We start from the raw sequence: 51,993 nt of genomic DNA, 5'->3' as shown, positions 1-51,993 counted from the left end.
ACCACGTAAAATCAAACTCATCGCTCTGTAATTCGCCCATTAACGTGGTCACAGAGGCTGGCATCACTGGAAGTTCATTAAGCAAGGCTTTTGGAGAGCGAATCAAGCGTTCGATTTGGCAAGCGACAAAATCACTAAATGGGTCTGACTCCGTTCGAAGGCGAGACTCTCCAAACAAATAATCAAGGAACTCACCATCGTGAAGGCTAAGCGTCTTATCGACGATTAATGATGATGGCTGAGCGGACGACGGCGGAACAAAAATTGAAGACTGAACAGAATCAGTAGCAACGGTTTGTTGTTGCTCTTGTTGGGCAAGCTCTGCAGAGGGTTTGTTTTTTGAATCAACAAAAGGTGAGAATAGTGCCTGCAATACCCTTTTAAACATCAATACGGCTCCTAGATGATTATCAAACAGTTCGGGATATATAACGGCAGTGATTATCGCACAGGCAACTCATAAACCATACAGTGATAAATGAATCATTAACCTTTCAGCTGTATAGGATCTGTTACCCAACAATTTGCTCAGCTCCTCGGTATTCACCAGGAACAAAAAGAGCGAGCAAATAAAGCTTGCTCACTCTTCCATCAATCTAAACCGTGAAGCTGACTAAAACTAGCGTTCTGCCACTTCCAACACGATCTTACCAACATGCTTTTTCTTTAAGAACTCATCTTGCGCTTTATGGATATCGGCTAGCGGATAAGAATCTGCAACGATGGCGCCAATCTGCTGTTTCTCAATACGGTTGACTAGGTTCTGGAATACTTGCGGTTCTAAAACCGTGCAACCAAAAAAGCTGAGGTCTTTGAGATACAAAGTTCGCACATCAAGCTCAACCATTGCACCACCAATCGCACCAGACACAGCATAACGGCCATGCGGTTTTAGGACTTCAAGAAACTCTGGCCACTTGTCACCAGCAACTAAATCGATCACCACATTCACGCTGCTTTCGCCTAGCGCGTTAACCAAATCTGCATCACGGGCAATCACTTCATCAGCGCCAAGTTCAAGTAACTGTTGGTTCTTGCTTGGGCTAGTGATGGCAATAACATACGCGCCGCGAGCTTTTGCTAGATGAATAGCCGCAGAGCCCACACCGCCCGATGCACCTGAGATAAGCACGCGATCACCTTCAGCCACATTGGCACGAGTTAGCATGTTCTCTGCTGTTGAGTAAGAACATGGGAAAGACGCTAGCTCAACATCCGACATTGTGCTGTTCACCGCGTAAGCGTGCTTAGCTGCTACTTTGGTGTATTCAGCAAAACCGCCATCGCACTCAGAGCCGAAATACCATGGCTGTGGTAGATCTCGCCCGTACACTTCGGTTAAACAAGGTTCAATCAGAACACGCTCACCAATACGATCAGCCGAGACTTCGTTACCAACAGCTACAATAAAACCGCACACATCGGCACCTTGGATGCGAGGGAATTTCAACGCTTCACCCGACCAACTGGCATCGTCTGAATCATCACTTTTCGCATACCAACCGATTCGTGTGTTGATGTCGGTGTTGTTCACGCCTGCTGCCATGACTTTGATCAGCACTTCATTAGGTTCGATTTGAGGAACCGCGATATCTCCGCGGTAGCCAAGCATTTCTGCCCCACCGTGACCCAACATCTCTACGCCTTTCATTGTTTTCGGTAGTTCGAATTTCATCGTGTTTCCTCGAGTAATTTTGTCACCATATTCTGTGCCGATGCCACTGCTTCTTCGCCTAAGACTGGCCACGCGCTTGATACGCCTTCATGAAGTAAAAACAGTGGTGTCGCGAGATCCTCTCGAAGGCTCTGATTGCCTATAAGCAAACGAACTTGTTCTTTATGCTGTGTAACCGCTTGGCTGATAAGCTCATTATCGGGAAACGCGGCCATCGCATTCATCGACATACACCCGTGCGGCGCATATTCTTCTAACCATTGTTGGAGCTTGTTGAAGATATGAGTAACCGATGCGAGCCCCTTTTCAGGCGACGTTTCCAACAAGAAATCTAAGTAGCGTTGGTGTCGATATTCCAAGGCACCAACGATCATCGCTTCTTTTGAAGGGAAATGTTTATACAAGGTTCTTAGGCTTACATCGCACGCCGTTTTCAGCTGTGCAACGCTCGGCTCAGCAAAACCTTGCTGGCTAAATGCCACCTCTAAGCTTGCTGCAATCTGTTCTCTCAACATAGTGCTCTCTCAATACCCGACAAAGGGTAGAATGATTGTTCTACCTACAGAGTAGAACGATCACTCTACCCCTGTCAATATCCAAATTTACAAACCAAGAAATGATAAATTCCGCGCCAAACAGGACACGGAATTTATCAATACAGATGAGAGACTTAGCGTTTAAGCTGCAGTCGACTGCGTATCGTCACCAGAACAGATAACGCGCCACAAAGTACCAACACTACACCTAGATCTTGGAGCATTCCCGCTAAAGCGAGCCCTGAGCCGATCAAGGTGTAATACATCAAACCAAACAGTGCGCCTGCACTTCCTGCTTGAGATTGGTAACGTACCAACGCTCGGCTCAATACATTGGGAATCGCAATGCCAAACGCCATAACCACCAACATCATTGGAAGCAAGAACCAGATCGTGTGTTGTGAAAAATAGACACCCACCGCACCTAATGTTTGAAGCCCTGCCGCGATACCAATCAGAGACATTGAAGACACTTGTCTCTTCAACAATGTCTTGTTCACCAAGCTTCCCAACAGAGTCCCGAACCCAAGCACAATGCCGCTGTAGCCAAACTGCTCAACGCTAAATCCAAGTTGAATGAAGGCAAATGAACCCAATTGATAATAGGAAAATAGCGCAATATTGAACGACGCGACCAGCAACGCAGACATCCATATATCGCTATCTTTGACCATGTGAATACTGAGTGACTTTAACTGCAATGGCTGCTTAGATTGTTGCGTTTCAGGCAATGACCATAGGCTATGTGCCAACAGCACTAACACCATAATAAACAGGGCAATAAACACATATTGATGCCCGCCCGCTTGGCTTAATTGACCGCCAAGAAGCAGCCCGATGATTGGGCTAATCGACAGCCCCATTCCCATGTAACCAAACACCTTGGCCAGTTCAGCGCCGCTAAAAGCATCTCGCAGCATAGTTTGTGTCACAACCGAGCCAACCGCAAGCCCGAAAGCGCCCATGGCTCTGGCTATCATCAACCACGTAAAGCTGTCGGTTTGCATAGCAATAAGTGCTGAACAGGCGAATAACCCCATGCCCAGTAACATGGTTGGTCGGCGCCCCCATTTGTCTGCCAATATGCCCCATACCACAACACCGAGCGCAAACGCTGAGAAGTAGATCGAGAGGGTTTGCGCCGCTTGTGCGTAACTCACATCAAAGGATTTCGATATTGAATCCAGAGTCGGGCTATAGATGGTTTCTGCGATTTGAGGGAACATCAGCAATAGCACCATTTGCCATAAAGAAGGTTTTGTTTTCATCATTTTTCCAAGACCAGTGAACTTGACGAGGAGTCTAGGGGAAACTAACCTTGGCTCGTTAACAACATTAAAACCAAAAACAACAAGATTGGGACAAATGGCATTAATCAGCGAAACCATTGAGTTTGATGCAGACAGCTTACCTGCGCCCGTAATAGGGATTGCGGCAGAGCTAGGTCAGCATGACTCAGGAATACATCACCACGTAAAAGGACAGTTGCTGTATGCTCCGCAGGGTTGCATCACCTTGACCTTAGAAAACGCCATTTGCATTTTGCCGCCGACTAAAGCCGTGTGGATCCCGCCTTATACCAAACATCGCGCGCAGATGACCAATGTGGTTGCTTATCGGTCGCTCTATTTTGATAGCAGTATTTACACCTGCCCAGAAGCGATTGAAATTGTGGAAGTGAATGAGCTTTTAAAAGCCCTGATCAATAAGATGGCTTTCTGGGATTGGGATGTTGCCCGCGAGCAAACCACCAATACCGCCAACCTATTCTGGGAAGAGTTTTACAGTGCTAACCAACACTCGTTTATCTTGCCACTACCGACAGATCGCCGCTTTAAAAGCTTTTGCAAACAAGTCCGAACCGCTTCCTTTCTTGCCCCAGCCCTCTCGACATTAGCGAACTCGGTTGGCGCAAGCACCAAAACGATTACTCGATTATTCAAAGCCGAAACAGGCATGACTTACCAAGAGTGGCGACAGCAATGGCGCTTGTTTAAAGCGATTGAACTGCTCTCAGAAAACCGACAAGTCGTTGATGTGGCTCATCTGCTAGAGTTCTCATCCAACAGTGCGTTTATCGCTTTTTTCAAACAGCAAACTGGACAAACCCCGTTGGCCTTTACCAAGTTAGGGGCGTGATTGTTGTTATCCAAACTCTGAAGTTTTACTGAGCTCAGATACAAAAAACCAGAACATGAGTTCTGGTTTTTAATGCCGATTCAACTAATCAATCAACACCAACGAATCGAGAATCCCTTTGCCACTGTGGATTCCACCTTCATTTTCGCTGGCAGGTTTACTGCGGATCAAGTAACCCGCGTAGCCGTCTAGCTCTGTTACTGGTTCACCTTTGAAGTAAACGGTGAACAAACCCACTTCGCTGACTAAGTCTGTCACGAGCGTTTGTTGAGTGTCACGCACTGCAATAGTCGGCACGTCGCGTTCATGCGGGTACAAGCGCTGCATCAATGCCCACGCGTCGTACTCTTCTGGTTTAAGCAGGCTCAGTTGTTCGCTGATGTCGTCACCAAAGACACAATGGCCTCCGCCCTCGCCTTGGTTTTTTAGCACCCATTCTTGCTTGTTGGCTTGCGTGTTAAACCATCCAATCGACTCACTAGTTATTGGCTTCATATCGGCCAAGACACTCTTGACCAGTTCGGTTTCTTCTAGCGTTAAGCCCCAGCGGGCGTATTCTGTTGCTGGCATCATGGTCAGCAGCATTTGCATGGTTTTACTGGTCGCTAGTTGCTGGCTGATGGTCGCGTTCATTGCGACATGGTGTTGCTCCATAAACAAGCGAGTCTGACTTAGCGTGTGGCAACAAACTGATTCATTGAGCTCTAGAGCCCAGTAATCTGAATACTGGTAGCCAGCTCTTAGGTACACCACATCGACAGCGCCGACATCTTTCAATAACAAGCGTTGATTATCACCCGATGAAAGCTGACAGCTCAATTGTTCAAAGGTACGACGAACCGTGCATAATTGCCCACTCACAAGCATCTTCAATGACTAGTTGCGGAATCGATGGCATTGGATTCATTTAGATATCTCATTCTTGGCGGGCATTTGGCACCCGTAATAAGACAATGCTCATTCTAAAAAGACGAAATAAATTTAAAAAAACTTATTTCGCCGTTTTGATCATCGTAGCTCGCGGTTTACAGCTGAGGTTCTTGGGTCTTATTGACTATGAGGTCGCGAAGCCATTTGTGGCTTGGTTCAGAATCAAAGTAACGGTGCCAAAGCAAAAACAAACCACCGGGAACCAACTCAATAGGAATCGGCTTCATCACCAGTTCGCCACTCTCAATATAGTCACGAACCGAGTTGTACGGATAACACATCAGCAAATCGCTTTGTTTGCACAGCTTTACTGCGCTGGTGATGTCCGACACGTTGGCGGCTTTGTTAATTTGAAGCTGTTTGGCTTGCAAGATTTCCAGTAGCAACCAGTCGCCAACGCCACCGGTCACCAACTGAATATGACGGTATTTAAGGAAGGCTTGCAGATTCCACTCTTCTTGAAGTACTGGGTGATCATTTCGCATCAAGCACACAGAGTAATCTTGCAGCAACTCGACGTGGTTTAGCTCGGCAGGGATATTTTGAATGTGGGTGCTAGCCCTTTCATCGAGCTCAAAAATTCCAATCCCGAAATCGACCTCACGCTTTAGTAAGCGCTTAAAGGTTTCGCTGCTCCAAGTAGTGCTGTTTACCGTAATGTTCGGCGCATCTGCTAGCGCGTTAGGCATAAATTTAGGGTAAATCGCGGTATAAGCGGTTTCAACAAGATCGATATTAAAAGTACGTTCGCTGTCTTTCGGCTCAAAAATGTCCGGCACGGTTAGCTGTTCAACTTGCAGAAGGATTTGATGAATTTTAGGCGCTAAAGAGGTGGCTTTCGGTGTTGGAAACAGGCCTTTTGACTCACGTTCAAACAAAGGGTCGTCAAACAAAGAACGCAGCTTAGTGAGTTGTTTACTCACCGCAGACTGACTAAGGAACAATCGCTCTGCCGTTTTGCTCACGCTGCGCTCTTCAAGCAACACGTGTAAACACAGCAGTAAATTCATATCACATTTGAGTAAGCTTTTAACATCTACCATGATATTCCTTAGATTCAGATTAATGATGACTTTATGTCACTTTAAATCATATCACAAACTTGTTAATTTAAGCCCATGTAACCTATGAGTTAATAACTCAAAAAATAATAGACCTAAGGAATACTCATGAACTTTCTAGCACTCCCTAAGATTGATCTGCACTGCCACCTAGACGGAAGTGTTCGTCCAGACACCATTATTGATCTGGCGAAACAGTACGGAATCGAACTTCCAGAAGACCGTGAAGCGGTAGTAAAGTCTCTAACAGTGCCTGAAGATTGCAAAAACCTTGATGAGTACCTAGCTTGCTTTAGCCTGCCACTGCAAGTGATGCAAACGGAAGAAGCGATTGAGCGTATCTCTTTTGAGCTTTACGAAGACGCAGCACTAGAAAACGTTAAGTACCTAGAAGTTCGTTTTGCACCGATTCTTCACGTAAACAAGGGCTTGTCTCTTGATGCAATCATCGCAAGTGCGGTTAAAGGCATGAAGCGTGCAGAAGAGAAATACGACATTAAGGGCAACTACATCATGTCTGTACTTCGTATGTTCCCGAAAGACTCAATCAAAGATGTAATCGACGCTGGTAAACCATACCTTGGTAAAGGCGTGGTTGCGTTTGATATTGCAGGCGGTGAAAAGCCGGGCTTCTGCGCTGAATTCCCAGAATACACACAATACGCTCTTGAAAAAGGCTACCGCATTACCGTGCACGCTGGTGAGCAATGGCATGGTCAAAACGTTTACGATGCAGTAACTATGTTGGATGCTGAGCGTATCGGCCACGGTGTCCACATCCAAGGTAACGAAGACGCATACAACATCGTTAAAGAGAAGCAAGTTGCACTTGAGACTTGCCCAACAAGTAACGTTCAAACTAAATGTATTCACAAATTCAGCGACCACCCAATTGCTGAATTCAAGAAAAACGGCATCGTTGTAACGATCAACACAGATAACCGCACTGTGTCGAACACTACCATGACCAACGAAGTAAAACGTGCGTGTGAAACATTCGGTCTAACAAAAGAAGATTACGTAGAAATCTACAAGTACTCTGTAGAAAGTGCGTTTGCTTCAGACGAAGTGAAACAGCACCTAATGGGTTTCGTTGAGCAAATCTAATTGGTAAAGCGCGCCTTTTGCTGAATAGCTGGGCTCACTTAGCATTAATGCTTAAAGGTACAAAATAGGAAGAGAAAGGCTGAGGCTTTTCTCTTTTTTTATGTCCAAAAATCGCTAATCTTGCAGTATTCGTCATTTAGACCGAGACTCTCGGAAAGTGGGCAGCATGAGTAATACAAACGATCAAACTGAACTCGATAAAATGTTATCTGGGCAAGTATATGATGGTGCAGACCAAGAAATTGATACCATACGTACCAATGCCAAAAAGGCGTTAATGGCCTTCAACAACCATCAAAATCCAGATCAACAACACACATTGCAAGAGCAGCTATTCGGTAAAGTCGGGAGTAGCAGCTTAATCCAGCCCCCTTTTCATTGTGAGTTTGGAAAAACCATCGAGATTGGTGACGACACCTTCATCAATATGAACGTCGTAATGCTAGATGGTGCGAGAATCAAAGTCGGAAACAATGTTTTAATTGGACCAAGCGTCCAATTCTATACGCCATCACACTCCCTTGATTATCGTAGCCGTCGTAAATGGGAAACCTTCTGTTTACCGATAACAATCGAAGATGATGTGTGGGTTGGTGGAAACTCGGTCATCAACCAAGGCGTGAAGATTGGGGCTCGCTCGGTTATCGCGGCGAACTCTGTGGTCAACAGCGATGTACCGCCAGATTGTCTATACGGTGGCACGCCGGCGAAGTTAATTCGACACTTGGATACTGAGCAATAAAGTTAAATAGAAAAATAAAGCTCATTAAAAGAACAAATAGAAAAAGAGGCGATGTTCATGATGAAACAGCGCCTCTTTTTAATCGATTCGTTTTAGCTTTTATCAGTCTTTTCTATCCGTCGTTTTTCTACTTATCTTGCCTACCTAGATTATCTACATAGAGAAACCTGACTAAAATAGATAGCTTGAGAATTTCGCTACATGATCACGTAAATTCGACGCCAAGAGCACGAAGTTCGTTCTCACATTGCGCAGAATCGATAAACTGAATACCCGCCATACCTACGGCTTTTGCTCCTTCTACGTTGTAAGGCATATCATCAATGAACACCGTTTCTGAAGCCTCCAGTCCATTATTTGAAAGCAACGCTTGGTAAATCTCAGGCTGCGGTTTAAGCATGCCAAGTTCAGCGGATACGGCTGCGCCATCAAACAAAGGCCAAAATTCGTAGGTGGCTTTTAGGTGTTCAACAATCTCGACCACGTTGTCGGTAAGTGCATACACACCATACCCAGCACGCTTTACGCGCTCGATAAGGTCGACAGAACCATGCAATAAGATCTGCGTTTTCTTAACGTAATAAAACAGGCGGTCGCACTCTAATGAAGATAAATCGAGCTCTTGTTGGTAGCGAAGTTTGGCTTCATTTTCGGTTAAGAACCCTTTGTTCAAATCCGACCAAATCGCACTTTGGAAAATCGAAAGCGCTCGGGCTTCAGGGTCGGCAATGTTACCAAACGTTAGTTGAGTAATTTCCAGCGGCGACCAACGCACAATCACATTACCCACATCAAATACGACATTTTGATTTGATTCGAACTCATACCCTACTCCTGAATTAGTCACTTAAAATAGCAACAACACAGACATTAAATGCCGCACGTTAAAGTTCATAATCTTGTTTTACAAAATGAGGACTAGAATCACAAGATGTAATCAAGTCAGCGCAAAAGGTGGTCACTAGTACCCCTAACTAACCCTATTTATCATCACCCACTTAACCTTCTATGTTACAATTATGAGTCATTCAGAGCGTACTGAATCCCTGATTTAGTTCACTATTCTTTAGTCACAGTGAATACACTTTAAAGTTATTGATCTATGAAAAAGTACGAGTTAGTTGTCCAAGATATTGTGAGCAAGATCTGTCAAAACAGTATCAATCATAAGCTTCCCGCGGAAAGAGAACTCTCTGAAATATATGGGTTATCTCGATTTACTATTCGAAAAGCGCTAGCCAAGCTAGAGGCTATTGGCATGGTGAAATCTAAGGTGGGTTCTGGTTACTTCGTCAACACTTCTCTCATTGGTACACCACTGGTGTACAACTCCATCACTGAAAACAGTTTTGAAGAGATCTCTTATAAAAAGCTCCAGTTGAATAAAGCGCTACCCGATAACCACGAACAGCAGATTTTTTCTTTAGACGACAATGACTACATCTGGAAAATTAGACGGCTTCGATTGATTAACAACAAAGTAGTTCAGATTGAAGAAGCCAAGATCCCTGTCAGTGTCTTCCCAGAGATGAATGCCGAGATCATTGAAAGCTCAATCCAGAAACATGCATTGGCGAAAGGTCTTCAGATCGATAGCTACTTAACGACGTATCAAGCGATCAACGTATCTAAAGAAGACGCGGAGTTGCTCGGCTGCAAAAAAAATGCCGCGGCGATGAATATCACCAACCGAGGTTTCTTAGCATCGGGGGATCTATTCATCGTCAGCGATATCATCGACATCAAATATCAATGCACCTATCACACTCCTTTTAACAATGAGAGCATGAGCTTCCGAGATAAGAAGTAACCTTTTAATTCGATTTAATATGGTTAATTTTTATAGATATAAGTTAATTACTCTATAGATTAGCCACTAATATTATTTCACATCTAATATTATTAATTTAATGATACTAGAAATATACTTACCAGATAATACGTAATATCTGGTAAGTATATTAAATAAGAAAATGGCCGCTTATAGCGACCATTTGATATTAAAAATACGAGTTAAGGGGTATGAATCGCGCCATCAGGAAGGCGACTTTGAGTCCACTCGTGGGGGCGATACATAACAGGGAACTCGGCTGCAACCTCTCGGTCGATTTCAACACCAATACCTGCGATTTCAGAAGCGTATAAGTAGCCATTAATTGGCTCTGCAGCGTTCGGGAATACCTTGTGTGTATTCTCGTTGTACTCGACATGTTCTTGAATGGCAGCATTGTGTAAATGCACATTCAAATGCGTGTTTACCGCTGCGCCAATTGGCGTCATATCTGGCGGGCAATGCCATGCAATACGAACACCGAAGTTCTGACATAGATGGCCGAGTTTCAGAGCTGGGGTAATACCACCAATCTGTGAAACATGGCAACGAATGAAATCAATGCGGCGGTTAGCAATCAATGATTTCCACTCTTCAGGGTTATTAAATAACTCCCCTAAACCTAATGAAACTGAGCTCTGGCTGCGAATATTATCCAACCATTCCGTTTGATTTGGCGGCAGAATATCTTCAATGAAATACGGCTTATATTGCTCGACTTCCTTCGCAAATTGTATCGCTTGGTTCGGGAATAGGCGCTCATGAACATCATGAAGAATATGGAATTGGTTACCATATTTCTCTCTCAGCGACTTAAACATCGTTAGAGTATTGTCCATGTACTGATCTTGGTCGTAGTACGAACCTTCAGTCGGGTTTTGAGTGGTATGCAAATCCGTTGGAACGCCGCCATAGAAACCAAGCTGACAACGAATGTGCTTGTAGCCTTTGTCTAGGAAAGATTCCACCAGCTCATAAATCCCTTCCATCGTGTCGCTCGTCGCGTGTGTGTATACAGGAATAGCATCACGAGACTTACCACCAAATAACTGGTGTAACGGCATACCCGCCAATTTGGCTTTAATATCCCACAGTGCCATATCAACACCGGAAATTGCATTATTGATAACAGGGCCATTTCGCCAATAAGCGTTGACCATCATCATTTGCCATAAGTCTTCAATATTATTGGCGTTTTTACCAATAAGAATAGGTTTTAAATATTCATCGACCATTGTTTTTACAGCAAGCGGTCTTTGTTGGAATGTCGCACAACCAAACCCTGTCACGCCTTCATTCGTTTCAACTACCACGGTAATGAGGTTGTGTCTGTCTGGTTTAGTAATAATACAATGGATATCAGATATAATAGTTTCTTTCACAATTAAATAACCTAAACTTAAGTCAACTCCTATTATCTAACCGCTTTAAAAACCACATTTCAAGCGCTAATTTTGCGTAAAAATAATTGGTACGTTAAGTGATTTTTTTTGATAACCAAAACATACCAATTGGCCAAAAACGGTGAAAAAATAATTTTTCGGATTTTAAGTGTGATTGAGATCTCTTTTTACTCCGTTGGATTTAAATTGGTTGTCGTTATGATTGCTCGAGTTAAATATATTCCAATAACAGGTGTAGTATGCAAATGGTAGAAAAAAGTGATGCCGTTATTAATAACTCGAAGTCATCATCGAAGAAGAAAAATTTCAAAGAAAATATACAGTTATTAATCACTGCACTTGGTGGTGAAGACAATATCGTGAGTATCACGCACTGTATGACAAGGCTGAGATTCAAATTAGCCGACGAGTCGCTGGTAGACGAAGAAGCAATCAAGCAGATCGCAGATGTGAAAGGTGTGGTACTTCAACAGGGCCAAACTCAAGTCATCATCGGTGTTGAGGTAGAAAAGTGGTTCAACGCGCTATCAAACACTCAACAAGCTGACGCAACTCCGGCTGATGAGCTAGAGAAAGGCAAGCTGTTCCAAGGCGTGATGCGCATTGTCGCAGGCATCTTTGGTCCAGTTGTACCCGCAATCGCTGGCGCGGGTATGTTGATGGGCCTGTTGTCTGGTCTTATTGCAACCAATGTTATCTCTGAAACCTCAGACACAGTTTATTTCTTCCGCTCGATCTCTGTTGCTGTGTTCTTCTTCTTACCTATGCTGGTTTCTTTCTCTGCCGCTAAGGTATTCAAAGTAAACGAATACATTGCGCTTGCTGTCTCTTCAGCAATGCTAGCGCCTCTGCTTGTTGATAAAGCAACAATGCTAAAAGACGCAGGCGCTGCACCTGAGCTGACGGTTCTTGGCGTGGTTCCTATTGAGCTGCTCAACTACGGCGGCGCGATTGTTCCTGCGATTCTAGCAATCTGGTTATTGTCTAAAGTGACTCCGTTAGTTGACCGCCTAGTTCCTTCTTCTGCGAAGCCTGTATTTACACCACTGCTTGCCTTTACGGTAACTTCGACCATCACGCTATCATTTGTTGGCCCTGCTGGTATCTGGCTAAGTAATGGCGCAGGTTGGGTGATGAGCTCACTACTGGAAATCTCTCCGACGTTAACAGGCTTTGTGTTTGGTCTAACTCGCCCGATCACCATCGTATTTGGTATCCACCACAGCATGACGCCAATCAGCCTGAACAACTTTGCACTGTATGGTAAGGATCTACTTATGCCAATCATGTGTTTGGGTAACATGGCAATTGCTGGCGCGACAATGGCTATCTGGCACAAGCAACGTAAAACGGTTTCTAAAGAGCAATCTTCAATCACAATGGGCTCAAGTGTTACTGCGATTCTAGGTATCACAGAACCAGCTCTGTTCGGTGTACTAACGAAATACACCAAAGCGATGATGACCGCGAGCTTGGCTGCAGGCGTGTTCGGTGCTATCTCGGTAACAATCGATACGCACTTAACAAGCTACATTCTTTCTTCTGTATTCAGCTTGCCAGCTTACCTTGCAGGCGGTACGCAAAACTTCATTCAAGCATTGATGGGCGTGGTGGGTGTATTTGCACTGTCTTTCGTCCTAACGATGTTGTTCGTAAAACTAGACAACAAGTAATCGGCTAGTCTCACTCCCGTAAGATTAGAATCGAAAAAGCATGACCATATCTCATTATGGTCATGCTTTCCTCAATACGAACAAACCCAACCTTTCCTTTCTAAGGCTATATTATGACCCACATCGCAATCATCGGTGAGTGCATGATTGAACTGAATGGGGCTCCATTTGGCGACATGCATCAAAGCTATGGTGGAGACACATTAAACGCGGCAATCTACTTGAACCGCAGCGCTGCGGTTAGCAACCCCATGAACTGCAATAACAATGCGAATCCAGCGATGCGAACTAGCTATGTCTCGGCGCTTGGCTCTGACGCTATCAGCCAAGAGATGCTTAACCGATGGCAAGATGAAGGACTATCAACCGAATTCGTGCTTATTGACGAGCAGCGTTCACCCGGGCTCTATCTCATTCAACTCGACGATGTTGGTGAGCGCACCTTCCTATACTGGCGCAACGATTCGGCGGCTCGCTACATGGTACAGCACCCCGATTTCGATAAGATAGCCAACCAACTTCACGATGTTGATATGGTGTTTCTGAGTGGCATTTCCCTCGCGATACTGCCACACAGCGATCAGCTAAAGTTGCTCACTATCATTGAAGGCCTGCGTGAACGTGGCGTTACCATCGCCTTTGATAGCAACTATCGACCAAAGCTGTGGAGCTCAGAGGCCGCAACTAAAGAATGCTATCTATTAGGTTATAAAACGACCGACATAGCCCTAGTCACGTTCGATGATGAACAACTGTTGTGGAGCGATCAAACGCCACAAGACACCATAACAAGGCTGCATGCACTCGGTGTCAAAACCGTTATTGTCAAGCTGGGTGCTGAAGGCTGCTTGATCAGCGAAAACCCCGCAAATGAGCCCATAAAAATCACAACGACACCTGTCGAGACTGTGGTTGATAGCACCTCTGCTGGCGACTCTTTTAACGGCGGTTTCTTATCTTGCTATCTCGCTGGAGGTTCTATTGAAGAAGCCTGCCACCAAGGTAATGCATTAGCCAGATTAGTGATTCAACATCATGGCGCAATCATCCCAAAATCCATCACCGACACTCTTTCAAACTGATATTAAGAAGTACACATGTCTACAATTAACGAACAGCTAAACGCACTTAAAGTTATCCCTGTTATCGCCATTGATAACGCAGAGGATATTATCCCTCTAGGCAAAGTATTGGCTGAGAATGGGCTTCCCGCCGCTGAAATTACGTTCCGTTCAGACGCCGCTGTTGAAGCTATCCGACTGCTTCGAGAAGCTCAGCCTGACATGCTGATCGGCGCGGGCACCATCTTGAACCGTGAGCAAGCACTCGCAGCAAAAGAAGCGGGCGCAACGTTTGTGGTTTCACCGGGCTTTAATCCGAACACAGTTAAAGCATGCCAAGAGATCGGCATCGATATCATTCCAGGTGTGAACAATCCAAGCACCGTTGAAGCGGCATTAGAGATGGGCCTAACAACCTTGAAGTTCTTCCCAGCAGAAGCATCTGGCGGCATCAGCATGGTGAAATCGCTCGTTGGCCCATACGGCGATATTCGACTCATGCCTACAGGCGGTATCACGCCATCAAACATCGATAACTACTTAGCAATGCCTCAAGTATTAGCCTGCGGTGGTACATGGATGGTCGACAAGAAGCTGGTTGAAAACGGTAAGTGGGACGAGATCGCGCGCCTAACACGCGAGGTTGTTGAGCAAGTGAATCGCTAGTCTATGTCATTCAGGTAAACAGAGCCTGTTTAATTTCTAACAATAAAGCCACAGCACTTTGGTGAGGCTTAATTATATGATCCGCCTCACTCTCAAGCCCTTAAGCTTAGAGTCGGCTCTCAGAGTGAGGTGAACCAAATATCTTCTATCCATACTTTAGGTATCGACCTAGGTAAACATTGCTTCTATGCTATCGCACATAACCGTTGTGAGGTGGAGGCGCTTCGTCGCAACCGACTCTTAACCTTTCTAAGTGAAATAGAACCAGCAACTATTGCTTTTGAAGCCTATAGCGATACTAGTTTGATCTCACACAGAGTTTAACCTCAGCCAGCTGTCCAAAAAGGAGTCATAAAGCAACAGAACTAACACTCACAGAAAGAAGTGACGCTGAGTGGTTATCAAGGCTTACTTCTGCTCTACTGACCTTTATGAGCATTCAACCTTGGATGTCTTAACTGTTCAAAAAGTACATTCACACAGACAAGTAATGGGACCCCTACTAGCATTCCCATAGAGCCCCATAGCCAACCCCAAAATACAAGCCATACAAATAAAATCAGCGGATTGAGACTAAACCTTTTCCCAGTAATGTAGGAGTAACCAATTGGCTTTCTATCAAATTAATCGCCAGGAAGACCGCAGCGACCGTCAATGCATAGCTAAACGACTCAAACTGTATAAAAGAGACTAAAGCAAAGCACGTAACTGAAACCATCGGGCCAAGATAGGGGATAAAATTCATTAAGCCTGCAAAAGCGCCCCAAAGGAAAGGGTCTTGCAATCCCATCATATAAATAGCAAGGCCAACAGTGAGTCCTAAGCAAACATTAATGATGGTGATGGCACCGATGTAACGAGACAAATCCTTTTGAACAACTTTAACCAATTCAACAGCCCTACGCTTATCTGAAAAGCATTCAAAAAGAGATAAGCTTTGAGAATAAATTCTTCGACCGTAATTCATCATGAAATACGCCATAAGAAACGCAACCAACAACTGAGTAACAATGGTTGGTGTTGTCGTAAGCACTGATTCTATAATGGAAAAAGCCGTGTTATTGGTAAGCCCATCATTGGTAACAGTACTACTCATGGAGAACCCGGTGGCGTCAGTTAAGCGACTGTTTTGAGTAACCTCACTCACTTCATTAGATACATTCTCGACCAACATTGGTAATTTTGACCACCATTGCTGAGCGGGCTCACTCAACATATTCAAACTAATCACAACAAAGCCAATAAAACCAATAAGTACAGCCATTACGTTAATGACTCGAGGGATACCGAAGCGAGTAAGGTAGTTAACTAGAGGGCTACATAGCAAAGAAATAAAAGCACCAAAGATGATTGGCAACAAAAATGGCTTGGCGATATGTAATGTAAAAATAGACATCATGAGAACAGCAAGGAGCATAAAACTAGTTTGCAACACACTTCGTTGTCTAAGAATACTGTATTTTTTTGATGTCATTTTATTCCTATGAGTAGAAGGTTTTGTTTTTGAGGCTTCGTCAATTTGAATCAGGCACTCGATACCGTCAGCCAACACTAACTTGAATCAAAATGATGGTTACTTAAGTAAATTAAGTATTAGCGATAGCTGTTTATAACCAAAAACAGACGATTGAAAACGATGAGTTCGATTCAAAATTACAACACCAAGGCCTGTGATGCCAAGAGCATACAAGGGGTACTTGTGAACAAACTCTTTTCCTTTGTGACGAATAAGTCCCATACAAAGTTCAACTTGACGAGCTCTACTTCTCCCCTCAAGTCTTTTCATTTGAATCTGTCTTTGTCGATTCTTGAGTGCTGACATGTAACCCCTCCTTCAATTGCTCTTTCGTACATCCAAAACCTATAAATTGCTTTAAGTAACTAGAACGAAGTACCAAGCATATTAGAATCAAACCGAGTGTGAATATAAACGCGCCGTAACCCGCTAACAGATTCAAAGTGAAGTAGTAGATCACTACTCCAGCACCGACGGCGATACTAAAAAGAAACAGCGGTAACAACGCAACAAAGAGGAGCTGAAACACAAGACGCTTTTTAAATGCATCAACACTATTGCGAAACTCCAATAAGAAAAGCTCTAAAGTCGATTGAGACCATTGCTGGGTATGTGTCTGTAATATAGCTAAGTCTTTCCACAATCCATTTAACTCAGAAGCAGAACGTTTAAGATCATCCACCTTACGATCGCTCGATTTATCATTGGCAGAGTTTACTGGATCATTTTGACTATTTACCTGCATAACGGTGCTCTCTCAATTGCGATGTTGATATATGGCTATTTGATTAACTTCGAGACAGCCCAACCAGCGAGAAACGCACAGCCAACACTCAATAATGGACGCTCTTTAATGATGTTTTCCGCTTTCTCAGACGTGTTCTTCACACTTTCAGAACTGGCCTCGAGAGTTTCATGGACCGCCTCTTTCACATTTTCGATAACTTCTACTGCGGCCTCTTCAGCTTTTTCATAAGTTTCTTCAATTTGTTGTTTGGCTTCTGAATTTTTAGCGTTTGACTTTGGCATAAGTTTTCTCCTTATTTGATTATCATAAGCCAGGGAATAATATTAATACTATTAATCTCTAGCTACTTTAATAATCAATGCTAGCATCGTGCCAACTTTCACAAGTACCAGAATAATTGAAGATAAGCTCCCATATCATTAATAAATGGCATTAATCAATGTAATAATTTCACTAGAAAACATCTATTAATGTATTTTTTACAAAAACAAAGTAAAACCTTAGACGAAACAAGCTGAATATAGGGTTATTAATTGGCATAAAAAATGCAATAAACCAAATACAGCTTAGAACCAAATGAGGATTCATGAGAAACCAAAGTATATTATCTATTGTTAACCTGATAAAAAGTGGAAATATTATTTACGAAAAAGCGATATCCAACATAAGAAGTGAAAAGATGGCAAAAAATCTTTTTGATATCTACACGGTAAAGAAATGTGCAGAGTTAAAGTTACAATCTTTAACTTACTACTCAAAAATACATCAAGAACAGATACCCGCTAGTTATACGATAAATGCCAGAGAGCGCTGTATTGAAGCGGAAGATACAAAAGGTAAAAACAATCAAGAGCTCTATTTAAAGCACCTAGAAGGTGTCGAGACAAAGATCATTTCCGACATTGAATCACTGCTAGAAACTAACCCTGATTTAGAAGGGAGAAGAAGATTAAAAGTGGTAAAAAATGAAATGGAATCATGTCGAGACCAAATACACAACATGCGTCAGAATTAGTTATTAGCGAATGATGGTTGGAAATCAGAATCAAAGAAAAGGCTTATTTTAATTATTATAAATCAACTGAAATTATAAATACTACTGAGATAAAAAGGAGTAATGATATGTTGTTTAAAAAGGACAATGATCCCCTTGAGGTAATTCACTATAAAGGCATAGAAAAAATACTATGTACATTGAAAGATCACTACTTCTCATGTGTTGACCTAATTGAACAGAAAGCACATGGGAACATTGCAAGAGCTGCAAATCGATTTATAAAAGTTGAACGTTCATTAATAAACGAAGTAAACACCAAGTTCTGCATTAACAATGAAGTTAATGACAATGACATATTGAGTCAGCCCCCTGCGTTAATTGTTAGTTATAACGATATGTACCAGAGTAATTTAAGCCTAATTTCTTACCTCAAAAACACTATTAGAAAGTTTAACAATCAACATATGTCTGCTTTTTTCTCCTATTGGGTTGCGGCGTTGCAAGTTGAAAATGATGAGATAGCAAAGCATTTGTAACAGATATAACCCATCTAAAATAGATACGATTAATTAACTTGAGAAGAGAATCAAAGCCTACAACACAATCATTAAACAGTGGGAATAATCTAGGTTTAATTCTGATCTAATTCTGACATCACTCAAAATAAAAAGCGTCGAGGCATATTGCCTTGACGCTTTTTTACGAGAGGGACCGCTATGTTATTCTAGGAAGCGTCATCGACAGCCCCAGTCATCATTCTAGACAGACTTTTACCGCCTTTGGGATCAAAATCAAGTGTTCTAATCGGAAACGGTATTGTCATTCCAGCCTCTGATAATGACTCTTTAACCGCTATAATACCGTCGTGCTTTGCGTCCATATAACCAAAACCTCCTGGGTACTCAATCCAAAACCAAACCAATAAGTTAACGCTACTATCAGAAAAGCTTGAAGCGTAAACCGTCGTATCTTCTTTCCGACTAACATAAGACTTTTGGTTTATCGCTTTGGTTATCACCTCAGCGGCTCTTTTGGGACAGTCTGCGTAGGAAATCCCCACAGGGATCTCGACCCTTCTTCGTCCTTTTCGACTGTAGTTCGTCAAAATATTTCGGAAAACCATCTTATTGGGAATCATGACGTGTTGACCAGAGAACGTTTCAACCAGTGTATTTCGTAAGTTTATTTTGACTATGGTACCCATGACATCGTTGGAACCAACAACATCGCCAATTTTAAAAGGTTTACGAATACTCATTGTAATACCTGAAATGAGGTTCTCAGTCATATCTTGAAAAGCAAAACCGATAGCTAAACCTAGAATACCGGCACCGGCAAGCAACGATGTAACCGTACCTTGGAGCCCAACAAAATCTAACGCGACAAAAAATCCAATAGTAACAATGGTAACCTTAACAATAGAAGCCAGTAAGTTAATGACTTCTTGAGAGTCGACAACTCTATTGCTCAATCTTTTAAACAACTTACCGCTTATGTTGGCAACAAAGATAAAAATAAGAAACGTAACAAAAGCAACAATCAGGTTAGGGATAAGTTTAATTGCTTCAACTAACCAATGCTCTAACTTACCCTCTATCAGATGCTGAAACTTCTCTAAGTTAAAAGAGAGATTCATGTCCATGGTGTCTCCTTCTTATTCAATATGCGGATTATTCAATACATTCATGGAATACAAACCGTTAAGGCTTGCTTATCAATACTTATCTCCAGCGAATCAGCCGAATACGTCTCTCCATCAATCACGTATGAAATAGGTCGGTCAGAATCAATTTTAACGAGCTGTGCCGAAGCATAAGTAAAGTAACTAGCTTGTTCTTTCGCTCCGAGACTCGATAGCAACAGATCAGATAGAGCGATAGCTCGTTTACTAAGTGAATTTGTGTTTTCCAAATAGGTAACATGCAGCTTCCCATCATCCGGCTTAGGGGGCTGCCCCCCTTGAGCAAGCACAGTACTAAAAGGGGAAGAGTTCGCCACGACCAAACTTTGTAGTTTCATACTTTGTGATGGTTGGTCATCAATTGAAATTTGAAAGTGTTGATTATCGTCGGTGATTACTGCATTGAAGAACCCAGTCAAATACGCGAATTGCCCTTTTTCATTTTTTTGTTCTCGATGTGCGTAATCGATCATCTGTTCTTCAAACCCAATACCAAGAAGCAGTAATATTGGTTGTTGATTACAGAACGCCAGATCGATTCTTTTTGAGTTGCCAGATAAAATAGCCTCACACGCTTTTTCAACAGGCGATATTTTCGAGGTCAATCCATAAAGCATATGACATAGAGCGTTCGCGGTACCCAAAGGTATAATCCCGAGTTGTGTATCAGTCTTCCTAACTTGCCTTGCGACTTCACTAACCGTCCCATCGCCACCTGCAACGATAATATGCGCAGTATTCCGGTCTTTGGCCTGCTTAGCTAATATTTCTGCTGATACTTCTTGGCTAGTAAGAAAAATATCTAAACTGTACTTTCTCGTAAGTTCACGAATAACCTGTTGTTCATTCGCCAACCATTTACCACCACCTGCAACAGGGTTGGCAATAAGGCAAGCTTTATGGCCAAGAGTGAGCAAACCTTTATCACTGATTGCTTGAAGTGTTTTTAGTTGTAGATGGTTCAATTGGGCTGTACTTCGCACGTCGTTAATACTTTTCAAGACCTGCTCTACAGTAAGTGACGGATTTTTTGCTAAAAGGTAGGCAGCTACGACAAAGACAGAACGTCCTCGACCGAGAGCACAATGCACAACAACCGATCTAGATTGATTGATTTGGGTATCGATCCAATTTATAGCATGTTTAAGCTTATGCGTTTTAGGGACTTTATGATCAAGAACCGGGGTGTTTAAATAGCGAAATTGATCACCGGTCATTGCACTTTCTAAACCAGAAAACTCAGCTGTAACATCTACAATACAATGGATGTTTTGAGATTCTAAGAACGATAAATCTGAAGGGAACAAACGACGAGATACATATAAACCTTTTCCAACCTGCTGTATTGGTTCAACTTTATCTCTTTTAATTGCCCATGCATTGTACAGTCGAACACCTAAGAAGAATGGAATGAAGATCCATCTAATCCACCACACTATTTTCCCATCGCTAGTCTTCCTAAATATTGACGGCATATCGAAGATGTAGGCAACACTAACGATGAACATCGACAAACTACACCAGGCAAAAACACCACGGATTATTAGCTGTGGTATAAGAGCAGCAGCAAAAAAACAAGCTATAGCAAGAAGCATATAATATTTAATAATAAACATGTTACGCCTTAATTTATCCGTGAATTTAAATATATTTATCCGTAAATTTATCTATCTCTAAATTAAATAAAAGAAGGGCTCAAGAATGAGCCCTTAGCTTGATAACAAAGCAGTTTTATACTTATTTAAAGAATTTGATTACTTCGTGATTCAAGCAACCTCTTTTTCATATTTACGAGCTAATGTTTCTTTTTGTTCAGTATCTAAGACTCGACCTGCGGTTTGAAAAAAACGCTGCTCTTCTTCTTCTAAATGATGTTCAACCTTATCTTTTAATGTTTTCATTAAAACAAGCCAAGCTGGTGAAGACATCTCTGTATCATCGAGTTGAGCGAGTATTTTGTCGATTCCATGATGTTCAGCGATTCCATGTCTAGTCATGTCAATGGATTTATCACTCTCGATCAAAGGTGCATAAAAATGGCGCTCTTCTGCAATCGCATGCTTGGTTAACTCATCCTTAAGATTAACATAGAGTTCTTGCCTAGCTTGTGTGTCTCCCGAAGTTTGGAGTAACGCATCCATCAAAAGTCGTTGCTTTTCATGACTGTCTTTGAGCACATCAAATATATTTTTCATGTCTAATTCCTACTTCATTGGTTTATTTTTATGAGGATTTTGGCACCTCATTGCACTCTAGATGACAGTTCTAGCAATCTTCATCTTTCGCATCTAAATGCTCTTTAATATTCTCACAGCTATCTTCTATTGCGTTTTGAGTATCCTCTACAGCCTCATCTACATTTTCCCCGGCTTGTTCCATCGGACCTTCATCACTACATGCCGCAAGTGCGAATGTAATACCCACAATAGTTAAAAAACGGTAAGCGTTCGATTTGATGTTCATATAAACTCCTAATGTTTGTTTTTATTCATCAACATAATTACAACTGAAACCAGTAGTGATATTGCAAATATATAAAATATGATCTTTGCTACTGTCGCAGCAGCCCCAGCGATACCACTAAATCCCAATAGGGCGGCAATAATTGCGACAATAAAAAATATTAGCGACCAGCGAATCATCGTTATTCCCCAATTTTTAATAAATTACCAATTGTAGAGAGGTTAAATAATATTTAATTTATCCACCACTCTCTCTACATTCGGGGTATTATTTGCTATAGATAAAGCTAAGTCGTGTTCACTGCTTGATGAAACTGAACCTTTCAAGATAACCACACTGTTTTCGGTTTCAACTTGAATATCGCTACCACTAACATTGGTATTCATTAATAAACGAGTGATTACCAGTGTCTTTATGTGAGCATCTGTCAAAGCTTGTACGGCTGCGGGTGTTTTTTCTTTGTCTTCATCAATCACTATAAGTTCGTTTTTTACAGACTTAACGTCATCTAGGCTTAGCACTAACTCTTCTGCCAAATCTTTCTCTGTTTCATTTTTAACCGAGCCAGTTAAAGTAACCACTCGATTTTTAACGTAGGTGTTGATGTCAAATGAGTTTAAATTAGTATTCAGTAATAAAGTCGTTTCTGCTTTTCCATCAATCCACGCATCGAAAGTTTCTTTTTCCCACATGCTATTAGCAAAAACAGTTGATGAAGAAGTTGCAATCAAAGTAGCTAATAATATTTTACTTGCAGTATTTCTCATTAATTATCTCCTCTAGTTAACTGACACTTGTACAATTGCAACCAGCATGCCAACTTTTTAACTGACTGAAAATAAAGGATTTACACTTTAATTTTGAAAATTTACCATTGGTAAAATAATCGGAGGTGTATTAATTACACGAGTATTTTGTAAAAATTATCATCAATAGAGATCCTAGAATAATTAATATCAATACTGTTAATTAGCCACTTCTACTATCAGTAATATTGTAACTACATTTAAAAGGTGGCGTATAGTAAATGATAGATTCGTATTTGAAGGACATTATGTTATTATCAAGGTCGTTTTCTGTCGTACAAAAAGAGAGTTAAATCATGTCATTACCGACACTTTTTATAGAGTTAAAAGATGAATTATTGCGGTCTAAAATAAACTCTCTAGATGAATTATCAAGCTTTGAAATAATTCAAAGTACTATGGGTGTTCATTGGATTGACAAGCTACAACAACTGCAACCAGATACTGCTATTGTTGAAGTCTCTCGATTTACTAACGATGATTTTAAGTCCTTATCGAGTGCAACAGGGTTGGACGAAATGGACTTGATTATTATCAGTACAGGTACGCCAAACAAAAATTTAGACATGATGATGAACCATGGCGCAATCTTCCATTATAGAAAGCCCGTCGACATGCAAATATTGGAAGATACCCTTGCAGACTTCAGTCAATACTTCCTCCAGAAGCAGGAAGAAGGGCGTAAAGTGTCCACCAGCGATTTAGACCAGTTCGGTATGTTAGTCGGTTCTTCTAAGCCCATGCATAAGCTGTATCGAACTTTAAGAAGAGTCGCGAAGACTGACACCAATGTTTTGATTGTCGGCGAAAGTGGGGCAGGTAAAGAATTAGTCGCACAAACGATTCACCTTGCCAGTGATCGTAAAAACCAACCTTTTATTGCGATCAACTGCGGTGCTATCAGCCCTGAGTTAGTTGATAGTGAATTATTTGGTCATGAAAAAGGCGCTTTTACAGGGGCGAATCGCACACACCAAGGGGTGTTTAGGCAAGCAGAAGGTGGCACATTGTTTCTCGACGAAATCACCGAAATGCCACTTGAACACCAGGTCAAATTACTACGAGTTTTAGAAACAGGTGAATATCGCCCTGTAGGCAGTAATGCAACGAGTATCGCTAATACTCGAGTCATTGCAGCGACAAACCGAGATCCACAAGTCGCTATTGAAGAACAGTTTTTGAGAGAGGATCTCTATTTCAGGTTGGCTCACTTCCCCATACATGTCCCTCCATTGCGTGAAAGAGGCGACGACATCGTCGGCTTAGCAAAACATTTTATTGCTCATCGCAACGCAAATGAAACCACTGCGAAGACCATTTTCACATCAGCGCTTCAAAAAATATCAGCCCATGCATGGCCAGGGAATGTCAGGGAATTAAAACACTGTATTGAAAGAGCTTTTATATTGGCAGATGAGACGATTAAAGATGAACACCTAATTTTTGATACTCCTCCTTTAGAAACAGGGACTACCGTTGAGGATATGGTTCCGGCGGGTGTTTCTCTTGAGAAGATTGAGAAAGCGGCGATTATCAATACGCTCGAAGAAAATGAAGGCAACAAAAAGGAAACAGCACAAGACTTGGGAATCAGCATCAAAACGCTTTATAACAAGCTCGATAAGTATCAAGAGTAGTAATACTCATATCTGATGTTGCTGTGTGATCAAAATAGATACAGGCGATCGTTAATTTGCAGTTGATGTTTTGCTTTTCCATGAAAATTTAACAGTGGAGGGTGAGCCCTCCACTGTTAAATTTTATGCTGCATTCACCGATGTCTCGGTTCTTTTATCTTGGTCAAAGAATTCTTCATGCAACGCGCAAATCGCTTGTTGATACTTGTCATCACTCACAACAAATTGCACATTTACGTTTCTCATAGACGAATGTAATGCAATAGGCGTAACACTATGGTTCATCAAAGCCAATACACCATTAGCGAGCGTTTTATTGGTATCAATTTGAGAACCGATCGCTGAGATTATAGCGACCATTCGACCTGAAATAGATGCCTGAGGGTAACGTTTCTCAGCCTTATAAGACACCTTGTTTAAACTCTCGGTGCTACCACCTAGATAATAGGTAATAGAATTGGCGTTCATCTCTTTACCAATAAGGTTCACTCTAGCATCTGCGATAATCTCCATTAACTCATAACTAACATTGTCCGCCTTACCGACCATTCCCTGGTCAAAAACATGTAACGCATATACCTTCTGTTTTCCGGCAATGATCTCAATGTGATTCGTGTCTGGTCGGTAATCAGAAGAAATCAGTGTTCCCTCATGTTCTGGCTCGAAGGTGTTTTTGATTTGCAGTTCTATGCCACTTTCTCGTAACCCAGCAGCCGCATTAGAGTGAATAGCTTCCATACCAAGGTTAGCCAGTTGATCGGCAACATCATAATTAGTTGCCCCAATCGGTTTAACCGAACCTACACCAACGACTTTTGGGTCAGCCGAACTAAAGTGATACTCCTTATGGATGATCGCCAATGATGCCTCAGTAATAGTAGCGATACGACTAAACGTCATCTCACTGTAACCACGATCATAAGTATGCATCAAACCTTCTTTGCAATACGCATAACCAGTTACTATGGGAAGCTCCTCAGTAACATCAATGTCAGAGAAAGCCTCTCTAATCGTATCGTCCAAACTTTGAGGGGTTTTGTTGTCCCAACCAGAAAGGTCAACAAAGGTCGAATTTATACCAATGTTTTTTAATTTAAGAGCCGTGTTGTATGCACTATGTGACTCTCCAATTGAAGAAAGAAACTCTCTAATCTGTGGTAAATAATGTCTCAGTGAAAACTGTCCGTATTGGCACGTTTCAAGAATGTTAGTAATACAGTTTTTGGCTTCTGAAATACGAGACCGGATGAACTTATCTGCTCTCATACGATTCATTGGATCCGCAAAAATATGCTCATTGGTCAATAGCATGCGGCGTTCAATATAAGATAGAGCATCCTTCCACGAATCGTCACGCATCGCTATCAATTGATAGACACCAGGCTTACCTGTTTTTTTACATTCCAACAATGCATCCGTCATACCGCTGTAAGCGGACACAACAAAGATTCGGTTATAAGGATTTTGAGGGCGGAGAATAATATTGTCGAGCACAGCATCAAATGCTGTCATTGATGTACCGCCGATTTTTTCTACGGTAAATGTCATAAAAGACCTTTTGTTCTTGAAGAGATTAAAGACGAAATAATAGGGAGCGGGGTGAGATATCACCCCTGAAGATATGGGTTAATCAACGAGTGGATAAACGCCGTTTTCATCGTGTACTTCAGCGCCAGTAATTGGTGGGTTAAACACACAAGCCATTGTCATTTCTTTGTTTTTATATGCGCGTAAATAATGCTCATCATTCTTATCTAGGATGTACAACGTACCGGGTTTGATTGGGTAAGTTTTACCACCAACGACTTCAATCTCCCCTTCACCACTCATACAAAACACAGACTCCAAGTGGTTTTGGTAATGGATATGTGTTTCTGTCGCTTCGTAAATTGTTGTGATATGAAAAGAAAATCCCATATTGTCATCTTTCAATAACATGCGAGTGCTTTCCCAGTTATCCGATACAATACGTCTTTCACTATTACGACATTCATCAAGTGTTCTAACAATCATTTTACTCTCCCTATTACGATGCTTTCTTGAAATGCTTGGTTGCTACCACTTCAACTGAGTCTTCGAAAATAGTTAAACCTTGCATCAATTCCGATTCTGAAATGGTTAATGGACAAAAGAACTTCAAGATTTCATCGTTTGGACCTGCGGTCTCAATTACCATGCCCTTGTCAAAACACACTTTTGCAATCTCATCAGCTGTGTTCCCATCTTTACATTCAATGCCAATCATCATTCCGCGTCCCTTGCGTTGAACAAATAGCTCAGGGAAACGCTTGAGATTGCGTTGAATGACATCATCGACCATGCTTGAGCTACGTTGAATATGATTTTCAAAATCATCATTTGACCAATACATTTCTAACGCTTTAGCAGCAGTAATGAACGCATGGTTGTTACCACGGAAGGTGCCGTTGTGTTCTCCCGGCTCCCACTTGTCTAGTTCAGGCTTTAATAAAACCACAGCCATCGGTAAGCCATAACCACTTATCGACTTAGATAGCGTAACGATATCTGGTTTTATACCTGAAGGTTCAAAGCTAAAAAACGTTCCTGTTCGACCACAACCGGCTTGAATATCATCCACAATAAGTAGGATATCGTGGGCTTTACAGATTTTGCTTAACTTCTGTAGCCACTCATTTGAAGCGACATTTAACCCACCTTCACCCTGAACCGTTTCCAATAAAACGGCAGCAGGTTTATCCATACCAGCGGAATTATCGGTTAACATCGTTTCAAATAATTTTAAACCATCGATTCCAGCGTAACCTTCAAATGGCAAACGCGTAACGTTGTTGAGATTTGAGCCCGCACCTTGCCTGTGGTGTTGGTTGCCTGTAGCAGCCAATGCACCCGCCGTACAACCATGAAAACCATTGGTAAATGCAACAATACTGCTTCGACTTTTTACTTTTTTCGCCAACTTAATCGCTGCCTCAACCGCATTTGTTCCTGTCGGGCCGGTAAATTGAACTTTGTAATCTAATGCTCGAGGTTCCAAAATAAAGCGACTAAGAGCTTCTAGGAATTCAGCTTTGGCTTCTGAATGCATATCCAAGCCATGTGTAATTCCATCCATTTCAATATACTCAAGTAAAGCTTGCTTAAGTATTGGATTGTTATGACCGTAATTGAGAGATCCTGCTCCAGCAAGAAAATCGAGGTAACGATCACCTTGTTTTGTTTCAAGCCAGCAGCCTTTTGATTTAGCAAAAGTGACTGGAAAACTATTCGAGTATGAACGTACGTTAGATTCCTGCTTTTTAAAAATATCCATGATAAGGCCGTTATTTGATTCCTATAAGTTAATGATTATTTAAGGGGTATTCGATACAAATACTCAGTATCGTGCAGCCCTTTAAAATGAACATTTTCATCTAAGAAAGTGGTCACTTTTCCAGTGCTACTATTTTTTGCGTCTAGCTTTTTAAAGAGTGCCCAAGACGCTTGATTTGACTTAGTAATGGTTGTTTCAATAGCTTCTATACTCTTCAGCCACTCTCGACGAAGTAAGCTGTTCAACATCTTGTAAGCTAAAGAGTGACCTCTAAATCGAGGGGCAACTGCAACTTGCCAAATAAAGAGAACATTAGGCTCACTCGGTTTTTGATAACTCGAGATAAAGCCCGCAAGCTCACCTTTGTTCTCAACCAAAATACAAGTTTTACTAAAGTGAGTGGATTGCAAAAAATTGCAATATGACGAGTTGGTGTCTAGTGGCGGACATTCTGAAATCAGTCGATAAATGTCGTTGCCATCTGAAGCTTTGGGCTCGCGAAAACTCCATTCTTCACTCGTTTTTTCTATCACTTCTGGACACAACACCCAAGGCGCTGATGTAATCATACCGAGAAATTCCTTTGAACTCTAATTAAATTCCTTTTTATTATGAGCATTTACCCCCTACTAAGATCAACACCTTAACTTTAAAAAACAAAGATTAGTGATCTGTGTCACATTTAATAGCGGTCAGCATGAATTAAATAATACTTTGAGTTCTAATGTATTTGATCGGTGGAGATCTTAAGAAAATGTCTTTAACCGAATAAGCGTCAAAAGAAGGTTAGAGTCATTAGTAAATTATGTGCTCAGATTGCCAATCAAGCGGCATAAATCACCAACACTCTCAGTGTTGAACATTCTATCGAGTAGATAACAACGCTTCGAATGGCAGTGACTCGCTATCCACTATTAAAATATCGGCCTCAAAAACAAAAAAACCTAGCGAGAGCTCGCTAGGTTTCTTATCTAACATATCGATGAATAATGAACTCAGAGGAAACGAGTCCAGAAATATCAGCTTGGAAAAGGTTTACTTCAAGGGATCATTGTCAGGCAATGCTTTATGTATCCATAGCGCCAGACGCTTTTTAATGTTTGCCCCATCAAGCTTACTTTCTGGTAACGGCGTGATCTGATTTACTTCAACAAGAAACAAGTACACCGCTTTGACCTTTATTGGTTGAGATGAATGTGGCAAATCAAAACCTTGCAATTTAGCCATTTTAAAACCGACCTCAACTGCTTTTTTCACTAGTTTATCTTCATTAATGATCTTCGCGGTTTTCGACATATCATCTCCATCATCTTTATCGAATGAATACTGAGTATATCAAACCGAAAAACTCACAAGATTACTTCGATCTCAATTTGAGGAGTCGCTTTGATAAATAACGTAAAACGAATAACAGGCTCAAGGCTGATTCTAATTCGGTTGGTATTTATGGCATCAATGGCTATACGCAAACGATCTCTTAACAAAACACTCAGTAAATGAGATCTTAAGTCAAGAAATCAAAATTGAACAAATTTTAGCTTAATATCCAACACAATACCGAATACTATGTTTTCTTATAAAAATGAGAGGCAATCTTTTTTCTATTGATAAACTCCTGTTATTTAACTAGTTTTATACAATGATGACTTAGTTCATATTTACAGGTTCTTGTTATAGAATATTATTTACAAAACACTCATTAAGAAAATAGAATAAAACCACTAATATTATACTGGTGTTAAAAATGCGTTACCTCTGGGCTTCATTCTGTCATAAAAACCCAATCATCGGACGAGTCGTTCATATCTTGGTTATGTTGGTTGCATTAGCTTCTATCGTTGTTCCATTGATATCAAAAGACGCAACTACAATCATAGCTTCACTGTGTGTTGCTCTAGTATGCTTCGTCATTTTTGTCTTCTTTGCGCTCGCCGACAAAATGCGCTCAGGCATGCATTAATCAACCAATCAGTTCTCTATCACCAAGCATTCTCTTTTTAAAAATTCATTATAAAATGCTGGTTACCAGATACGGAAAAGCCCAAAGTTATTAGCTTTGGGCTTTTTGATACCAGTAATCATTAACTCAACAACACACTTAATATAAGTGTACAAATTCTTCGATTCGACTCTTACCGCGCAATAATAAAAAGTTCAAAAAGCGGGATGTTGAGGTAGTGATTATTTTGTCTTCTTCCACATCATGCTTTTCAAGGAGCGCTATGGCGAGATCTACACGCCCTATCTCTTCACAAAAATGGGCATCTGAGCCTGTCGAGAAATAAACCCCGACTTGCTTTCCAATCTCCACAATCATAGAACAGCGTACATCACTCCCCTTGCGGCTTTTTCCCGTCAAAGAGGTATTGTTCACCTCAATCGCCACATTGTGCTGTTTAGCACACTCAAGCACGGCTCGAATATCAAATGGGTAATTTGGGTTACCAAGGTGCCCAAGCACATCAACCTTTCCCCCCTCAATTATATTAATGAGGGCTTGGGTATGTATCTCTTCAGTGGATGGAGGAAACACAGGTTCGTGGAAGCTGGCAATGGTCCAGTCAAGGTGCTGATAGGTTGAAGGGGATAGATCTAAGTCTCCTTCAATGTTGGTGATGTTTGCTTCCACTCCACGCAGGATTCCAACATAGTGAAGAAAGCGGGGCAAAATTCTTTGATTGTTGAAAAACCAGTAGTGGGGGGCACCCGGCATTTCAGGAGCATGATCCGTTGTACAAAGAAGTTTCAGCCCCTTATGCTGTGCTGCTTTAGCGTTCTCAATAATAGTGCTGTAAGCATGGCCGCTGGCAAGAGTATGAGTGTGGCTGTCGACGACGATCTTCATAGCGACCTCCTAGAATTAATTGATATCAAAAGAACCATCTTGGTTCATATATAGAGTTAGGTCCGCTTTTACAGAATGATTTAAAACCATGTCTACATTCTTTGAATCTGAACTTTTATAAAAAGCGAGAGCCTCTTCAAGCGTTGAGCCACCACGAATCTTGCGGTTCACTAAACGCTCTTCTAAAAACTTAGGAGCGGTATCGATGAAGATGGTGAAATCAGCAAGCTCATTCAACCCACTCCATACTGGTTCATCGAGCAGAAGCCAATTTCCCTCAATCACCACAATCTCTTTTTCAACGGTGATTGCGTCATCAACTGGATCATGCAGGTTACGATCGTAGTAAGGCCACTTTGGGTCTTGAACTTTTAGCTTCTTGAGTTTGTCGATAAGAGATGTGAGGTTAAAGGTTTCGTGTGCGCCTTTAATACTACGCAGCTTTATCTTCTCTTCACCGCGGATGGTGTAATTCGAATCGAGGATCTCGTTCGGGTAATGAAAGCCATCGAAAGGCAGCACCTGCAATGGTTCAACATTTGGGATTGTGTGAGATAGGTACTCCCAGAATGCCGCTAGGGTTGATTTTCCACTGCCAGGAGGCGCAGCTAAGAATATAACCGTTCGTTCGTTCTTTTCTTGGTAAAGACGAGAAAACTTTTCAACCAATGGCTTATGAATTTGTTCGATATTGTTATCTGAAAACACAGCTTCGCTCTCAAAGCCACTGACATTTAGGGAAACTTTCATATGAAAAGCCTTAATCTAAAATTTCGTTCTCCACGGTTTCTAACAAACCTTCGCAAGCGAGCTTCAACACGGTTTTGACCAGTGACTCATAGCGAGCTTGAGAAAAGGAGTCGAATGATGAAAATTTTAATTGGTTAATCGAATCAAGATAGATGCTGCCGTCGCTCTTTGAGAGCGTCGCTTGATTAGTGATGAAGTCGTAAATGACATCATCACTAAACGAAATTGGCTCTTGTTGCTGAGCGACAAAACCGTGCATTTGGTCAAACAAGTTAATATCTGCGTAACTCTCTATTGAGATCTTACCCATCGCAAACATCAGCTTTGATACCACATCAATCTCGACCAAAGGACCATCCTCTTTGAGTAGAGGGGTCACGGCATACTCAATCACCAAAGGATCTTGAACAAATACCCTTGGTAACAAATGCTTTAACTTAACGCTAATCAGCTTATGAGATGCTTGGATAAAACAAGTGGCGGTTTCGCACTCTTCTAAGGCATCTAATAATTCGTCTTGCACCGTAATAACATGTTCCTTATTGGTCGTGGCAGCAGTGTAGCTGCCACGAAATCATCGATTACGCCGTTAGGCTAACGCCGTAGAACTCAAGCAGTGCTTTCTCTGCCAGTTCGTTCCAAACGTAGTTGTTATCTTTCAAAATTCGGTCTAGTTCGCCGAAGAACGGGTCTTGCTCTGCTAGCTTATGGAACTCATCAATTGCCGTCAGTGGCAGGTCAATATGCGGGTAGATTAGCTTTTTACCACCCGGAATATCCAGTTGATTTAGGATAGTGTGAGGTGCCGCCTCTAAGCCACCAACGTGAGTTAGCATAAATGATGGGTTGATCTTACCCGCTTCCGAAAGTTCAATGGATTCAACCATATCCCCTGTTGAACCGCCAGAGGTTCCTACAATATGCGTAGATTCATAATGCACATTGTAAAAGTTGAACGGTACTTTAAATTGCTTATCTGTTGGACCAGCAAAGAAGTTCAGGCAGCCATCGTTACCTAATAGCTCATCAGCTTGCTCAAGCACCTGTGCAACCGCTGCATACACCATGACATCGTCATAGCCATTGCCGTCATTCAGTTCTTTTAAGTACGTAACAGGGTCATCAATTTTCGCTGTGTTTACGTAATGGAGTTCAATACCATTCTCGGTCGCTTTTGATACCGGGATAAGGCTTTCTGCGCGCGAGAGACGAGCTTCATCGATATCAGTCACCACAATACGGCTTGGCTTCACAGGGCCGTTAATCGCGTAATCAATCGCGCCAATACCCATAGGGCCAGCACATGCAAGTAGCGCTAACGCTCCGCCCTCTTTGATGCCCATTTGATGTTCATACACGTATGGGGTTGTGTGGTAGCTAGCGTGGAACGCACCGATGATGCAAGACATTGGCTCTGCAAGCGATGCGTTTGCATAGTAAGAACTCTTGTATGGCAGCACACAGTCTAAATCAATCGCTACTTTAGGGATGATTGAGTACGTCGCGTTACCACCGAATGTCTCGTAGCTGTAGCCTGCTGAGTAGCCTGTTGGCAAGCCCATTGCGGGCTGCAGTACAAATGGTTCGCCCGGCTTAAAACGGTCTTGTAAGTTAGCACCTACTTCTACAATCACACCTGCGTATTCATGGCCTGTCATTACAGGTACTTCAGCAATATTTTCAGGCACACGTTTGTGGTTACTGCCGAGGAGTGCTGCTTTGTAAGTCGATAGACAGATGCTGTTTGAAACGTTTTTAACCAGCAGTTCATCATCTGAAATCTTTGGTAGATCGAAGGTTCTTAGTTGAACGTCTTTCTCACCACAAATTACCGCTGCAGTTGTTTGAACCATGATTTTATCTCCGAAAAGTGGGGCCAATACCTGACCCCAGAATATTAATTAAGCTTGCTGACCGATGGTGTCCATTAGGTTGTCTAATGCTGGGTCATGTAGGAAGTTCTTGATGGTCACCACAGGCAGGCCTGTTGCTTTGATTGCTCGACTCTCTAGACTCTCGTGGGTCACCACCACGTCCGCGTTGCTCGGCACTTTTTCGATTGCGAAGTTCTTCACTTCAACGTTAAAGCCGGCTTTTTCGAGTTTGCGCTTAAAGGTTGATGCCCCCATTGCGCTTGAGCCCATCCCTGCATCACATGCAAAGGCGACAAATTTAATGTCTTTCGCTTCTGCTTTTACCGCTGCTTGTGCTGGCGATTTTGCTGCTGCACCTTCAGCTTTCATATCTTTCATGTCTGTGATTGATTGCTCAAACTCTTCTTCAGACTCCTCTTTCTTGCTTACTTTGAGGATTGCGCTTGCGACTAAGAAAGAAACAATCGTTGCTGTTGTTACACCGGCGATGGTCGCGAAGAAGCTGCCTTTTGGTGTTAGAGCTAGGTAAGAGAAGATTGAACCTGGACTTGGACCTGCAACCAGACCACCATCAAGTAGATTGAACGTTGCGATGCCTGTTGCCGCACCTGCAATCATCGCTAAAATCATGATTGGCTTCATTAGCACGTATGGGAAGTACAGCTCATGAATACCACCGAAGAAGTGGATGATGATTGCACTTGGTGCTGATTTCTTACTTAGACCTTGACCAAACTTAGCGTAAGCCAGAAGCATACCTAAACCAGGGCCAGGGTTAGACGCCACCATAAAGAAGATAGATTTGCCTGTTTCAGCTGCTGCTTGTAGGCCTAGTGGGTAGTAAATACCTTGGTCGATAGCGTTGTTCAGGAACAAGACTTTTGCTGGTTCATTAATAATTGCAAGTAACGGTAGGAAGCCAGTCGCTACAAGCGCTTCGATGCCCGATTTAACGAATAGGTTCGCTGCAGTTACAGCTGGACCAACAATCGCGTAAGCAAATAGACACATCAACATGCCGAAGATACCTAGCGAGAAGTTGTTTACCACCATCTCGAAACCAGAAGGGATCTTGTCTTGCAGGCGTTTATCGATTTGAACAATCACCCAGCCACTTAGTGGACCCATGATCATTGCACCAACAAACATTGGAATCTCGGCGCCGGCAATAACACCCATAGTACCGATAGCACCAGCTACAGCACCACGCTTGTCACCAACAATCTGACCACCGGTATAACCAATCAATAATGGTAATAAATAGGTAATCATCGGACCAACAAGCTCACCGAAATACTCATTCGGCATCCAACCTGTTGGGATAAATAATGCGGTAATGAAGCCCCAAGCAATGAAGGCTCCGATATTTGGCAATACCATGGCAGTCAAATGACCACCAAAAGCTTGCACTTTGGCTCTTATATTTGTAGACACGTTATATTCCTTATTTTCAAAGGTTATTATTAGTAACTTTTAATAATTTCAAGCACTTCTGCTTTTGAAGAAGAAGCAGCCAGTTTGGCAATGTTTTCTTCATCAACCAGCATTTCGCTAAGCGCTTGAATAACCTCAATGTGTGTATCTGAATCCTTTGCAGCTAATGTTAATAAGACATTGGCAGGCCCCATATCAGACCCAAAATCCACCGGGTTAGAAAAGACATGAATACCAAGTCCAGTCTTTAGTACACCTGCTTCTGGGCGGGCATGAGGCATAGCAATACCTGGACAAAGAACGTAATAAGGTCCATTATCATGCGTTGACTGAATGATCGCGTCTGCGTAGTTATCGGTAACGTAGCCCTTATCTTGTAGGTAACGAGTCGTTTCCTTAACTGCATCTTCCCACTTGTATTCAGAGTGGTTAATAACATCAATTAGGTCGTGGTCAATAAGGTCATAAAGCATAATATATCCCAGTTATTCTTTGTTCGTTTTTGTTGGGATTATTATCAATGGAAGTAGAAGAATAGAGAAATGGCAACAAAGTGAGATCCAGGTCACTTAAATATCAGAGTCAAACGATTAGTTATTCTCTACCTCTCATATTTATCATGAAATTTAATTACAATTTTATTATTAACAACAAGTCAATAGTTTAAATTTGATAGCAAGCCCAATTATAGGATTTAAATAAGATTACACAAACGTGATAAAGATCTATTTATACGTATTGACCAAGTATTAATTGTGACGATGGTTACATTTAATTAGGGCGTTTGGGTAATGTTAAGCGCTAAGATCAGTGACCAAGATCCCGTATGAAATACAAACACCACCACTTTGTAAGTGAGTAACACCTCGTTCACGCACCTATTCAGATCTGCCTCATATTGGATAATTTGGTTATCATTGGTTCAGATACGGAAAAGCCCAAAGTTATTAGCTTTGGGCTTTTCTTCTAGCGACTGTGGTTGATTACAACCGAGTGATACGACAACCGAGTCTTACAGCGTCATATGCAGAATTGGAAATGGTTTTCCCATATCATCAAGTGGTGAGCGTGATTCTACTTTAAACCCCATGTGCTGATAGAAACCTACCGCTTGTGGGTTTTGCTCATTAACGTCAACTTTGGTGGCTGCTAACTGCTCAATCGCATGTTGCAACAGCACCGTACCTACGCCTTGCCCTCGAACTTCATTCAAAACGAAAAGCATCTCGACTTTTGCATCATGGACACCCACGAAGCCAACTATCGAACCACTTTCATTTTTAACGCATTTCAAAGAAACCGCAGGGAACGCATGTTCCATGATGATAGGTTTAAAAAACTCAATATCTTCTTCTGTAATAAAGTCATGAGTTGCTCGGACCGAATTCTCCCAAACCTTAAGCATTTCTGCATAATCTTCAGGAAGCACATTTTCTATAGTCATAATTTTCTCTAGATTAAATTGAATATAAACATGTGCAGCCGCGAGCCAGTAGTCTATCAATGGTTAGGAAAACAAAACAACCGCCTTCTCTATACCATTTACTCGCTTCGCTAGCCCTATTAATCAGGCATCACCACAATACCCATGCTTTCAAGCAGTTGTTCTTGTTGCCAAGCAACGATTTTAATCCCCGATGTGTCTACCTTGCGAGGATCTAACCCTTCTAATTCAGCATGGCATAAATTAGCACCTTGCATACTGAATTGCCCCCATACATCTTCCGAGAACACACCTCGGCTAAGATCAGACTCTTTCAGTGACGCGCCGCCAAGGTAAGTGCCTATCCAACGGTTCTCAAACAGCTCACACTTCTCTAAACAAGCTTGTTCAAAATTGGCGTATGACAGATTACAGCCCGTAATATACGCAGAGCAAAAATACATTCTATTGCTTACCTGGTTGGCAAAGTTAGCACGAGTAAAGTTCGCCCCTTTCAGGTCACAATCACGTAACTCAATACCGTAGCAATTCGCGTTGCTAAAATTCGCCATCGCCAACTGACAGTTCTGAAAACTTGCATCACGCAAATCTGCAACATCGAAGTGGCATCCCTCAATATCGCCTTGTTCGATAAACTTACAGTTAATAAACGTTGCATCACGTAAGTTCGAACGTCTGAAATCACAACGGATAAACGTACAGGCTGTAAATGTAAGCTCTGATAAGTCTTGCTGAGCAAAATTGTGGTGATGATAAGTGCTGTTATTGGTGTCCATTTAGCCCCCTAAAGAAATTAAGCTAAGACTACCATTGCGATCTTAAGAAAACACCAAATTAAAAACGAACAAAAACAGCAACTTAAAACACCCAAATTTAGCCATTTTAAGGCACCAAACAGGCCCTTTAAGGTTGTTATTTTCGATTTATAGGATGTGCTTATCTTGAAAAAAGTTTTGTCGCTTAGAAGTGCCAATAAGAGAAAAAGTTACTTTGACGAAACGAGTCAATTATTGACCGCGTCCTAACGCGCTAGACTGGACGGTTGGTATGTTGCTCGTTACACTATTCCTCATTCTCAGCATAAAGAGTAAGAACAATGAAAGACATGCGACAAGCTATGCTCGATGCAGGATTTAGCCTTATTAATGAACACGGGTTTGCTGGTGTTGGCCTGATGAAGATCATCAACCAAGCGGAAGGCACGAAGGGTTCTTTTTACCACTACTTTAAATCCAAAGAGCACTTTGGTGAGATCCTTCTTACTAACTACTTTGATGAGCATCTCGCTAAGCTGGATGACTTTTTAAGTGATGAATCGCTTTCTCGTCGTGATCGCGTTAAAGCCTATTTCGAGTTTTGGTGTGCATCGAAACTGACTGAAGACTTCAATATCCAATGTCTTGTCGTAAAACTGGCGGGAGAAGTAGCTGGATCTGAAAACCCGTTGCAATCGACCATGGCTGAAGGCGCGGAAAAGATCATCCTGCGTATGGCGAAGCTGTTTGAAGAAGGCAATGAGGCCGGTGATTTCACTATCGCAGAGCCAGAATCGCTATCTCGAACGCTTTATGGTTTATGGCTTGGCTCAACGCTCATGGCCGCCATGCAGCGTAACCGTTCGATTCTAAACAATGCCATGGAAGAGACTCTTCTCGCCATGAGCCCAGCCCAAGAATCGGCTGACTAGATACCCGTTACCAAATACCAAAAGGCTCGCACAATTTAGCGAGCCTTTTATCTAACTTTAAATCTAGATTGAATCCATTCACGCTTACTCCGTTACCCCAGACGAGACGGGATATTATTGGCTTTGAATAAGTCCTTAATAACAGGGTCGATATGCTTGAAGAAGCTCAGCCAACCTTCACAGAGATAATTTAACCCCGCCTCACCATCTCGGCTTGTGATGATACGGTTTTTGGGGCATTCGCCATGACATGCAAATTTAAACTCACAGGCTTGACATTGTTTCGGCAGAGACTTCTGTTTGGCGAACCCAAAACTCTGCTGCTTTGGCGAAAAGGCTAAAGTTGAAAGTGCTTGTTCCTGAATATTACCTAACTGAAATTCAGGAAATACATAATGGTCACATGAGTACACATCGCCATTGGGCTCAACCGCTAACCCTTTGCCGCAGATCTCACTCAGCGTGCACATGGTGCTTTCTCTGCCCATCCATACACCGACAAAATTTTCAAAGTACGGCACTAACACTCGACCAAAATCGTGTTCAAACCACTCATCAAAAACGGTAGTGAGGAATTGTCCCCATTGCGCAGAGCCGACACTCAACGGTTCAACCTCGCCTGATACGGGAATGATCGCTTGTTGGTTGCTCAACCATTTATTGTTGGTGTGAGCTTCGCGCTTATCGACGACAGGAATAAACTGCAATTGCTTCGAACCCACTTCATCGCGTAGAAAGCGATAGACCTCTAATGGATACTTACCTGTCACATCATTCACGCAGGTTAGAGTCGCGAACTCGACGTTATGTTGTTTCAAGTAGCGAATGCCACGCATTGTTTGAGAAAAAGTGCCTTTGCCTGCACGGTTAGTTCGGTAGTGATTATGTAGGTGCTCTGGTCCATCAATACTCACGCCAATGATAAAGTCATTGTTCTTGAAGAACTCACACCACGCATCATTCAGTAACGTGCCGTTGGTTTGAAGGTCATTGCTGATCTTACTGTAGCTAGGACAATATTTTTTCTGCAGCTCGACGACCTTTTGAAAGTACTCAAGCCCCAACAAAGTAGGTTCTCCACCATGCCAAGAAAAGATGATTTCAGGCGTATTCTGCCCTTCTATGTACTGCTTGATATAACGCTCTAACAGGACTTCATCCATCGTATATTGAGAGCCTTTTGGGTATTCAAGCAGCTGCTGTTTTTCTAAGTAATAGCAGTAGGTGAAGCTGATATTACACACCGCCCCAATCGGTTTTGCTAGCGCTTGAAGCTTGCTGTGTGCTTTGCCATTGAACTGTGGAATTGAACTCAAGTTTGATAGCGATAATGTCGTCATGAAGAGTGCCTCGATGTAAAAGTTATTGTATTAGCCAAAACAATTCGTAATTCCTTTACACGGTGTTCATCGGCCAACCAAGCTTAATGGCATTAGGTTGGCCGAGTGGTTTTTTCCTCTATTTCACGTTTTCAAACGGGTTCCACGCTTCGTCAACCGGGACGATATTTTGCGCTTTTTCGTATTCTTGATATTCAGCGACCATTTCAAGGAACAGATCTGGCATTTCATTTATCAAGTCATGTTGCTCTGCAGGATCTTTCTTGGTGTTGTATAGGTGCCACTCACTGTAACCGCCCATTCCCGTAGAAATTCGGATGATCTTGTAATCACCTTTAAGCAAAATCCCGCTACCAAACAATTCAAATGGAATCGCATTGTTGGCACTGTGCACGTCTGCCGTTTCCCCTTTGAAGTAAGGCAACAAGCTCACACCACTCATCGGCGCCACTTCTCGACCTTGATATTCGGTTCCTGGATGATCGACCTCTGCAATCTCAAGAATCGTGGCTGCAATGTCCTTCACTTGGGATAAGTCGTCTGTCTGAGTTCCCGGTTGCAACGCATCTTCACCGGCTAAAAGCGCTTTGGCTGGCTTAACGATAAATGGCACACGGAGACCGCCCTCTGCTGTGTAAGCTTTGTAAGCTTTGTAAGCTTTGTACCAAGATAGGCCACCGGTTGAAGCGCTTGCCCACTCAGGGCCAAGTGACACACTGGAGTTCGCCTTACCCAAATTTTCAGTCGAATTATCGAAATGATGAGCAGTCCACGTTCGGATCAAATCACTGATATTTTCACCGGTAATATCCGCCGCTTCTGGGCCGTTATCCGCTAGGTACATGATGTAAGTATTATCGTATTCCCCGATTTCTTTCAGGTAATCGACTATCTGACCGACTTGTTGGTCCTGCATCTCCATCATGCCCATTGCGACAGCCATTTTCTTGCCGTACCACTTTTGTTCTTTCTCAGAAAGCGAGTCCCAAGGGCGGCTTAATGAATTACGTCCTGAGATATCAGCCTCTTTAGGAATCACGCCCATCTCTTTCATGCGTTGGAAACGATCTTCTCGAACCGAGTCCCAACCATGTTCAACGTAGTAATCGACTTTATCTTGATAGGCAGACTCAGGCGCTTGCAGTGGCAGGTGAATACCGGTGAATGGGACGTAAGCGAAGAAAGGCTTGCCGTCGTCTTTTTTGCTGTCGATCATCTTGATGATCTCGTTGGTGTAAACTTGGTCTGAGTATTCGCCTTTGTATTTATCCTCAACCACTTCACCGTTGCGGTAAGTTGGCTCAACTTCGACGCCGGGAATATCGCCTTTTTGCAGCGCATCGGCTGTCGCAGCATTTTTGGCAGGGAACATCATATCTCGATTAAAATGATTCGAACCGCCAGCTAAAATGCCATAACTTTCAGAGAAACCCCGGTCATCAGGTAAAAAACCATCTTCATGACCTAAATGCCATTTACCCGATAAATAGGTGTTGTAGCCACTCTCTTTAAGTAACGTAGCTACCGTTACGCCCTTTTTGGTGAGATAACCTTCATAGCCTGGCTTACCAATAGCTCCCGGATAGACGGCATAGTCGAAGGTGCCTAGCCCAACCTCGTGGCTATTTGCTCCGGTTAACATCATAGAGCGCGTTACCGATGAGGTTGGTGACGCGTGAAAGTTAGTAAACTTAACCCCTCTTCAGCCAGCGCCATTAGGTTTGGGGTATCCGCTTCTGAGCCATAAGGCTGAGTATCGGCAAAGCCCACATCATCGCCAACAATAACAACAATATTCGGTTTTTCTGATTCAGCCGCAAGAGCAGCACTGCTTGCCGCGGCCATTGCAGTGAAGACTAACGATTTCTTGAATGTCTGCATAAGACGTTCTCCAATTTCTGCGAATAACTTTTTCTGAGGCTAACCTTTCTGTGATTAACCTGAGTTAGGATTTGAATTAGTGCGCGGCTTGCGACATCCAATGTAATAAGTCGAGCGCGGGGTCATACTCTTGAGTTGCTGCCATAGAACCACTCATAATCGTTGATACACACGTTGTATAAGAAGATGCCAACAAACATCGACTTCTCAAATGCGCTGTAAATCATGGTTGAGGTACGCAGCGATTTGTACTTCGCCGAGAACATCAACAACACACCAATACAGCCAACCACCACACCCCAGTGTTGATAAGTACCGAGCAAATACTCTTTGTTTTCCATCATGGTATCGTTGTACGAGAACAGCGTCTGCATACTCCAATCAGGCGCTAGGAAAGTGGAAAAAGCCGTCGCCGTTAAGAAACCTGTAATCATCAAATACGATTTGATCGTACGTTCAAAAAAACGTTCCAACATAAAAGTAACCTCTTAAAATAATTTCGTGAAAATAACTTTTTGAAAAATAAACAGTGTCATACCAACAGTGATTTACTGGCCAAGCATGCCCATCACTGCGGTTTTTAATTCGTTGTCTTCTTTTGAAAACAGATGCTTAACGCGGTGATCTAAACCTGTTTCCAACACAGTTTTAGCGTGAGAGAAAGTGATAAACCCTTCTTTACCGTGATAATTGCCCTGGCCTGATTCGCCAATGCCACCAAACGGCGCGTCATCAACCGCTAAATGGAAAACACAGTCATTAATACACATGCCACCGGAGTGAACTTGGTGCTTAACCTGAGCCTGTAAACTCAAATCAAAGCTCATCAGGTAGAGTGCTAACGGCCTTGGTTTGCTATTGATGACTTGGAACGCCTCTTCGACATTGCGATACGTAATCAAAGGTAATAATGGGCCGAAAATTTCTTCGTTCATCACCTTGGATGACAGGCTTGGTTCAACGATCAAATGTGTCACCAACCGATGAGTATTTAGGTCCATCGATTCGTCATGGCAAGCAACGATTCGTGTCCCAGCTTCCTGCTCTTCATTCAACAGACCAGCAATACGATCACATTGGCGAGGGTTAATGAGCGAGGTTAAACTCTCAGAGTAGATCCCTTCATCAAATAGCTGTTGATATTGTTTTTTGTACTCCAAAATGAAGGCTTCGAGCTTATCTTCAGGGAGTAGCACGTAATCTGGAGCGACACATACTTGGCCGTTGTTTAGGCTTTTACCATAAATAATTCGCTCTACCGCAATATCAATCGGCATGTCTTCTGCCACGATAACCGGCGACTTTCCACCCAGCTCTAGCTTGACTGGGGTTAGCGTATCAGCCGCTGACTTCATCACTTGGCGACCCACTTGGGTTGACCCTGTAAACAGAAGATGATCAAACGGCAACGCCGAAAATGCGGCTGCGATTTCTACCTCACCTTCAACCAAGCACACCTCATCGGCATGGAAAACTTCCGCCAATAGCGCTGTTAATACTTGGTTCGTCGCTGGGGTAAATTCGCTCATCTTGATCATGGCGCGATTTCCCGCAGCCAGCGCCGAAATAAGTGGGCCGACGGATAACATGATCGGGAAATTCCACGGAGCAATAATCCCGACGACGCCTTTGGGTTGATAAACCACTTCAACACGAGAGGTTGAAAGCAATGGGCCGGAATGACGAATCGAAGATGTCGACCAATGAGGTAAACACTCAATGCTGTGATCAATATTTCCGATACAAGGCAATATGTCAGCCATCAAAGTGTCTTGTCGGCTGCGGTGACCATAGTCCTCACTCACGGCTACACACAAACGATCTGTGTAATCGATTAGCGCAGATTTAAGTGCGAGCAGCTGCTCAATTCTCTCCGATATCGCTGGCATCGGTTTCTGTGCAAAAGCTCCCTGCATGCTGTTCAACGTCATGGTCATTTGTGTTGGCGTCAATTCGTGTTTCATACATCACCTCGTGGTTAAGATGAACACACAACAATACACAACAGACCGGTCGGTCTAGCATTTTATTGTCAAAGAATCGTCAATGGAGTTTTGATGACAATCCAATGAGGCGGCTACAAACGGGGCAAAAAGTCAGGGGAATTTAAAATAAGAAGGCGTAGCTAACACGCAAGGCAAATAGAGAATTTTAAATGGCAGGATCAAAAATGGCCGCTTAGTGCGACCATTTGACAATTATTTAAGTTGTTGTTCTAAATAAACAATTTATAAATAAGGTTAGCTCTTGGCTACGTTTGCAATGCCTTCAAGTTGAAGTACTGGAGCGGCGTCGATGTCTTCTGCGTTCATCATTGATGATACTCGCTGCATTGAAGAAAGCAGTAAGCTTTGCTCCCACGGCTCTAGGTTTTGGAATTTTTTAACGAAGTTATCTTGCAGCGGTGGTGGCGCATTGTTTAGCAACTCTTGACCTTTTTCAGTCAGGTTTGCGTGTACTTTGCGGCGATCTGACGAGCTGCGAACACGTTGTACATAGCCATTCAGTTCCAAGCGATCGATGATCGTGGTTGTGGTGGCTTGGCTTACATTGGTGTGATTAGACAATTCTTTGATCGTCACATTACCCATTTCTTGGATTGCTCTCATTAAGATTAATTGAGGGCCAGTCAAACCATACTCTTTACTCAGCTTTTTCGAATGTAAATCGATAGCGCGAATAATTTGGCGAATAGCGACCAGGATTTCGTCATGTTTGTCCAAGATGCAGACCTTTGTACTAATATACTGTGAATGGTTTTACAGCGTCGAAGCGATGATATGTCCTGATTATTTACGTCAGGTGAGCTCGAATTACACTGTAAATTGATAAATTACTTCATTGATTTTTCCGCATTGTACTGATGTTCATACTATTCTCAATCTTTTCTATACCACTAAACTTGCGTGGTACGGCACTTTTACTTAATGAAGGGGAAATGAAAGCTTCAATGAAGGCAAAAATAACGAGTCAGAGAATACAAGTTCAAAGAATAATATATTTTAATAATCATAGAGGTAGAGAGACTTAACCCTCTCCACCTAATAAAAAACCAGCCCTAATCGCCAAGCTGGAAAACGAAATTTTACGCGGCTGTATTCATCTGAAAATTACCCGTTAGTGCGTTGTAAAACTCGCTGTTATCCAGAATACCGACCAGTTGATTGTCTTCCACCAGCAAAATCGGGTGATTACTTAGCTGTTTCAGTTTAATCGCATCACGCATGCCAATTTCCGGGCTTGCCACAACTACACTCGACTCGTTGATCGCAGTTAAGTCGTCAGACTCACTCCACTCAACAAGCGCCAAAGCAGATTCACCTTTCACAGATAAAGCACCTTCGCTCTGTTCAATCCAGAGATCTTTAGAATCGCAAATCTTCCAGCTTTCATTCTCTTGCGTCAGTGAATCAAGAGGCTGCATCAAAGAGCGACCTTTAAGTACATTCAGTGGGTTGGTGTGAGCAACGAAGTCTTTTACGTATTCGGTTTTTGGCGTCAGTACGATCTCTTCAGGCTTACCGTGTTGAATCAGTTTGCCTGACTCCATGATCGCAATGTTATTACCAATCTTCAGCGCTTCGTCTAAATCATGACTCACGAACAAAATCGTTTTGTTAAGCTTGTTTTGCAATAAAATTAGCTCATCTTGCAACTGCGCACGAATCAGCGGATCAAGCGCTGAAAACGGTTCATCCATAAGAAGAATGTCGGTATCCATCGCAAAGGCACGCGCTAGACCAACACGTTGCTGCATACCGCCAGAAAGCTCATGCGGATACTTGGTTTCCCACTCTGCCAAACCCACCATTTCAAGCTGTTCACGCGCCTTAGCACGACGAACATCTTTGGCGACGCCTTGCATTTCAAGACCAAACGCCACGTTATCTAACACGGTTAACCAAGGCATTAAGGCGAATTTTTGGAACACCATAGAAACACGGTGTGTGCGTAAATGGCGCAGTGTCGCTTCGTCGCACTGTTCACCTAAATCCACCAGCTTATCGCCATCTTTGATTGCTAATGAACCACGGCTGATCTCATTCAAACCGTTCACAGCACGAAGCAACGAAGATTTACCCGAACCCGATAAGCCCATCAGCACGCAGATCTCGCCTTCTTCAACCGTCAGAGAGACATTATCTACACCCACGACTTGGCCAATTTCATCAATGATCTCTTGGCGAGTTTTACCTTGGTCGAGTAGCTCAAGCGCTTGCTTCGACTTATCACCAAAAACGACATCAAGATTTTTAATGGTAATCGCATCCATTGTCTTTTTTTCCTGAGAGCTAGACATGATTAAGCCTCCTTTTGATTTGGTGTTTTGCACAAGCGATCAAGAATGATAGCGACTAATACGATCGCCAGTCCGGCTTCAAAACCTTGTGAGATGTTCACTGTGTTCAATGCACGAACAACAGGTTTACCAAGTCCGTCAGCACCGACAAGAGCAGCGATAACCACCATCGAAAGCGACAACATAATACATTGAGTTACACCCGCCATAATGCTTGGTAAAGCGGCCGGTAATTCCACCTTCATCAGCAATTTCATGCGGCTTGCACCAAACGCTTTACCCGCTTCAATCAACTCTTCAGGCACTTTGGTGACGCCTAAGTAGGTCAAACGAATTGGCGCGGCAATAGCGAAGATGATGGTCGAGATTAAGCCAGGAACGATGCCCAAGCCGAATAAAACCAAAGTCGGAATCAGATACACAAACGTTGGAACCGTCTGCATTAAATCAAGAATGGGTCTAAGCACCGTATATAACCAAGGGCGATGTGCGGCCATAATGCCAACTGGAACGCCAATTAATACGGAAATCGTTGTCGCTGCAAACACGAGGACAAAGGTTTCCAGCATTTCTTGCCAGTAGCCAAGGTTTAAAATAGTCAGCAAAGCTGCAACCACGAAAATCACAAGCGAGGGTTTACGGTGTAAGTACCATGCAATCGCCGCGGTCATCACGATTGGTAAAGCCGGTGGCATCCACTTAAATACATCGACTAAAAACATAATGACGGTTTCTAGAAAAATCGAAATAGCGTCAAAGAATCCTGCTGCATTGATTGTTAGCCAATCAACACCCGCTTCCATCCATCGTCCGACAGGGATTTTGTTTTCCGTAATAAAATTCACAATATTGCCTTTTATTATGGGTGGGCTACTTCAAACCAATCGATAAATTGGCAAGCCCACCTTTATTATTTATGTAGCTGTTGAGATAGGTAGAACTAAGCTTTAACTTGCTTTAGGTATTCAGTAACCGCTTGAGTCGCTGATTCACCTTTATGCGTTTTTACGTTGTCTAACCAAGCTTCAACTTGTTGAGGGTTCTTGTTCAACCATTGTTGAGCGGCTTTTTCTGGCTTCACTTTTTGGTTAAGAATCTCTTCCATCAACTGGTTTTCCATCTCTAGAGTGAATTCTAGGTTTTGTAGAAGTTGACCGACGTTTGCACATTCAGACAGGTAGTTTGAACGAACATTGGTGTAAACATTTGCTCCGCCGTAGTTCGGGCCGAAGAAGTCGTCACCACCTGATAGATATTCCATCTCAACATTGCTGTTCATTGGGTGCGGTGCCCAACCAAGGTAAACGATCCACTGGCTACGACGAGCAGCGCGAGATACTTGCGATACCATGCCCGCTTCACTTGATTCCACTAGGCTGAAATCTTTCAAGCCAAACGCGTCTGAATCAATCATTGATTGGATTAAGCGGTTACCGTCGTTACCCGGCTCGATGCCGTAGATGCGGTCTTTAAATTTGTCGGCATGTTTTGCTAAGTCTGCGAAGCTTTTTACGCCAGAGTCGTACACATATTTTGGTACAGCTAGTGTGTATTTTGCGCCTTCAAGGTTGGCACGCACGGTCTCAACCGTGCCCGCTTCACGGTACTTAGCAATATCGCCTTCCATGGTTGGCATCCAGTTACCTAGGAATACATCAATATCGCCGTTCGCCATTGAAGAGTAAGTCACCGGTACTGAAAGTAGGTCGGTTTTGGTTTTGTAACCAAGGCCTTTTAATAGTTCAGAAGTAACGGCGGTTGTTGCGGTAATGTCAGTCCAGCCTACATCAGCGAAGCGGACGTTTTCACATTGCTGTGGTTCAATAGAAGCGTTAGCACCAAATGCAAATGAACTGATGGCTAGTGCTGTTAACGTTTTCGTGGTCATGTTCTGAATATTTAGAGTCGTCATAATGGTTCCTTTTTATCTTTCCTTTTTCTGCTCGATATCAACACCGATAGAGAGCAGTTCTTCTGACTTTTGACTAATTTTTGTTGTTACTTTTTGCTTTTTCTATTTTTGAACTAATAACAGAGGCTTACGCTTCTCTTACTGGTTTATTTATTCTTTGCTTCTCTTGCCACTCAGGTGCAATCCACACTGGAACGTCCTGCGCTTTGAGCATCGGCTTACCTAAAATCAAATCGGAAGCACGCTCAGCAACCATAATGGTCGGGGCGTTCAAATTGCCGTTTGGAATGGTTGGGAAAACCGATGAGTCAACAACGCGCAGATTATCAATGCCGCGAACGCGACACTCTTCATCAAGCACTGCCATTGGATCATCATCAGCGCCCATTTTGCAGCCACATGAAGGGTGGTACGCACTTTCCACGTTCTGTTTAACCCATTCGTCGATTGCTTCATCGGAAGTCACACTTATACCCGGCTGAATCTCTTCACCTCGGTAAGCATCCATTGCTGGTTGAGACAAAATCTCACGCGTTAGACGAATACAATCGCGCCAATCTTGGCGATCTTGTTCAGTCGAGATGTAGTTGAAAATGATCTCTGGCTTGGCATGCGGATCAGCAGAAGTGATCGCAACCGTACCGCGACTTTCTGGCTTATTAGGCCCAACGTGTACTTGGAAACCGTGACCATCAAAGGCCGCTTGTCCGTCGTAACGCATCGCTGCTGGCAGGAAGTGATATTGAATGTTTGGCCACTTCAATCCTTTACGAGAGCGAATGAACGCACACGATTCAAAGTGGTTAGTAGCACCCAGACCTTTGCGAGTCAGAATCCATTCCGCGCCAATCATGCCTTTGCTCACCAAGCCAAGCTTGCTGTTGAGTGTGATCGGTTCGTTGCAGTGATATTGGAAGTACACTTCTAGGTGATCTTGAAGGTTTTCACCGACACCGCTTAGTTCGTGTTTAACTTCAACGCCGGCCTTTTCAAGCACGGCTTTCGGGCCGATACCAGAAAGCTGCAGCAGTTGAACAGAACCGATAGAACCCGCAGAAGAGATCACTTCTTTGTTCGCCACAGCCACCTGGGTATTTCCTGACTTTTCAAACTCGACACCGACGGCTTTCAAGCCCGATTGACCATTTGAGTCTTGTGCTTCAAGTAAGAAACGACGCGCCACGATACCTTTCTTCAAGGTCAGGTTTGAACGCTTCAATGCTCGACGTAAATAAGCGTTAGAGGTTGAGGCTCTAACACCCTTGTCTACCGTCATATGCATAGTGCCGAAGCCTTCTTGCTGGTAGCCGTTGTAATCGTTGGTTTCTGGGTAACCAGCGTCTTTACCTGCATCGATGAATGCTTGGTAAAGCGGGTTAAGCTCCATATCGTTACCATTACAAGTGCCGACAGGGCCATTGTCACCACGGTATTCATCACCGCCTTTGTTCCATGATTCAGCGCGGCGGAAGTAAGGCAAGCATGCTTGATAGTTCCAACCCGCAGCGCCCTCTTCTTCCCATTGGTCAAAATCACACGCGTGGCCACGAACATAAACCATGCCGTTGATCGATGAGCTGCCGCCTAACACTTTGCCACGTGGGCAGTGCAGTTCACGTCCATCAAGGCCCGGTTCTTTCTCTGTTTCAAATTGCCAAGCGTACTTTTCAGTATTCATTGGGTAAGAAAGCGCGGTTGGCATTTGGATAAAAATACTCTTATCCGTGCCACCAGCTTCCAGTAATAAAACGCTATGTTCACCGCTTTCCGTTAGCCTATCCGCTAACACACAGCCGGCCGAACCCGCGCCGACGATAATATAATCGTAGCGTTGTTCCATGTTTTGATTTCCCTGAGATGAGTCAGTAGGGCTAGCTCTGTTAAGCTAACCCATAAAATTGAGTGTTACGCGTTAGGCATAAGGGCTGGCGTAGTCGCCAAGTTCAATAAGAATGCTCTTAGTCTGCGTATAGTGAAGTAGAGTTTCTGGTCCATTTTCACGGCCAATACCCGAAAGCTTGTAACCGCCAACTGGCATTTCTGCTGGTGAGTCACCCCACGTATTAACCCAACAAATACCCGCCTGCATTTGGTGAATAACACGGTGCGCACGAGAAAGGTTTTGCGTGAACACACCAGCCGCAAGGCCGTATTTGGTGTCGTTTGCACGGCGAATCACATCGTCTTCGTCCGAAAACTTCAACACTGACATCACAGGCCCGAAGATCTCTTGTTGAACGTGAGGCATGTTGTCTTCGCAATCCACAAACACGGTTGGGATAACAAAATTACCGTTTTCGAGGCCGTTGTCTGTCACTTGATAGCCGCCCGTCAGCAGGGTTGCGCCCGACTGTTTAGCTAGCTCAATCGCTTCAAGGACTTTTGAAAGGTGTTCTTTAGAAATCAACGCGCCGATCTGAGTCTCCATGTCCATTGGGTTACCAATGATGAGCTTTTCAGTGCGTGTTTTAAGTTGGTCGATGAAATCGTTGTAGATATTTTCATGAACGTAAACGCGAGTACCGTTAGTACACACTTCGCCTTGGGTGTAGAAGTTAGCCACCATCGAAGCTGAAACTGCATCATCCAATTTCGCATCATCAAACACGATCATCGGTGACTTGCCGCCAAGTTCCATGGTGACTGATTTCAGCGTCTTAGCGCTGTCTGCCATTACCGCTTTACCGGTACCGGTTTCGCCCGTGAACGATACTTTCGCGATATCTGGGTGCGCCGTTAGCATCTGACCAACACGGTAATCGCCCTGAACCACGTTGAACACGCCATCAGGAAGACCAGCTTCGGTAAAGATCTCTGCAAGCTTGAGCGCCGTTAGCGGCGTTTCTTCTGAAGGTTTGAAAATCATCGCGTTACCCGCGGCCAATGCCGGAGCCGATTTCCACATCGCGATTTGAATTGGGTAGTTCCACGCGCCAATGCCCGCACAAATGCCTAGCGGCTCGCGGCGAGTGTAGAAAAATTGAGATTCGCTCAGCGGCTGTTGGTCGCCTTGTAGCGTTGGAGCCAAACCAGCAAAGTATTCAATAACATCAGCGCCAGACGCCACATCCACTTCAATCGCTTCTTGCAGAGGCTTGCCCGTATCAACAACCTCAAGATTTGCAAGGTCATTATTTCGAGCTCTAAGTATTTCCACTGCCTTCAAAAGAATGCGGCTGCGTTCCACAGCGGTCATTGCTGACCATACCGCAAATCCGCGTTTCGCAGATTCAATAGCACTGTCGACATCCGCAGAAGATGCTTGGCCTAACGTCGTGATAGGTTCACCGTTTGCAGGGTTAATGCTATCAAAGGTTTCACCAGAGGTTGCTTTAACCGCTGCGCCATCGATGTATAACGAGTTCATTTCCATTTGAGATTCTGACTTAATTATTGTTATTAGACTCTACTGGTCTATATGTGAGTATTAGGTGCGAATAGTGGTCGTTCTAGCTCTTGCTCTTGCTCTAGCTCAACGTCTAGCGCTACCACTGCGATCTATTTGCTGTGACACGAGTAGAACGTAAGTTGTTTATCTAGATAATCATTGATGATGGCACGCGCCTTTTGAGCATCGATACCATCTGGGTTTAATGTGCCTCTCAGCCACAAACCATCAATCAGAGACGCAATCCCGTGAGCAACGAGATCCGCTTGTTCATGATTCAAAATACCTTTCAACTCAAGACGTAAGTGTGAAATCAAACGTTTTTCATTCACACGTTGCAGTCTTTTCAGCTGCTCGTCATGCATTGAATATGACCAAAATGCCAACCACGCCTTCGCGACCTTATTTTCTGCTTGGTAACCTTCGAAGTTACCATCGATGATCGCGTTAATTCTCTGTTGGTGAGCATCAACAGGAAGTGCTTTTAGTGACGTGGTGATGGTATTGGAAAGTTGGCGAAGGATTTCACGCATGGTCTCTTCTAGCAGCCCATGCTTTCCACCAAAATAGTGATTAATAATGCCAGTGGAGACTCCCGCTTCTTTGCTGATCAACGCAATACTCGCGGCATGCAAACCCACTCGATCAATCACCGTCATGGTGGCTTGAACAAGCTGTGGTTTACGTATATCAGGCATCCCAACCTTCGGCATTTCTTAGTCCTTTTATTTTATATTGAACGTTCAGTTAAATATAAAATGACAGAAATTTAGTTAGGGTTCAAATGATTATTTAAGACAAACTCGTAACAATACAGCATTCAAAACAACAAAAATCACTATGGAACAACAGCTTAAATATCATTCAGAGCACTAACGAAAACAATTAAAGATTTGAGGTGTGATAGTTATTGGTCAAATGTTTTTGCTTAGAAAGTTCAAGAATCAATCAGTGAGAGTCCTTGTAGAAACTTTTTGGGGAGGGAGTGGAAAGGAAGTATCAAGGAATTTTCATACTGAAATTTAAGACAAGGAAATCCACAATCAACACAGGTAACGAATCAAAAAATGAACAAAAAAGGTTGGCGACAACAGCGTCATCACCAACCTTCTCAGTCGTTTCTAATGTTATTGCAAGCCTAAACTACTCAATGCGAGTGATGAAGTCGTATTTA

General features: G+C 42.9%; 49 protein-coding genes and 7 pseudogenes (1 of these 56 running past the window's edge). 12 read left to right on the top strand and 44 right to left on the bottom strand.

Annotation, left to right across the window (positions count from 1 at the left end):
- The 4 genes and pseudogenes from A136_RS08260 to A136_RS08245 all read right to left on the bottom strand — a co-directional run.
- A pseudogene (locus A136_RS08260) lies at nt 1-388 on the bottom strand (HDOD domain-containing protein); the annotation flags it as partial.
- Nucleotides 389-619: 231 nt separating this feature from the next.
- Entirely contained in the window at nt 620-1,675 is a 1,056-nt protein-coding gene (locus A136_RS08255; RefSeq protein WP_017065214.1) for an alcohol dehydrogenase family protein, read from the bottom strand.
- Nucleotides 1,672-2,190, bottom strand: coding sequence for a TetR/AcrR family transcriptional regulator (locus A136_RS08250; protein WP_017065213.1), 519 nt, complete (start codon nt 2,188-2,190; stop codon nt 1,672-1,674). Before A136_RS08250 ends, A136_RS08255 begins: the two co-directional genes overlap by 4 nt.
- A 155-nt stretch (nt 2,191-2,345) precedes the next feature.
- A complete protein-coding gene (locus A136_RS08245; RefSeq protein ID WP_017065212.1) occupies nt 2,346-3,479 on the bottom strand; it encodes a multidrug effflux MFS transporter in 1,134 nt (377 codons plus the stop codon).
- Nucleotides 3,480-3,576: 97 nt separating this feature from the next.
- On the opposite strand from A136_RS08245, the gene A136_RS08240 reads away from it, so the two are divergent.
- The gene (locus tag A136_RS08240) at nt 3,577-4,350 is read left to right on the top strand and encodes an AraC family transcriptional regulator (protein WP_017065211.1); all 774 of its coding nucleotides are present in this window, start codon (nt 3,577-3,579) and stop codon (nt 4,348-4,350) included.
- An 84-nt stretch (nt 4,351-4,434) separates the two neighbouring features.
- Here the strand turns inward: A136_RS08240 and A136_RS08235 are convergent.
- Together A136_RS08235 and A136_RS08230 are read right to left on the bottom strand one after the other, a co-directional pair.
- Nucleotides 4,435-5,193, bottom strand: a pseudogene (locus A136_RS08235) (glutathione synthase); the annotation flags it as partial.
- Between the two features lie 182 nt (nt 5,194-5,375).
- Nucleotides 5,376-6,323, bottom strand: coding sequence for a LysR family transcriptional regulator (locus tag A136_RS08230; protein ID WP_017061092.1), 948 nt, complete (start codon nt 6,321-6,323; stop codon nt 5,376-5,378).
- A gap of 126 nt (nt 6,324-6,449) precedes the next feature.
- Here A136_RS08230 and add point away from each other — a divergent pair, with 126 nt between their 5' ends.
- Nucleotides 6,450-7,448: an adenosine deaminase gene (gene add, locus A136_RS08225; RefSeq protein ID WP_017065209.1), complete on the top strand. Its 999-nt coding sequence runs from the start codon at nt 6,450-6,452 to the stop codon at nt 7,446-7,448.
- Between the two features lie 166 nt (nt 7,449-7,614).
- On the top strand, nt 7,615-8,190 hold the full coding sequence (locus tag A136_RS08220; protein ID WP_017061090.1) for a sugar O-acetyltransferase: 576 nt from the start codon (nt 7,615-7,617) through the stop codon (nt 8,188-8,190).
- A 205-nt stretch (nt 8,191-8,395) separates the two neighbouring features.
- Here the strand turns inward: A136_RS08220 and A136_RS08215 are convergent.
- Nucleotides 8,396-9,015 (bottom strand): annotated as a pseudogene (locus A136_RS08215) (HAD family hydrolase).
- Nucleotides 9,016-9,292: 277 nt separating this feature from the next.
- Here A136_RS08215 and A136_RS08210 point away from each other — a divergent pair.
- A complete protein-coding gene (locus A136_RS08210; protein ID WP_017065208.1) occupies nt 9,293-10,000 on the top strand; it encodes a GntR family transcriptional regulator in 708 nt (235 codons plus the stop codon).
- 203 nt (nt 10,001-10,203) lie between these two features.
- Here A136_RS08210 and A136_RS08205 read toward each other — a convergent pair whose 3' ends face one another.
- Entirely contained in the window at nt 10,204-11,403 is a 1,200-nt protein-coding gene (locus tag A136_RS08205; RefSeq protein WP_004732372.1) for an enolase C-terminal domain-like protein, read from the bottom strand.
- A 260-nt stretch (nt 11,404-11,663) separates the two neighbouring features.
- Between A136_RS08205 and A136_RS08200 the strand changes: the two genes are divergently transcribed.
- The 3 genes from A136_RS08200 (at nt 11,664) to A136_RS08190 (ending at nt 14,824) form a co-directional block, all read left to right on the top strand.
- Nucleotides 11,664-13,097 (top strand): PTS transporter subunit EIIC, encoded by a 1,434-nt coding sequence (locus A136_RS08200; RefSeq protein WP_017065207.1) that lies wholly within the window; start codon nt 11,664-11,666, stop codon nt 13,095-13,097.
- Between the two features lie 113 nt (nt 13,098-13,210).
- On the top strand, nt 13,211-14,179 hold the full coding sequence (locus A136_RS08195; RefSeq protein ID WP_017065206.1) for a sugar kinase: 969 nt from the start codon (nt 13,211-13,213) through the stop codon (nt 14,177-14,179).
- Between the two features lie 15 nt (nt 14,180-14,194).
- On the top strand, nt 14,195-14,824 hold the full coding sequence (locus A136_RS08190) for a bifunctional 4-hydroxy-2-oxoglutarate aldolase/2-dehydro-3-deoxy-phosphogluconate aldolase (protein WP_017065205.1): 630 nt from the start codon (nt 14,195-14,197) through the stop codon (nt 14,822-14,824).
- Nucleotides 14,825-15,243: 419 nt separating this feature from the next.
- Here A136_RS08190 and A136_RS08185 read toward each other — a convergent pair.
- The 4 genes and pseudogenes from A136_RS08185 to A136_RS08170 all read right to left on the bottom strand — a co-directional run bounded on the left by A136_RS08185 (nt 15,244) and on the right by A136_RS08170 (nt 17,369).
- Nucleotides 15,244-16,298, bottom strand: a pseudogene (locus A136_RS08185) (AI-2E family transporter).
- Between the two features lie 99 nt (nt 16,299-16,397).
- Nucleotides 16,398-16,610 (bottom strand): hypothetical protein, encoded by a 213-nt coding sequence (locus A136_RS23015; protein WP_017065204.1) that lies wholly within the window; start codon nt 16,608-16,610, stop codon nt 16,398-16,400.
- Nucleotides 16,597-17,085: a hypothetical protein gene (locus A136_RS08175; RefSeq protein ID WP_017065203.1), complete on the bottom strand. Its 489-nt coding sequence runs from the start codon at nt 17,083-17,085 to the stop codon at nt 16,597-16,599. Before A136_RS08175 ends, A136_RS23015 begins: the two co-directional genes overlap by 14 nt.
- Nucleotides 17,086-17,120: 35 nt before the next feature.
- Nucleotides 17,121-17,369, bottom strand: a complete 249-nt coding sequence (locus A136_RS08170; RefSeq protein ID WP_010431939.1) for a hypothetical protein — start codon at nt 17,367-17,369, stop codon at nt 17,121-17,123.
- Nucleotides 17,370-17,674: 305 nt separating this feature from the next.
- On the opposite strand from A136_RS08170, the gene A136_RS08165 reads away from it, so the two are divergent.
- Entirely contained in the window at nt 17,675-18,103 is a 429-nt protein-coding gene (locus A136_RS08165; protein WP_010431941.1) for a DUF2383 domain-containing protein, read from the top strand.
- 107 nt (nt 18,104-18,210) lie between these two features.
- The gene (locus A136_RS08160) at nt 18,211-18,621 is read left to right on the top strand and encodes a hypothetical protein (protein WP_010431943.1); all 411 of its coding nucleotides are present in this window, start codon (nt 18,211-18,213) and stop codon (nt 18,619-18,621) included.
- 188 nt (nt 18,622-18,809) lie between these two features.
- Here A136_RS08160 and A136_RS08155 read toward each other — a convergent pair whose 3' ends face one another.
- The 6 genes from A136_RS08155 to A136_RS08130 form a co-directional block, all read right to left on the bottom strand.
- Nucleotides 18,810-19,727: a mechanosensitive ion channel family protein gene (locus A136_RS08155; RefSeq protein ID WP_017065202.1), complete on the bottom strand. Its 918-nt coding sequence runs from the start codon at nt 19,725-19,727 to the stop codon at nt 18,810-18,812.
- Between the two features lie 41 nt (nt 19,728-19,768).
- On the bottom strand, nt 19,769-21,382 hold the full coding sequence (locus tag A136_RS08150; RefSeq protein ID WP_017065201.1) for a diacylglycerol kinase family protein: 1,614 nt from the start codon (nt 21,380-21,382) through the stop codon (nt 19,769-19,771).
- A 150-nt stretch (nt 21,383-21,532) separates the two neighbouring features.
- On the bottom strand, nt 21,533-21,961 hold the full coding sequence (locus A136_RS08145; RefSeq protein WP_017065200.1) for a hemerythrin domain-containing protein: 429 nt from the start codon (nt 21,959-21,961) through the stop codon (nt 21,533-21,535).
- Between the two features lie 70 nt (nt 21,962-22,031).
- Entirely contained in the window at nt 22,032-22,229 is a 198-nt protein-coding gene (locus A136_RS08140) for a hypothetical protein (protein WP_010431955.1), read from the bottom strand.
- 8 nt (nt 22,230-22,237) lie between these two features.
- Nucleotides 22,238-22,408, bottom strand: a complete 171-nt coding sequence (locus A136_RS08135; protein WP_017065199.1) for a DUF1328 domain-containing protein — start codon at nt 22,406-22,408, stop codon at nt 22,238-22,240.
- A gap of 42 nt (nt 22,409-22,450) precedes the next feature.
- Nucleotides 22,451-22,996, bottom strand: a complete 546-nt coding sequence (locus A136_RS08130) for a BON domain-containing protein (protein WP_017065198.1) — start codon at nt 22,994-22,996, stop codon at nt 22,451-22,453.
- A gap of 335 nt (nt 22,997-23,331) precedes the next feature.
- Between A136_RS08130 and A136_RS08125 the strand changes: the two genes are divergently transcribed.
- Nucleotides 23,332-24,672 (top strand): sigma-54 interaction domain-containing protein, encoded by a 1,341-nt coding sequence (locus A136_RS08125; protein ID WP_017065197.1) that lies wholly within the window; start codon nt 23,332-23,334, stop codon nt 24,670-24,672.
- A gap of 123 nt (nt 24,673-24,795) precedes the next feature.
- On the opposite strand, the gene A136_RS08120 is transcribed toward A136_RS08125, so the two are convergent.
- The 5 genes from A136_RS08120 to A136_RS08100 form a co-directional block, all read right to left on the bottom strand.
- Nucleotides 24,796-26,220, bottom strand: a complete 1,425-nt coding sequence (locus A136_RS08120; RefSeq protein WP_010431966.1) for an aspartate kinase — start codon at nt 26,218-26,220, stop codon at nt 24,796-24,798.
- A 78-nt stretch (nt 26,221-26,298) separates the two neighbouring features.
- The gene (locus tag A136_RS08115; protein ID WP_010431969.1) at nt 26,299-26,685 is read right to left on the bottom strand and encodes an ectoine synthase; all 387 of its coding nucleotides are present in this window, start codon (nt 26,683-26,685) and stop codon (nt 26,299-26,301) included.
- 13 nt (nt 26,686-26,698) lie between these two features.
- A complete protein-coding gene (ectB, locus tag A136_RS08110; RefSeq protein WP_010431972.1) occupies nt 26,699-27,964 on the bottom strand; it encodes a diaminobutyrate--2-oxoglutarate transaminase in 1,266 nt (421 codons plus the stop codon).
- 35 nt (nt 27,965-27,999) lie between these two features.
- Complete coding sequence (ectA, locus tag A136_RS08105) at nt 28,000-28,533, bottom strand: diaminobutyrate acetyltransferase (protein ID WP_010431975.1); 534 nt, start codon at nt 28,531-28,533, stop codon at nt 28,000-28,002.
- A 466-nt stretch (nt 28,534-28,999) separates the two neighbouring features.
- A complete protein-coding gene (locus A136_RS08100; protein WP_010431978.1) occupies nt 29,000-29,260 on the bottom strand; it encodes a DUF5062 family protein in 261 nt (86 codons plus the stop codon).
- Nucleotides 29,261-29,708: 448 nt separating this feature from the next.
- Between A136_RS08100 and A136_RS08095 the strand changes: the two genes are divergently transcribed.
- On the top strand, nt 29,709-29,924 hold the full coding sequence (locus tag A136_RS08095; RefSeq protein ID WP_017065196.1) for a hypothetical protein: 216 nt from the start codon (nt 29,709-29,711) through the stop codon (nt 29,922-29,924).
- Between the two features lie 138 nt (nt 29,925-30,062).
- On the opposite strand, the gene A136_RS08090 is transcribed toward A136_RS08095, so the two are convergent.
- From A136_RS08090 to A136_RS08055, 8 genes are all read right to left on the bottom strand, one after another.
- A complete protein-coding gene (locus A136_RS08090) occupies nt 30,063-30,809 on the bottom strand; it encodes a phosphatase (RefSeq protein WP_017065195.1) in 747 nt (248 codons plus the stop codon).
- A 15-nt stretch (nt 30,810-30,824) separates the two neighbouring features.
- A complete protein-coding gene (locus A136_RS08085; RefSeq protein WP_017065194.1) occupies nt 30,825-31,559 on the bottom strand; it encodes a nucleoside/nucleotide kinase family protein in 735 nt (244 codons plus the stop codon).
- Between the two features lie 10 nt (nt 31,560-31,569).
- The gene (locus A136_RS08080; RefSeq protein WP_017065193.1) at nt 31,570-32,082 is read right to left on the bottom strand and encodes an MltR family transcriptional regulator; all 513 of its coding nucleotides are present in this window, start codon (nt 32,080-32,082) and stop codon (nt 31,570-31,572) included.
- 58 nt (nt 32,083-32,140) lie between these two features.
- The gene (locus tag A136_RS08075; protein ID WP_017065192.1) at nt 32,141-33,412 is read right to left on the bottom strand and encodes a zinc-binding dehydrogenase; all 1,272 of its coding nucleotides are present in this window, start codon (nt 33,410-33,412) and stop codon (nt 32,141-32,143) included.
- A gap of 48 nt (nt 33,413-33,460) precedes the next feature.
- On the bottom strand, nt 33,461-34,867 hold the full coding sequence (locus A136_RS08070) for a PTS mannitol transporter subunit IICB (protein ID WP_029235290.1): 1,407 nt from the start codon (nt 34,865-34,867) through the stop codon (nt 33,461-33,463).
- 29 nt (nt 34,868-34,896) lie between these two features.
- Nucleotides 34,897-35,340, bottom strand: coding sequence for a PTS sugar transporter subunit IIA (locus A136_RS08065; RefSeq protein WP_017065190.1), 444 nt, complete (start codon nt 35,338-35,340; stop codon nt 34,897-34,899).
- Nucleotides 35,341-35,879: 539 nt separating this feature from the next.
- Entirely contained in the window at nt 35,880-36,311 is a 432-nt protein-coding gene (locus A136_RS08060; protein WP_017065189.1) for a GNAT family N-acetyltransferase, read from the bottom strand.
- A 119-nt stretch (nt 36,312-36,430) separates the two neighbouring features.
- Nucleotides 36,431-37,087: a QnrS family quinolone resistance pentapeptide repeat protein gene (locus A136_RS08055; RefSeq protein WP_017065188.1), complete on the bottom strand. Its 657-nt coding sequence runs from the start codon at nt 37,085-37,087 to the stop codon at nt 36,431-36,433.
- 320 nt (nt 37,088-37,407) lie between these two features.
- On the opposite strand from A136_RS08055, the gene A136_RS08050 reads away from it, so the two are divergent.
- Entirely contained in the window at nt 37,408-37,998 is a 591-nt protein-coding gene (locus tag A136_RS08050; protein ID WP_017061080.1) for a TetR/AcrR family transcriptional regulator, read from the top strand.
- 92 nt (nt 37,999-38,090) lie between these two features.
- On the opposite strand, the gene A136_RS08045 is transcribed toward A136_RS08050, so the two are convergent.
- The 13 genes and pseudogenes from A136_RS08045 to A136_RS07990 form a co-directional block, all read right to left on the bottom strand.
- On the bottom strand, nt 38,091-39,338 hold the full coding sequence (locus A136_RS08045) for an anaerobic sulfatase maturase (RefSeq protein WP_017065187.1): 1,248 nt from the start codon (nt 39,336-39,338) through the stop codon (nt 38,091-38,093).
- Between the two features lie 118 nt (nt 39,339-39,456).
- Nucleotides 39,457-41,219 (bottom strand): annotated as a pseudogene (locus A136_RS08040) (arylsulfatase).
- Nucleotides 41,220-41,295: 76 nt separating this feature from the next.
- A pseudogene (locus A136_RS22585) lies at nt 41,296-41,364 on the bottom strand (tetratricopeptide repeat protein); the annotation flags it as partial.
- Nucleotides 41,360-41,695 (bottom strand): annotated as a pseudogene (locus tag A136_RS08035) (hypothetical protein); the annotation flags it as partial. The pseudogenes A136_RS08035 and A136_RS22585, both read right to left, overlap by 5 nt.
- Nucleotides 41,696-41,767: 72 nt before the next feature.
- Nucleotides 41,768-43,183, bottom strand: a complete 1,416-nt coding sequence (locus A136_RS08030) for a coniferyl aldehyde dehydrogenase (RefSeq protein ID WP_017065184.1) — start codon at nt 43,181-43,183, stop codon at nt 41,768-41,770.
- Between the two features lie 276 nt (nt 43,184-43,459).
- Entirely contained in the window at nt 43,460-43,942 is a 483-nt protein-coding gene (locus A136_RS08025) for a MarR family winged helix-turn-helix transcriptional regulator (RefSeq protein WP_017061075.1), read from the bottom strand.
- Between the two features lie 362 nt (nt 43,943-44,304).
- The gene (gene choV, locus A136_RS08020) at nt 44,305-45,519 is read right to left on the bottom strand and encodes a choline ABC transporter ATP-binding protein (protein WP_017065183.1); all 1,215 of its coding nucleotides are present in this window, start codon (nt 45,517-45,519) and stop codon (nt 44,305-44,307) included.
- Nucleotides 45,520-45,521: 2 nt separating this feature from the next.
- Complete coding sequence (gene choW / locus A136_RS08015) at nt 45,522-46,364, bottom strand: choline ABC transporter permease subunit (RefSeq protein ID WP_029235289.1); 843 nt, start codon at nt 46,362-46,364, stop codon at nt 45,522-45,524.
- Nucleotides 46,365-46,459: 95 nt separating this feature from the next.
- A complete protein-coding gene (locus tag A136_RS08010; RefSeq protein ID WP_004732435.1) occupies nt 46,460-47,431 on the bottom strand; it encodes a choline ABC transporter substrate-binding protein in 972 nt (323 codons plus the stop codon).
- A 127-nt stretch (nt 47,432-47,558) separates the two neighbouring features.
- The gene (gene betA, locus A136_RS08005; RefSeq protein WP_017065182.1) at nt 47,559-49,271 is read right to left on the bottom strand and encodes a choline dehydrogenase; all 1,713 of its coding nucleotides are present in this window, start codon (nt 49,269-49,271) and stop codon (nt 47,559-47,561) included.
- Nucleotides 49,272-49,343: 72 nt separating this feature from the next.
- Nucleotides 49,344-50,804, bottom strand: a complete 1,461-nt coding sequence (gene betB, locus A136_RS08000) for a betaine-aldehyde dehydrogenase (RefSeq protein ID WP_017065181.1) — start codon at nt 50,802-50,804, stop codon at nt 49,344-49,346.
- A gap of 125 nt (nt 50,805-50,929) precedes the next feature.
- Nucleotides 50,930-51,532, bottom strand: a complete 603-nt coding sequence (gene betI / locus A136_RS07995; protein WP_004732441.1) for a transcriptional regulator BetI — start codon at nt 51,530-51,532, stop codon at nt 50,930-50,932.
- A 430-nt stretch (nt 51,533-51,962) separates the two neighbouring features.
- Nucleotides 51,963-51,993 carry the 3' portion of a hypothetical protein gene (locus A136_RS07990; protein ID WP_017065180.1) on the bottom strand. The gene runs 1,067 nt beyond the window's last position, so 31 of the gene's 1,098 nt are visible here — the last part of the coding sequence; its start codon lies beyond the right edge, outside the window — the gene reads right to left on this strand; its stop codon occupies nt 51,963-51,965.

The organism is Vibrio crassostreae 9ZC13, from assembly GCF_000272045.2.
GTDB classification, from domain to species: Bacteria; Pseudomonadota; Gammaproteobacteria; order Enterobacterales; family Vibrionaceae; genus Vibrio; species Vibrio crassostreae_C.
The sequence above is the reverse complement of the archived record's forward strand: the minus strand, read 5'-3'. Positions and strand labels throughout refer to the sequence as shown.

Bases quoted from the DNA above. Each gene is read 5' to 3' on its own strand.
- A136_RS08255 (WP_017065214.1), bottom strand. From the start codon at position 1,675: ATGAAATTCGAACTACCGAAAACAATGAAAGGCGTAGAGATGTTGGGT.
- A136_RS08250 (WP_017065213.1), bottom strand. From the start codon at position 2,190: ATGTTGAGAGAACAGATTGCAGCAAGCTTAGAGGTGGCATTTAGCCAG.
- A136_RS08245 (WP_017065212.1), bottom strand. From the start codon at position 3,479: ATGAAAACAAAACCTTCTTTATGGCAAATGGTGCTATTGCTGATGTTC.
- A136_RS08240 (WP_017065211.1), top strand. From the start codon at position 3,577: ATGGCATTAATCAGCGAAACCATTGAGTTTGATGCAGACAGCTTACCT.
- A136_RS08230 (WP_017061092.1), bottom strand. From the start codon at position 6,323: ATGGTAGATGTTAAAAGCTTACTCAAATGTGATATGAATTTACTGCTG.
- add (WP_017065209.1), top strand. From the start codon at position 6,450: ATGAACTTTCTAGCACTCCCTAAGATTGATCTGCACTGCCACCTAGAC.
- A136_RS08220 (WP_017061090.1), top strand. From the start codon at position 7,615: ATGAGTAATACAAACGATCAAACTGAACTCGATAAAATGTTATCTGGG.
- A136_RS08210 (WP_017065208.1), top strand. From the start codon at position 9,293: ATGAAAAAGTACGAGTTAGTTGTCCAAGATATTGTGAGCAAGATCTGT.
- A136_RS08200 (WP_017065207.1), top strand. From the start codon at position 11,664: ATGCAAATGGTAGAAAAAAGTGATGCCGTTATTAATAACTCGAAGTCA.
- A136_RS08195 (WP_017065206.1), top strand. From the start codon at position 13,211: ATGACCCACATCGCAATCATCGGTGAGTGCATGATTGAACTGAATGGG.
- A136_RS08190 (WP_017065205.1), top strand. From the start codon at position 14,195: ATGTCTACAATTAACGAACAGCTAAACGCACTTAAAGTTATCCCTGTT.
- A136_RS23015 (WP_017065204.1), bottom strand. From the start codon at position 16,610: ATGAAAAGACTTGAGGGGAGAAGTAGAGCTCGTCAAGTTGAACTTTGT.
- A136_RS08175 (WP_017065203.1), bottom strand. From the start codon at position 17,085: ATGCAGGTAAATAGTCAAAATGATCCAGTAAACTCTGCCAATGATAAA.
- A136_RS08170 (WP_010431939.1), bottom strand. From the start codon at position 17,369: ATGCCAAAGTCAAACGCTAAAAATTCAGAAGCCAAACAACAAATTGAA.
- A136_RS08165 (WP_010431941.1), top strand. From the start codon at position 17,675: ATGAGAAACCAAAGTATATTATCTATTGTTAACCTGATAAAAAGTGGA.
- A136_RS08160 (WP_010431943.1), top strand. From the start codon at position 18,211: ATGTTGTTTAAAAAGGACAATGATCCCCTTGAGGTAATTCACTATAAA.
- A136_RS08155 (WP_017065202.1), bottom strand. From the start codon at position 19,727: ATGGACATGAATCTCTCTTTTAACTTAGAGAAGTTTCAGCATCTGATA.
- A136_RS08150 (WP_017065201.1), bottom strand. From the start codon at position 21,382: ATGTTTATTATTAAATATTATATGCTTCTTGCTATAGCTTGTTTTTTT.
- A136_RS08145 (WP_017065200.1), bottom strand. From the start codon at position 21,961: ATGAAAAATATATTTGATGTGCTCAAAGACAGTCATGAAAAGCAACGA.
- A136_RS08140 (WP_010431955.1), bottom strand. From the start codon at position 22,229: ATGAACATCAAATCGAACGCTTACCGTTTTTTAACTATTGTGGGTATT.
- A136_RS08135 (WP_017065199.1), bottom strand. From the start codon at position 22,408: ATGATTCGCTGGTCGCTAATATTTTTTATTGTCGCAATTATTGCCGCC.
- A136_RS08130 (WP_017065198.1), bottom strand. From the start codon at position 22,996: ATGAGAAATACTGCAAGTAAAATATTATTAGCTACTTTGATTGCAACT.
- A136_RS08125 (WP_017065197.1), top strand. From the start codon at position 23,332: ATGTCATTACCGACACTTTTTATAGAGTTAAAAGATGAATTATTGCGG.
- A136_RS08120 (WP_010431966.1), bottom strand. From the start codon at position 26,220: ATGACATTTACCGTAGAAAAAATCGGCGGTACATCAATGACAGCATTT.
- A136_RS08115 (WP_010431969.1), bottom strand. From the start codon at position 26,685: ATGATTGTTAGAACACTTGATGAATGTCGTAATAGTGAAAGACGTATT.
- ectB (WP_010431972.1), bottom strand. From the start codon at position 27,964: ATGGATATTTTTAAAAAGCAGGAATCTAACGTACGTTCATACTCGAAT.
- ectA (WP_010431975.1), bottom strand. From the start codon at position 28,533: ATGATTACATCAGCGCCTTGGGTGTTGTGTCCAGAAGTGATAGAAAAA.
- A136_RS08100 (WP_010431978.1), bottom strand. From the start codon at position 29,260: ATGTCGAAAACCGCGAAGATCATTAATGAAGATAAACTAGTGAAAAAA.
- A136_RS08095 (WP_017065196.1), top strand. From the start codon at position 29,709: ATGCGTTACCTCTGGGCTTCATTCTGTCATAAAAACCCAATCATCGGA.
- A136_RS08090 (WP_017065195.1), bottom strand. From the start codon at position 30,809: ATGAAGATCGTCGTCGACAGCCACACTCATACTCTTGCCAGCGGCCAT.
- A136_RS08085 (WP_017065194.1), bottom strand. From the start codon at position 31,559: ATGAAAGTTTCCCTAAATGTCAGTGGCTTTGAGAGCGAAGCTGTGTTT.
- A136_RS08075 (WP_017065192.1), bottom strand. From the start codon at position 33,412: ATGGTTCAAACAACTGCAGCGGTAATTTGTGGTGAGAAAGACGTTCAA.
- A136_RS08065 (WP_017065190.1), bottom strand. From the start codon at position 35,340: ATGCTTTATGACCTTATTGACCACGACCTAATTGATGTTATTAACCAC.
- A136_RS08060 (WP_017065189.1), bottom strand. From the start codon at position 36,311: ATGACTATAGAAAATGTGCTTCCTGAAGATTATGCAGAAATGCTTAAG.
- A136_RS08055 (WP_017065188.1), bottom strand. From the start codon at position 37,087: ATGGACACCAATAACAGCACTTATCATCACCACAATTTTGCTCAGCAA.
- A136_RS08050 (WP_017061080.1), top strand. From the start codon at position 37,408: ATGAAAGACATGCGACAAGCTATGCTCGATGCAGGATTTAGCCTTATT.
- A136_RS08045 (WP_017065187.1), bottom strand. From the start codon at position 39,338: ATGACGACATTATCGCTATCAAACTTGAGTTCAATTCCACAGTTCAAT.
- A136_RS08030 (WP_017065184.1), bottom strand. From the start codon at position 43,183: ATGAAACACGAATTGACGCCAACACAAATGACCATGACGTTGAACAGC.
- choV (WP_017065183.1), bottom strand. From the start codon at position 45,519: ATGTCTAGCTCTCAGGAAAAAAAGACAATGGATGCGATTACCATTAAA.
- A136_RS08010 (WP_004732435.1), bottom strand. From the start codon at position 47,431: ATGACGACTCTAAATATTCAGAACATGACCACGAAAACGTTAACAGCA.
- betA (WP_017065182.1), bottom strand. From the start codon at position 49,271: ATGGAACAACGCTACGATTATATTATCGTCGGCGCGGGTTCGGCCGGC.
- betB (WP_017065181.1), bottom strand. From the start codon at position 50,804: ATGGAAATGAACTCGTTATACATCGATGGCGCAGCGGTTAAAGCAACC.
- betI (WP_004732441.1), bottom strand. From the start codon at position 51,532: ATGCCGAAGGTTGGGATGCCTGATATACGTAAACCACAGCTTGTTCAA.